This is a genomic window from Pedobacter nanyangensis, assembly GCF_003313505.1.
GTDB lineage: Bacteria > Bacteroidota > Bacteroidia > Sphingobacteriales > Sphingobacteriaceae > Pedobacter > Pedobacter nanyangensis.
In genome coordinates this window covers 230,686-288,356 of record NZ_QMHO01000003.1, presented here as the reverse complement: position 1 = coordinate 288,356, position 57,671 = coordinate 230,686, and the positions used below count along the sequence as shown (strand labels likewise).

Below are 57,671 nucleotides of genomic sequence, written 5' to 3'. Positions count from 1 at the left end.
ACCGAGCAGAGGCTTACTATAAAATGGGCCCGGCGGAGTACGGTAACGCATTGGCCGATGTAAACAAGATCAGAAATCGTGCAGGCCTGGCTTCGGTTAATTTAACTGATGTCGCACTTTTAGAGGAAATACTTTTGCAGAGACGCCTAGAACTCGCTTTTGAGGGACATCGATGGTTTGACTTGAAGCGCAATGGAATGGATGTAAATAAGCCCACAGGAAATTTGCTGTTTACGGATTACAGGATGCTGGCGCCAATCCCAATTAGAGAGGTAAACGCCAGTGAAGGGGCATTAAAGCAAAATTTTAACTATTAAGAAGATGATGAAAAGAAATATATTTTACCTGTTTGCCCTAATCATGGCTTTAGGGCTAAGCGCTTGTCAGAAAGATTTTAACGAGCGATATCTAATTACCGATAATAGCCTCGAATTTGAAGATGCGGTTACTACAACTTTTGCCGTTGGAAAAGATTACCCAATTGTAACCAGAACGGTTAATCCTGGTAACGCCGAAGTATCTTTTCAGGTTAATTTGATGGGGCTGCAACCTACAGAGAACCAAAACTTGCAGTTTAGGATCGTAGATGGTGAAACTACCGCAGTGGAGGGCAGGGATTTTGCAATTGCTAACGGAAAAGTATTTACCATAAATGCAGGCAGTAGCAAGGGGAACATTAAAATTCAATCTTTGCCTACCGGCGTGGGCACCACATTGCTCGTGCTGGAATTGGTGGGCAATGATAAGGTTAAGGTTTCGAAAAACTATAGGCGGGTGGGCGTAAGATGTGTTTATCCCTAAAGGATTAAGGCTTCGAAAAATCAATAACGGCCGCAGTTAATTCCAACAAAAAAGCCCCGCATGTGCGGGGCTTTTTTGTTATTCAAACGGCTAGCCTAAGCTACAACAGCTTCAGCTAAAACGATAATTTTATTATCCAGTACTTCTACCACACCGCCTTTGATGTTGTAGATATTTTCGCCTGCTGTTTCCTTTACAATCACTGGACCATCTTCTAAAGTAGAAATGATCGGAGCGTGGTCTTTCAAGATTTGAAAAGAGCCGGAAGTTCCGGGAACGGTAACCGCGGTTACTTCGCCTTCGAAAACTTTCTTATCTGGAGTTAATATTTCTAAGTTCATTACGTTGTAAGTTATAAGTTTTAGGTTATAAATTCAGAACCCAAACTTGATGATTGTAAGTAGCGAGTTTTAAACTTACTACTTACAACTTATTACTTTTAACTTTAGTTAGCTTCTGTCAATAATTTTTTGCCTTTTTCAATAGCATCTTCAATGCTACCTACCAAGTTAAATGCAGCTTCTGGATACTCATCAACTTCGCCATCCATGATCATGTTAAAGCCTTTGATGGTATCTTTAATGTCTACCAATACGCCTTGCAAGCCAGTGAACTGTTCTGCTACGTGGAAAGGTTGCGACAAGAAACGCTGAACACGACGAGCTCTGTGTACGGTTAATTTATCTTCTTCAGATAACTCGTCCATACCTAAAATCGCAATGATATCTTGTAATTCTTTATAACGTTGCAGGATCTCTTTTACACGTTGAGCAGTGTTGTAGTGCTCATCTCCTAAAACTGCTGGAGAAAGGATACGTGAAGTAGAGTCTAGTGGGTCTACCGCAGGGTAAATACCAAGCTCAGAGATTTTACGAGAAAGTACTGTAGTTGCGTCTAAGTGGGCAAAAGTTGTTGCCGGTGCCGGGTCAGTTAAGTCATCCGCAGGTACGTAAACCGCTTGTACAGATGTAATTGAGCCACGTTTGGTTGAAGTGATGCGCTCCTGCATTAAACCCATCTCGGTTGCTAGGGTTGGTTGGTAACCTACCGCTGATGGCATACGGCCTAATAGTGCCGATACCTCAGAACCTGCTTGGGTAAAACGGAAGATATTGTCAACGAAGAAAAGGATATCTTTTCCAGCGCCTTCGCCATCGCCATCACGGAAATATTCAGCCACAGTTAAACCCGATAAGGCTACACGAGCACGTGCACCAGGAGGCTCGTTCATTTGACCGAATACCAATGTTGCTTTTGATTCTTTTAATTTTTCAGTATCAACCTTGTCCAAATCCCATCCGCCTTTTTCCATCGAGTGTAAAAACTCGTCGCCATAGTTGATTACGCCAGACTCGATAAACTCACGCAATAAGTCGTTACCCTCACGAGTACGCTCACCTACACCCGCAAATACTGACAAACCAGCATAAGCTTTAGCGATGTTGTTTACCAACTCCATGATTAATACGGTTTTGCCTACACCCGCACCACCAAACAATCCAATTTTACCACCTTTTGCGTAAGGCTCTAATAAGTCGATAACTTTGATACCCGTGAAAAGTACCTCGGTTTCGGTAGAAAGCTCATCAAATTTAGGAGGGGCATTGTGGATGGGCTTACCTGCAGAATTATCTAAAGTGTTAATTCCGTCGATAGCTTCACCAACTACGTTAAATAAACGACCTTTGATCTCATCGCCTACAGGCATTTTGATAGGTGCACCAGTATCAACCGCATCCATTCCGCGTACTAAACCATCGGTTGAGTCCATTGCAATGGCACGTACACGATCTTCACCAAGGTGTTGCTGAACCTCTAGAACGATTTTTTGACCATTTTCTTTTTTAATCTCTAAAGCAGAGAAAATTTTAGGTAAAGTGGCATCGTTAACAAAGCTCACGTCAACTACCGGACCTATAATTTGCGCTATCTTTCCAATATTAGGCATATTTTGTATTTGGTAAAATTATAAAAATCAAAATGTTAAAGGCGTTTTTGTGCGCCTGCTTTTCGGATGGCAAAGTTATTAAATTTTAATGTAAATTTTATATAGAAATAAAATGTTTTTCAACAGTTTAATAAATGATAATTTAGCCGATATGAAAACAGTATTGGTTACAGGTAGTAACGGCCTTTTAGGGCAGAAAATAACCGAAAAAGTTTTAGCAGATGGTGTGGTGAATCTGGTGGCCACCAATAGAGGAGAAAATAAATATCCGATTAAAGACGGCTATGTGTACGAGCAGCTGGATGTTTTGGATGCAGGACAAGCGGAAGCTGTTTTGAAAAAGCATAGGCCCCATGTACTTATACATACTGCCGCCATGACCAATGTGGACATTTGCCACCAACAGAACGAGGCCTGTTGGAACCTCAATGTAAAAGCTACGGCTACTTTGGCTTCGCTTTGCGAAAAAATGGGCATACACTTTATATATGTATCTACCGATTTTGTTTTCGATGGGTTGAACGGTCCTTATCAGGAACTTGATGAGCCAAAGCCGCTAAGCTTTTACGGGAAAAGTAAATTGGAAGCCGAGCAGATTACGCAGCAAATGAGCGGCGACTGGACTATTATCAGAACTATTTTGGTTTATGGCATACTGAAGGATATGAGCCGAAGCAATATAGTACTTTGGGCCAAGGGCGCTTTAGAAAAAGGAAACCAGGTTAAGGTGGTGAACGACCAATGGCGTATGCCTACCCTGGCGGAAGATTTGGCCGAAGCCTGCCTGTTGGCCGTTAAGTATGGCGCAAAAGGGATTTACCACATTTCAGGGGGAGAAATGATGACGATTGCGGAACTGGTGCGAAAAGTTGCCGATTTCTGGAGCCTGGATAAGTCGCTAATTACCGAGATAAGTTCCAACAGTTTAGGACAGGAAGCCAAGCGCCCCCAAAAAACTGGTTTTATTTTAGACAAAGCCATGACCGATTTGAACTACCAACCGCATAGTTTTGAGGAGGGGTTGGCTTTGGTGCGCAAACAGTTGGGATAGAGGAACCATTGGCTAGTGCAACAATACGCTAATCAGCCAATCATCGAATTAAATAAATTATCAAATTATAAATATATGTCATTACAAGTAGGGGCCCAGGCTCCAGATTTTAAATTAAAGGATACAACGCTAAAAGAAGTTTCTTTGGGCGATTTTAAAGGTAAAAAAGTAGTGCTTCACTTTTTCCCTTTGGCTTTTACAGGGGTTTGCACCACGCAGCTTTGCACCATGAGAGATAACTTTGGTTATTACGATGGTTTAAACGCACAAGTTTTAGGCGTTTCGGTTGATTCGCCATTTACCTTGGCTAAGTTTAAGGAAGAACAAGCTTACCAGTTCCCTTTGCTGTCGGATTTTAACAAGGAAACGGCGGCAGCCTACGGTGCCTTGTATGAAGACTTTTTAGGTTTAAAAGGCATCGCTAAGCGCTCGGCTTTTGTGATTGACGAAGAAGGTAAGGTGATTTATGCCGAGGTTTTGGAAGATGCAGGCAACCTGCCAGATTTTGCAGCCATTAACAAAGTGGTTGCAGGATAAGCGTTCCCAAAACCGGCATCCTTACGGGGGCTGCTCAAACCTGGTAAGTTTTGAAAATTTACCAGGTTTGTTGAAGCGCAGCAAAAAGCATGGCCACTTCAATAGGGTTTAGCAAACGCTAACCAGGGCACGGTACCTGCAAACTAAACCCGATACGGGCGGATACCGGCCTGGTGGCTAAGGCCGGTGCAGTATGAGCCTGTAGCGGGACGAGCTTTAAATGGAGCAAATGCGTTGCTTTTCAGGTAATTAAATTTTGTGATTAGAATATTTGCAATAAAAATTGTGAATTTAAATTTGAAACATTACTTTTGCAGTCCCTTAGGGGGAAACGCATTCGTAGCTCAATTGGATAGAGCATCTGACTACGGATCAGAAGGTTTGGGGTTCGAATCCCTACGAGTGCACAAAAGGTAGAAGTTAACCGCTTCTGCCTTTTTTTGTTTACGAACTTTTCTGGTTTTCAATTGATAGTTTTTAAAGGGAAAGAGCCAAAAATTGAAAAAAATGACCGTGGAGCTAATATATATTTATATATTTGCAACCTCATAAAGAAATGGCTTAAGATGAGCCACTTCAATACAATAAATAGATTTCCTTTTAGGAGCGTAGTTAACTTAATTTGATGCTAAATTTAGTTCTTTTTGGCCCTCCAGGTGCAGGCAAAGGCACCCAATCTCAAAAGTTAATTGATAAATATCAGTTAGTACACATTTCGACAGGCGATTTATTTCGAGCCCACATCAAAAATCAAAGTCCACTGGGACAACAGGTTAGCAAATTAATTGCTGACGGCGAGTTAGTGCCAGATAGCATTACCATTGCCATGCTGGAAGAGGAAGTAGATAAAAATCCTGATGCAAAAGGATTTATTTTCGATGGTTTCCCGCGTACTGTTCCCCAAGCAGAGGAATTGGATAAGTTTTTGGTAGCTAAGGGAGAGAAGATCAACGGTGTAATAGCCTTGGATGTAGACCAGGATGAATTGACCCGCCGTATTGCCGAGCGACACAAAATTAGTGGCAGACCCGATGATGATGCTGAAAAGCTGAAAAAACGCATCGATGAATATTTTAACAAAACCATCCATGTATTGCCATATTACCAAGCTCAGGATAAACTAGTAAAGGTTAATGGTATTGGTGAAATAGAAGTGATTTTCAATAGCCTTTGCGAAGTAATTGACCAGTATTAAGGTTTAAGAATTGGTTAATTCGATAATTAGCTAATCAGGAATAAAGCATCCGTATAAAATACATTGGTTATTTTTGCGGATGTTTGTTTTTTTAGTTTAACCCCTAAATGAAAAATTAATTGCCTAAACCATCATAATATGTTAAGTGTGGTGTAAAGCAATTGTGGCCATTTGGCAGTTGTAATCTGTAAATCAAAAATCGTAAATCTCCATGTCTCAAGGTTCCAATTTTGTTGATTATGTAAAAATCTGTTGCCGCTCAGGAAAAGGCGGTGCTGGTTCAGCACATTTGCATCGTGATAAGCATACGGCTACCGGCGGGCCTGATGGTGGGGACGGTGGCCGTGGTGGGCACATTATCCTAAAGGGCAACACGCAGTTTTGGACGCTTCTGCACTTGAAGTATCGTAAGCACATTATTGCTGAGGATGGCGGTGCAGGAGGTAGTGGGCACAAATTTGGAAAACAGGGCAAAGACGAGGTTTTGGAGGTGCCATTGGGCACCATTGCCCGCAATGCCGAAACCGGCGAGGTGCTTTTTGAAATTACGGAAGATGGAGAGACTAAAGTTTTAACCGCGGGCGGCCGTGGGGGATTGGGCAATGCCCACTTTAAATCGGCCACGTTACAAACGCCACGTTTTGCACAGCCTGGCGAGGCGGGAAAAGAAGAATGGGTGGTGTTGGAGCTTAAAGTATTGGCCGATGTTGGTTTGGTGGGCTTCCCCAATGCGGGAAAATCTACCTTGCTTTCGGTGTTGTCTGCAGCGAAACCTGAGATTGCTGATTATCCATTTACCACCTTGGTCCCTAATTTGGGGATTGTTTCTTATCGTGATTCCAAGTCCTTTATCATGGCTGATATTCCGGGAATTATCGAAGGTGCATCTAAAGGAAAGGGCCTAGGTTTTAGATTTTTAAGGCACATAGAGCGTAATTCTGTACTACTGTTTATGGTTCCGGCTGATACCAGCAGAACGATTGCCGAAGAGTACCAGATATTGAAGAACGAATTGCAGGAATTTAATCCAGAGCTGATGCAGAAACCTCATCTGTTGGCTGTAACCAAATCGGATATGCTTGATGAGGAGTTAAAAGCAGAGATGGAAAAGGAACTGCCTAAAATTCCCCATATTTTTATTTCGTCGGTGGCCCAGCAGGGCTTGGTAGAATTAAAGGATTTACTGTGGAAAGCCATTAACGCTCCAGTGGGAAACGACTAGGTTTTACGATAACCGTATCAAGCAAAAGCCCCGCAAGTGTGCGGGGCTTTTGCTTGGGAGCCAGCTGTAGCTACCTTTCAATAAGAATATCTTCGAGCACCAGCATGTCCATTTTGGTGCGCAGAAAACAATTTAAAGCTTCTTCTGGTGTGTTCACAATGGGTTCATTTTCGTTGAATGAGGTGTTCAGCAATATGGGAACCCCGGTTTTTTCATAAAAATTATGGATCAGCCCGTAATATTTCGGTTCTATTTCCTGTTCAACGCTTTGTAGTCGGCCGGTGCCGTCAACATGGGTTACAGCGGGTATTTTGGCACGTTGTTCTTCCTTAATCAGAAATACTTTTTCCATAAAGGGGACATCGTCTACCTGTTCAAAGTAATTGGGGATATGCTGTTTTAAGATCGAAGGTGCAAACGGCCTGAAAGATTCTCTCCTTTTGATTTTAGCATTAAGAATTTCCTTGGCATCCTCACGTCTGGGGTCGGCAATGATGGAGCGATGGCCCAAGGCTCTCGGGCCAAATTCGGCACGGCCCTGGAACCAGCCAACTACGCCCGAGTTGATCAGGCAATCGGTTACCTTGCTAAAAAGCGCTTCGCCTTCAAGTTTTTGGTAGCTGATATTTTTTTGCTGGAGCAGGGCTTCTATGTCCTGGTTGCTGAAACGGCTGCCCAAATACCCGTGCAACATGGGGGCAGTTCTGGGCTGGCCCAATACCTGGTTGTAAACCCAAAGTGCCGCACCTATACAAGTACCGGCATCATGCCCGGCGGGCGGGATGTAAACTTTTTTAAAAGGTGTTTTTAATAAGATTTTACCATTGGCCACAGAGTTTTGTGCCACGCCGCCAGCAATGCAAACAGATTCCAGGCCAGTTTTCTGTTGAAGATGGGTAAGCAGGTGGTAAATTAGTTCTTCTGTGATTCTTTGTACGGAGGTAGCCCAATCTTTATGGACTTGGGTTAAAGGCTCGTCAGCTTTTCTGGCCGGACCAAATTCATTGATCAGCGTTTCGCTGTACAAGCTGTCCATTGCTGGAATTCCGCCTTCCCAAACCATGTTCACGCCTTTTTTAGGATGGTTGAAATATTTCAGTTCCAGTTCAAATAAACCGTTGTCCTTAAGTTTTATAACCTTCCGCAACTGTTCCAGATAACTCGGTTGGCCGTATGGCGCCAGGCCCATTACCTTGTATTCATCACCATAGTGCGGAAAACCGAGCCATTGTGTAAAAGTGGTATAAAACACACCAATGGAGTGCGGATAGGAAACGGTATCCAGTACTTCAATTTTGTTGCCTTTGCCAATACCGGTCATGGTACTGGTAAAATCGCCAAAGCCATCAATGGAAAGCAGGGCCGATTCTTCAAAGGAAGAAGCAAAGAACGCACTTGCCAAATGGCTTCTATGGTGTTCCACATTGTGGATTTTGGCTTTTAGCCCACCTGCTTTAAGGTTAAAGTGCTCCATAAATTCTTCTTCAATGGAAGCAGCTTTTTTCAGGTTCTTAACCCTGTTGATGATATTGCCCAGGTTTAACCTGTTTTTTAAAGCGGTTAATGCCTTTTTGCCCAAGTTGACTTTAGGATCCCTGGATATGGCAATATGGTCTATATCTTCGATATTGATTCCGGCTTCCTGCAAGCAAAATCTTATTGCTTCGATAGGAAATCCCGCCCAATGTTTTATCCGTCTGAAACGTTCTTCCTCCGAAGCAGCGATGAGTTGGCCATCTTTGTAAATACAGGCCGACGAATCACCGTGATAGGCGTTAATTCCTAAAATATACATATTCATTTGCTGTTAAATAACTGATTGCGAAGATATAACTAAAAATGAAAGATATATAGCAAAAAGGAGTAAAACTATAAGTTGTTATGCTGCTTGTTTAAGTGCTTGAGCCACACATATACAAGTAAGATAAGAATGGCATAAACTACCACGTTGAATAAGTCGTGGTGATCAATGGCAAACAGGGGTTTCCGCTTATCCCAATATAGCGACAATAAAATTAATCGTAAGGTATTCAGCAACTGAATAATTACTAGGCCCAATACAAGAAAACCATACCTGGCCCTAATACGGCCGGGAAAGGTTATCACAAAGGCACAAAAAACGCTCATAATGCCATAGCCCAAACAACTATAAACCATGGTAAAACCGTGCCTGCCAATCACCTTTAACTGGTAATCGTTGGTGTAAACCCGATAGTCCATCCAGCGCAATACCGTTGCGGAACTGTTGATGGTAAAGTTGCGCCACCAGTTGATATAGTTGAGGTGTTGGTCTAGAAATGGTACATATAGCCCTCCTTCGGCTGTAATGCCAATAAATGCAATGTTAAAACCGTAAAGCAACAGATACAGCAAAATGAAGTAAACAATAAACCTAAAGTAAGGTTCTGCCCAAAGGTTTTTACCTGTTTGAATAAGCTTATCCATTTTTATTGGCTTGGTTTAACTTTTCCGAGATCTTTATGTCAACAATTAGCCTGAACCAAAAACCTTGCAGGAAATGGAACAATATACCTGTTTTGCCATCTAAAAAACCCAATTGTAAGGTCATTCTGTAGCTAAAATAGATGAAAGGCCTAAAAAAGCGAGGTAGTTTCCACCATAGGCTCTTCAGGTAAGCTGTGCGTTGGTATGGGTGTCCAAACAGTTTTGGCTTAATGGTTTGTTTCCGAAGATTCAACATGCGTTCAATTTCTTCGTTGGCCACCAAATCGCTGTAACGGTTGTGCTTATCGATCCAAAAACGAATTTCGTTTTCCTTGAGATTTTCTTCAAGAATGTGCCCTTTTTTCCAAATGGCTGTATTTCCGCTAACAATAAACCGATGGTCCATATTTTCGTTAAGGTCAGAGTAGCCAATTCCATAACGAAACATTTTTAATTGGTATTTAGGGTAATAACCGCCGTGTTTAATCCATTTTCCTTTGAAGATATTCTTGCGGTTAAAATAGATTCCTTCTACATTATGATACGCTTCGTCGTCGAAATTAATTAGCAATTCGAGCAATTCAGGAGTAACCATCTGGTCAGCGTCTAAACCAATAATCCAAGGGGTTTGCACTTCAAAGTTCTTAAGGGCATAATCCCATTGTTTGGGATGGTTTTCAAAGGGATGATACTTCACATTGGCACCGAAACTTTCCGCAATTTTTAAGGTATCATCTGTACTTCCAGAATCCAGGATAAAGATTGGTGCATTTAACTGGGCGATAGAATTAAGCAAACGAGGAAGGTGTTGTTCTTCGTTGAAAGTTAAGATGATGAAACTAAATGCTGGGCTCATTAAATTGTGGCTCTAATCACCATTGATTTCCAAAGATAGGGTAATCTTCCACAACCTAGGAAGTGGGTTACCTTAAAGCCTTGTTCTTCTAGGAGTGTACTTAATGTCTTTTTTGACCATAATTTAATATGTCCACCATCCCAAAGAGGGCTGGCATGCTGATCCCATTTTCCTGTGATGGCAATAACTAGATTTTTGAGATAGCCATGATAGGGAGTTGAAAGAATAAGCTCTCCACCGCCATTTTTGAGGAGCACTCTTTTTGCAAAGGCGATAAAAGCACGTGGATCATATAGGTGTTCAATTACTTCGGTGGAAATGATGGTTTTGAATTCTTTGTCTTTTAGTTCAATAGGTAGATCATCAGAAGACAGATCCTGTACAAAAAAGTGATTAGGGTTTATACTGTTGGCCTGTTCAATACCATTACTGGAAGCATCGGTACCATAAACATCAAAGCCTTTCGCTATTAATTCATTAGCGAAAGCACCATTTCCACAACCTAAGTCTAGAATTGTGGAGGTGTTATTTAACAATGATACAATAGGTTGCCAGATATAATATTGTGTATGATCTGGTTGTGTATGGCTATAACCATATTCTTTATAAGTACTCATGATTCTCCTAATAAATGGCTGTACATGTCAATATATTTTTTCGCTAATGCAACTTCATCAAAATCTCGTTTAATTGTTGATGGAGCGTTAGCTCTAATTTGAGCACGTTTTTGAGTATTCCCAAAAGATTGAGAGATTGTTGTTGCTAATAGCTCAGGATCATTTGAGGTAATCCACCCCAAATTCTTTTCTTCTACATATTCTGCAACACCAGCATCCTTACTTACAATTACGGGAGTTCCTACGGCTAGGGCTTCGATGACTACATTGGCGAAATTTTCTTTATAGGAGGGAAGAACTAAAGCATCAGCGGAAGAAAGCAGGTTAAATTTCTGAATGTTATCAACATGGCCCACCCATCTAACTTTTGTGAAGATGTTCTTTTGCGCAGAAAGTTTCTTTAAGTTATCTACGTAAGCCAAGTCGCCATCACCGGCAATCGTGAGCTTCCAATTAACCGTTATTTGGCTTAAGGCTGAAAACAGATTTTCCAAGCCTTTTATTTCGTTGATGCGACCTAAAAAAAGCAACTGATATTCGCCATTTATTTTCCTCGCAGCAGGTTGTGCCGATGGGAGTTGGATGAAATTTGGGATAATTTGGGGCGATTTACCTGTAAACGCAAAAATATCAGCGTATTCTTGTTTGCTAGTGGCGTGATAAGCAATGCCTTTTAATAGGCTTTTGCCCAATAATTGATGAATCAGCCTTTTGGTTAGCGAATTTTTATGTTTAAGAGTGTAAGGGTTTAGCATCCCTCTAGGAGAAAGAACAACTTTTATCCCATACATTTTGGCGATCAAACACGAAAAAATAGACACTAAATTCCACCAAGCATGGATGTGTACGATCAACTCATTTTTACGGTCTGCTTTTTTCTCTTTAATAATCAGTTTGCGTAAAAAATAAAAAAGGGCAGGAGAAAAATGGGTATGATCTTTAGTTAGTCTTTTGAAATAAAAAACCTTTACGCCGTCAACTATTTGTTCAACACCAGTAGGAACATTTAATTCTGTTTTACCATTAGCGGTGGTCGTTAATACCATCACCTCCTGACCTGCCTTTACCAATGCTTCCGATAGTTTTGATACGGACATGGTTGGCCCTCCATAAACGTATGCAGGTTTATAGGCCGCACATATTTGAATGATTTTTAGTCTTGAGGTGTCCAGAGGATAAACGTTAGCGTGAACTTTTTTAAAACTGAAATAAATAAGAGGTTATTTGAATTTTATCCAAATAAAGTATACAGGCTCAATTTGGCATCTGTGCCGTTTGCATATTTCCTTTGGCCAAAACTTAAATTTTTCCTTAAACTACCCAAAATATTAGTGGCTTAAAGCGCCATTTTCTTCCTTGGCTAATTTGCTGTGTTTGTAGCCGTAAAAGAAATAGATCACTAAACCAACTGCCAACCATATTCCAAAGCCGATCCAGTTACTCAGTTCCAGTTCGCACATCATGTACAAACATGAAATTAAGCCCAATACTGGAATAAGTGAAAGGTTTTTACGGATGGATAGGTAGGTAATTATTGCGCAGATGATCAGGAAAATCCACATCGGGATTTTGTGTTTGAATAAATGCCATCCACTCTCATATTTCTTATGATAATCTACCGTTGATTTGCTCAGGAAGTTTTCATACTGCTCAGCATTGAGATTGCTCAAATAGGCTTCAGCATCAATTTGTTTGCCTTGGAGTACCACGGGGCTAGCGCTGATTTCCTGTTTGATGGTTGTTAATTCTTCACTGTTTAGAGAGGTAACGAAGGATACTGGATTAACTACTTTAGGTGTATTTGAGATAAAGCCCATTGTTTCCTTATTAAATTCTGTGAAGGCTAAAATAATTGCGCCTACAAAAAGTACAGGGATTACAAACTTTGCATTCACATAAGGAATTTTGAATTTGCCACGTTGTACATCGGGCCTGTTTTGAAGCACCAACACTCCTGCACATACCAGCACAAAGGCAAACAAGGTACCGATAGAACATAAATCTGTAACGGTGGTGAGGTTCATGAAAAGCGAAGGAATGGCTACCACAAAACCTACTACTACCGTAGAGAAAGAAGGGGTTTTATATTTTGGATGGATTTTAGAGAAAGATTTTGGCAATAGCCCGTCACGGCTCATGCTCATCCAAATACGAGGTTGCCCCATTTGGAAAACCAACAATACCGAGGCCATGGCAAATACCGCACTTACGGCAATAATGCCGCTCATCAGCTTTAGGTCTATTTGATCAAAAACGTAGGCCAAAGGATCGCCAACGGCCAAAGTGTTGTATTTTACAATTCCTGTTAACACCAGTGCGATAGCGATATAGAGAATGGTGCAAATTACAATGGCCCACATCATCCCCCTGGGTAAATCACGTTGTGGGTTTTTACATTCTTCGGCAGTGGTAGAGATGGCATCAAATCCAATGTAGGCAAAGAATACTGCCGATACGCCCTTCAGCACGCCCGAAATTCCGTTAGGTGCGAAAGGGTTCCAATTTTCGGTATCTACATAAAAGATACCTACTGCCAACACCAGTAAAATTACGGCAAGCTTTACAATTACCATGGCATTGCTGGCATTTCTGGATTCTTTCATCCCGCGGTAAACCAGCCAGGTAATGAAAATGATGATGGCCAGTGCTGGAATGTCGGCTACGAGGTGGAAACTACCAAGTTGAGGGGCGGTATTCCATGCGTTTGCGGCCACACGGGTGGCCTCGTCTATATTGCCCATGCTCTTGCCTGCATTTAACAGGGCTTCGGCATGTTTATGTCCATTGTAGGCGGTCAAATAGTCCATGCTGGCCCAGTCTGGCACGTGGATGCCGTTGATGCCCAGCGCCGGAATTTTAATGGAGGAGAGCAGGCCCGTAAAATAATCGGACCAAGAAATGGCCACCGTAATATTGCCTATGGCATATTCCATAATGAGCGACCAACCAATGATCCAGGCTACCAACTCACCAAAAGCTACGTAAGAATAAGTGTAGGCACTGCCTGATACGGGTACCATGGAAGCAAATTCTGCATAGGCAAAGGCTGCGAAACTACAGGCAACGGCCGTAAATATGAATAAGAAAATTACTGCTGGCCCTCCATCTGCGCTGGCTTTACCAATGGTACTGAAAATACCGGCACCTATGATTGCGGCAATCCCGAAAGCGGTAAGATCTCTAATTCCCAGGGTTTTGTGCAGCGAGGGCTCATGGTCGCCATAGCCTTTTGCGGCATCGGCTAATATTTTATTGACAGATTTTTTTCTGAACAGGTTTTTTAGCATGCGCTATTGTTTGATTGGTGATGTTTCAAACTTAAAAAAATAAATAGACTTCTTATTCATTCAGAAAGGAACGAAGAATCTAATTCGTCATTTTTTGTTATAAATCTACTCTTAGTCTAATTTTTCTAACTCAGTTTTTACAAAAGCTGCCAGCTCGTTGATATAAGCTGCACTAAAATCAAATTTGATTCCCGCAGTTTCGTAAATCTCGTTCATCGGCTTAGTATATCCTAGCGTCAGTGCATCAAGGTATTGTTGCAGGCCTTTCTGCGGGTTTTCTTTATAGTTTTTCCAAACAGCTATGGCGCCTAGTTGGGCAATGGCGTACTCGATGTAGTAAAATGGTACTTCAAACAGGTGCAGTTGTTTTTGCCAAACATTGCCAAATTGTTTTTCGTAGCCTTCCCAATTGGCAAAACCTGCCCCAAATCTTTGGTAAATCTGTTTAAAAGCCTCTTCTCTGTCGGCGGCATTGTGTTCTGGATTGGTGTAAATCCAGTGTTGGAACTGATCAATTATCGCCACCCATGGCAGGGTTTTCAGTACATCTACCAATTGTTCTTTTTTAGCCCTGATCAGGTCTTCTTCCTGGTCGAAATATACCGACCATTGGTCCATAGAAATCAGTTCCATGCTCATTGATGCCAGTTCGGCCACTTCTGATGGGCAGTGCTTGAAATCGTTAAGTTCCAGATTGGCCGTTAGGAAAGTATGGATGGCATGCCCGCCTTCGTGTACCATGGTGGTTAAATCACGGAAGGAATTGGCCGAGTTCATGAAAATGAATGGAGCACCTGTTTCGGCCAGGGGATAGTTGTACCCTCCTGGGGCCTTACCCATGCGGCTTTCTACGTCAAATAGTTGGTTTGCTTTCATGAGGGCTAGTTTTTCGCCCAGGGTAGGGTTTATCTGGTTGAAACATGCAATAGATTTGTCAATCAGCTCATCGCCATTTTGGAAAGGTTTTAACGCTGGTTTTCCAGTGGTGCTTACGTCCAAATCCCATGGGCGCAAATCATCTAAAGCTAGTGCTTGCCTACGTTTTTCGGCCTGTTCTCTTAAAATGGGAACAATTTCCTTTTCAATCGCTTCGGCAAAATCATAGCAGTCTTTAGGGCTATAATCAAAACGGCCAAGTGCTTGAAACATATAATCGCGATAGTTTTCAAAACCAGCATTTAAAGCCACTTGATGGCGTAATTTCACCAATTCATCAAAAAGAATGTTCAATTGGTCTTTGTCTACCAGTCTTCTTTGTTGAATGGTTTCCCAAGCATCCTGACGAACACTTCTATCGGTATCTTTGAGGAAATTTCCAGCTTGTTCCAAGGTATATTCCTGCTGGTTAAGCGTTACGCTCATGGCTCCGGTTACGCCTTGGTATTGTTGTTGTTTTACCTGTAGTTCGGTGAATAGGGGGATATTTTCTTCCCTAAATAATTCCAAAGCTTTGCGTACGCTCCGTAGGTAAACGAAATATTTTTGCTGGTCCAATTGTTCCACGAAAGGACTTTCTACCAATTTCTTATTGAGCTGGTTGGCAATGGGGGCTATTTTTGGCTCAATTTCGGTAGCAAAGTACTGAAAATCTTTAACCAGTTGCTGGTTGGCGGTATCGCAACTCATTTTGATGTAGCGCCATGCAAAATCTTCTTCTAATGCTGCTTCAAGCTCGCTTTTATTGCGTAGCCATTGTTCTAAATCGTCTTTATTGTCGATATTTCTGTTTTGCAGTTCCTCAAATATAGGGGATAGGTTTTCCCATTTGATTTCGAGATTTTGTGGGATATATGTTCTTGTTTTTTTGATGATGGTGCTCATGGTATGGAATGTTGTATTGCTTTGAACGTAAATTGGGGTTAAATGTTTTGTGAGCGTTCTTTAACTTGGGGGCTGTTTAAAAAATAGCCGATTAATTTTTGAGCAGGCTATCTCTAAGCTCGATACTTTTCTTTTCCACTACATGGTAAAATGGGTAGCTAACCAGGTAAATCAGGGCTATTGTAGCGATGTACTGTAGGTAGACAGATGAAATGGCGAGTTTCTTGAAAAGCATCATGCAAAAATGGATTACCAAGGGATGTACCAAGTATATGGAGTAAGCCATTATAGCGGTTTGGTGTATAAATTTCGATTTGGCTAGTTTCACCGTAGATGAATAATAGGAAAAAAGTAGCCAACAGCCAATGGAAATATTTGCCAAGGCAAGTCCGAAACTCCAGGTATAGATGTTTTCATATTTGCTTATGAGATAAAATACCACAATCATTGCGGCAAAGGAAGTGAGCAGCTGCCAATTTTTTGCCTTGACCAGCATTTTTTTAACTTGTACGAGATAGGCAAGCACTACGCCCGTGGCCAAACTGTCGATATGTAAAAATGAGGCCGTTTTATAAAAACCAAATTCACCTCCTTCGTGATAAAATAATATACGCAGGAAGGTGGGGAAAATAGCGAGTAAAATCCAACAGTAAAATTGGGCTTTTTTAGATTTTATTCCCCATATCAGCAAAGCAAATAGGAGGTAAAAATGCTCTTCTACTGCCAAAGACCATGAAACCAGAAAGTAGGGTATTTCTTTATAAAAGTTTTGTATAAGAAGCAGAAATCCGAAATCAAAATTCTCTTTTCGGGCAATGTAAACAGACAGCCAAGAAACCAATAACATGATAAGATATGGCGGATAGGTGCGCAAAAACCTAGATAACCAAAACCTGGAAGGCTTAACCTGCTCTTTTTTGTAGTATATCCCGCCAATTAGGAAGCCGCTTAACACGAAAAAGATAGTTACCCCATGGTGCCCTAAATAAAATAATGTTCTATTGGTAAACAGGTTTCCTGCAAGCATTTGGGTAACATGGTAGTATAGCACCAAAATAATGGCAAAGGCCCTGATAAGATCGAGGTTTGGTATACGGTTTTGAGACATGGTTATTTTAGCGTTTCTTCTTTTGGAGTAGAGCTTTTTTAATGATCAATTTCTATGGTCTACTTTCCAACCAATCAAAATGTTTTTTAAATAGATAAATGGTAGCAAACGCAATAAGCGAATACATTACAATAGAACCTAGAATTTTTTCAGAAGCCATTTCCAGTCCATAGAACTGAAAATAGAAAGGAATGCAGAATGCCCAATAGTATAAATCATTTATACCACTCTGAGATAACTTCTTCAGGAGCCAGCCTATAAAGAGTCCCAATATTATTATAGGGATCACAAATAAATAACTTCCAAAATCAACATAGCTTTCTGCCATGTAACCCAAACTAATAGAGGTACCTTGCTCTGCGCTAGCCAATAAAAGTCCCGTATATTCCATGGTCTTTTGAGAATCATCAATTTCTTTTTTATTCGGGAAAAACAAACGTGGTTGTGCTATATGTCTTAAACTTTCCATCCACAACATTCCGTTTGTGTGCGGACGATTATTTGGCACATATACAATCGATTCTGCAAAAAAATCTATATAGGAAATTCTATCTATGGTGTTATTGATCACTTTCTGTTCACTTTGAGAGGTTTCGGAAACTAAATCAGTTATCTTATCGTAGGCTTCTACAAAATCTACCGTTACAGATTGGCTTTTTTCGCCACCAGAAAGAAAGTTCCGATAATCTCCTTTGATGCTTTGCCAGGTGAAAATTAAGATAACGCTCAATCCTCCAAAGATAAAAAAGTACTTTGCCCTGATTTTTAAATAGTAGAAATCTAAAATGAGGAAGGCAATTAGAGTAACAAACAAGGCACTTTTAAATGTCGAAAAATACGACAGCATACTAACTATTACTTCCATTGCTACTACGCTGATAAAGTAATATTTCTTTTTTTGTTTCATGCTGGCGTAAACAACTAAAAAAAGAATACTCCATTTTAAAACGGATAGTTTATATACGAGCTGAAAAATCCCGCTGAGCTGACTCAAGGTGCCGGCTAAAAGCTCTATGAGCATAAAAGCGGCATATACGAAGAGTAATTTTTTTATATCGAGCTTAACTGGATTTACAGAGAAATTCTTTTTGGGCACAAAAACATATATGCTGCAACTTAAAAGAATAAGGCCAATGCAATTCAATCGCAATGCTTCTGCCAAATCTGCCTCAGCACTGTAATTGTTAAGTTCATTGAGCGAAATCTGATTTACCTCAGCAAAAAACACTTTAATAGTAGCCTGTAGCGCATGGTAACAAAGCGTAAAGAAAACTACAGGTTGTTTAATCAGAAATAGATTGGTTATAATGGCAAATGTTAAAATGCTATAACATATTTCAAAAATATTTTTACCAGATCCTAGGGCTACCAGCAAAATTAAAATAATCGCAAATATTATATTTAAACGATTTAGAAGTGCTTTTTGGTTAGTTGGTGTCAAATTTAAAATGAGATATTTGTATGCTAATTTTTAGCGGCAATTAGATTTTCGTATTCCTTTGTACATTTTTCAGAAGTGAAATTGTTTAGGATGAAGGTTTGGGCGTTAGACCCAATTTTTTTTCGGAGTGATTTATCGCTAAGCAAATGGTCTAAAATCTGTGGTAATTCTCCCGTATTGCTTAATTTAAATAGAAAACCTGTTTCGCCTGGTACAATAATTTCCTTGAAACTATCGATATCTGAAGCTATAATTGGTATCCCAAATGCGCCAGCCTCAATAATGATCCTGCCAAATGATTCGGACAAACTTGGAAATAGAACTATGTCCAGCTGTTGGTATATTTCTAATCTGTTTTTTACATAGCCCATCCAGTTCACCTTGTTCTTAAGGATATCTGGCATATTCAATTTTAGCGATCTGGCATATTCTCCATGATCGTCTCCATAAATATATAGCTGGTAGGGCTCAGTTACTTTCACCAATTCATCAAAAATAAAATCGAAGCCTTTTTCAGCATGTATTTGTCCTACTATGCCAATACGGGCAACTTCATTTTCTAAATGATTTAGAACGGTTTGACCCCTAAATTCTGGATCGATTGGGCTAGGTATGATTTTGATTTTTGCGGGCGGAACATTTAATTCTAGCAGCGTTTTTCTTACTGTTTGGCTAGGGCACACAAAATGATGTATTTTGTTTGATAGGAAGTTATATAGTTTGAAATTTTTTTGGCTTATAGTAGGATTATTGTGTTCCAGGTAGATATTTTTTAAACCTTTAAGCAAAGGATAAACCATTATAAAAGTTCTGTAACTAGAATGGAATATACAATTTGGTTTAAAATTTTTGATGATCTTTTTTACTTGTAGAAAAGCTTTTGGGTAATTAACTAAACTATCTAGGGTCCAAAATGGTTTGGTTATAAAGATAAAACCTAATTTTATGTCTTGATATGGAATGCCATATTGTCCAAGTCTTTGAATAAAATCACCATCATTCCAACTACTTACAATGACAAATACATGGTATCCTTTTAGGTGTAAATCCCTGATCAGGTTTAAGGTAGTAATTTCCGCTCCAGCAACATAACTGCCTCCAACCATAAATAAAATGTTTTTATTGGAGCTCATGCAATTGTTGGATAATAACTGCAACTTGCTGTTCGAATGACCAATTCTTGATGATCTGGGAGGAATGCAATCCAAACTGTTGCAATTGGTTTTTATCTTTTGCCATAATTTTTAGTGTCTCGGTTAGAGAAGATAGATCACCTGACCTAAATATCTTTCCATTTTTTGCGGTTACTAAATCCACCGCACAGCCCACTTTATCCGATGCGAGTATTGCTTTGCCTGCGGCCATGGCTTCGTTAATGGCTAGCCCCCAAGTTTCACTGTTTGAAGGCAAACAAAACAGGTCACAGGTTTGATAAATGACGGGTAAGTAAGTTTGATTCTGGAAATCCATGAAAATGATTCGCTTATCATCGTTTGCCAGTACTTTTAAAAGTTCCTCTTGAGGACCATTACCAACCAATAAAAGCTTTATGTTTTTTGAGTTGGAATCGATTAGTTTAAATGCGTTGATTAATATCGTAAGATTTTTAACCGCTTCAAATTTACCAGCATATAATATTACTACATCGTTAACCCTAATGCCTAACTTTTTTTTCAGCGCTGAAACGGCGTTAAATTGTGCTATCCCAAATCTTTTATTGTCAACAGCGTGCGGTGAAAAAATAAGCTGATTTTCTTTAAGACCAAATTTTTTAAAGTAAGCTTTACTATTGGTGCCTACATAAAACGCTTTATCAAGATGAGAAAATACCCACGTTAGATAAACTTTTTTTAAAATCGATTTTAGGCTGTTTTTCTCATTTAATAATGTCGAATCGCCTCGAAACCAGACAGGTACTTTCCCCTTGAAATGCCGTAAAGTGAGTAGATGGCTTTTGTAGCTATATCCGTGCACCAGAATTGCATCAGGTCCAAATCTCTTTATTTCATTAATAATGGTAGGATTAACAATCCCTTTAGTATGATGGGAACCCGGTTCAGCTGAAATGTTTTCCACAAATTCGAAATCGTAGCCTTCCAGAAGCGGAATGTCCCATTCAATGGTTTTTTCGAAACCAGGATCATATCTACTTGTTAACCACGCTTTACCCCACGTATAAAAAACCTTCAAATGGCATTTTTGCGCCAGCATTTGGAAAACGGGCACATAATACTGTATGGGATGTGTGATCACAATGGCAAGTCTCTTCATTTGTTTCTTTTCTGAAGTAGATGATAGGCCCTGACCTCAAAAATATAATAGCTGGCGTAAGATATTGGGATCAGCAAAATCGAGCTAACGATGAAATTAATTATGGCCAATTTGAAATCTCCGTGCTTAGATAGATTTTTAATCAGATAATTTCCTATGATGATATGTACAAGTCCGTGCCACAAATAGAAACTATAAGATATTTTTCCTATGAAGCTAAATAGTTTGTTGTCTACGAGTTTTTTAAGAAAGTTGTTCAGCGTTAGGCATATATATATTAACCCAGCAAAACCCATCGACATAAGGTTGTAGCCCACTATCTTAATTAAGTTCCTATACGCTCCTCCATGTTGCAGAATGCTATCGGTAAGAAAAAACCGGCCTGTATATGCCATTATTGCGAAAACTACAACCAATAGGTTCGCATTTAACTTTGGAACGTAGCCTAACAAGAATAACCTGCCAATAATGATGCCCCATAAAAACTCAAAATACCTGAAAATGATTTGATCTGTTAAAAAATCAGATTTACTGCCCAATATAAGTACGGATACTATGGAGATTAGGAGAAAAATGATTGTAATAAGCGAGATTGTTCTGTTGAAGCCCAACTTATTTTGATAAATAAGCAAGATTGGAATGATCAGGTAAAATTGCCACTCGGTTCCCAGTGACCACATAAAGCCTTCTGCATTATACGGGGATATGGAATTTAGATAAAAAACACTGGTTAAAAATTTAAGTATATTTTGTAATCCGCTGGAATGGCTAAATATGAGAATATAGACCAGCGTGCAAAAATAGAAGACGGGCGATAGGCGTTGCCATCTCTTTACTAAAAATCCAAAAAAATTATTGCTTGAAAAGCTACTGGACTTAGCATAAAAGTAGTACATGCAGAAACCACTAATGACGAAAAATAAATCAACTCCGTTCCCAACAATATTAATGGGCATGAGTATATCCATATTATGGAAATATACCTTGGGTTGCCCATGTATCGTCCATATATGTATCCACAGTACACCCAAGGCGGCTATTGCTCTAAAGCTATCTAGTACACGAATTCTATTGGGTAGTTCGCTCAAGCCTTATGATTTATTGAAGAAGTAAAATAGCATTTGGAAGCTTAAGTTAGGATAGCGAAGAAGAAACTTCAGTGCTCGTTTTTTTGGCTTATCGCCCTATCAAATAAAATACATTGCCGTTTCGTCATTTCTTTGGCTGTATAGGGAAAGAAATTTTCGCGGTTTAATTTGTATTTTACCTCAGTAAATTGCTGTAGGAAAGATTTTATTTTTTTTTCCTTGGTTTCATCAGATTCCTGAAAAGTTACCACTGTGGCATTGCTACATTTTCGTAGAATTTCAACTACCGAGCTGTTTTCGTGGAAGATAGCCAGCAGTGGTTTTTCCAATAGGAGGTAAGGGTAAATTTTCGAAGCCGTATATTTTTCATCGTTAGAGCCACAGATAAATAAAATATCCATATCTGCCAAGGTATTAATTGCTTGATAGAAAGGTATTCTGTCAGGGTCTTCGTTGATGTAATTTCCCAGTTTTAGCTGATCCGCCAGTGGCGCAATTGTTTTTTTGCCTTGTCCAGATGGAGCATAACTGGTTCCAATGAAATTAAAGTAGAACTGATCGAAATACTTATAGTCCTCTTTCAGGGCTTTAGCAAAAACCTGAAACAAGATACGTACGGCATCTTGCATGTCGTAGCCACCACGACCAATATAACCTACTTCTATTTTACCCTTTCTTTTTAATACTGAGGGGTATTTGTTTAGGTTGGTTTTGGCAATCTCTATATCTTCTTCGAAAGCACCAAAGGTAATGGTAGTATAAGGTACATTTAATGCATATCTTTTAATTAAATCTCTATTATATTGCCCTGATACCGCAATTAGCCCGTCAACTTTACGCATTGCAATTGGTTCTAGATATTTATTTAGCCGATAGGAAAACCAATATTTAGGAGGGCGTTCATTTTTTTGCTTGTTCTCGTAATAGTCGGTGTGCCAAGGGTCTTGCATGTCGATTACATAAGGAACCTGAAATTTTTTTTTCCAGTAGGCCCCTAAAATACATATTGGAAACTCAGTAGTTGAAAAATAAATCAGATCAAAGTGCCCTTTCCTCAACAGCTGATTCACTTTTCTTTTGTAAAACCATATACTACGTAAAGCCAGGCTTCCCAGTCCTATTTTGCTCGTATACTTTTTATTAAAAGCACTTACATAATGAATTTTAGTACTTTTTGGAATACTTTCTAACAATAGCTCGTCTATACTACCTTCATAATACTTGGGGTCGCAACTAACAACTTCTGCTTCCCAGCCCATATCCATGAAATAGGGCAGGCTCATACGTATCCTTTGCATATCGGCGGCATTTGCAGGAGCGAAATAAGGTGATATAATCAGTATTTTTTTCATGGATTTTTGAAAAGACTCAGAAGTGTATGCTTTTCTACGTCCCAATTTAAAGTTTTGGCCACCTCTATTGAGGCGCTTTTAGCTTTATGTAGTTTTTCTCTTTGGTTGTGTAGTATTTTGAGCTTTTCTGCAATTTCTTCTGGTTTGTTTAGATCTATTAAACTTCCTATGGACGAGTACTTTTCTAGCAAGTGCTGCTGCGCCGAAGTTGTTGAAGCTAAAATGGCCAATCCTGCCTGGATATAGCTAAAAACTTTATTGGAAAGAGCGATATCATTATTGAGATCTCTTCCTGTTTCAGTAGCCAGGCCTATATCAAAATCAGATAGTTTAATGTTTAATTCTCTAGAAAATATAGGTTTATGGAATAAAATGGAATGCTTTTTCTCGATTAACAGGTCTTCGAAAAATACTTTGTTTGTTTTGTCGCAATTCCCGATCAAATTTATTTCTAGGGAAAAATCTCGTATTAAATTTAAAGCGGATATGAATTCTTCCAAGCCTCTTTTTTTTCCGATGGTTTGGGAAAACCAGACCAGTTTTAACGGTTTGTCGTTGTTAATTGAAATTTGACGCCTGAATTCACTATTTGGAAACACATTGTTGATGGTGACAAATTTTTGCTGTGGATATAGGGTAACATATTTTTCATTTATTAGCGGGCTTGCGCTGGTAACAAACTTTGCATTTGGGATATATCTGTTTTCGAGGCAAATATCAATTTCCTGCTCTCTACATGCCTGTTGATACTGGCCCCGGTGATAATCTTCAGCATCAAACGAGTAACTTGCCCGGTGGTATTTTGCCGATTTGGCAGCCAAAGGAAGGGCTCCTAAGTTATGGGCAATATAGTGATCTGCCCTTTCTTTCCTTAAGCGTTTGGCGATATTTGAATAGGCCCGATATTTATAGTGTTCTAAATATAAATTGGTATGATTTGCCAGATATTGAAGTAGTTTAAATTTTATCTTATTTAGCAGAAAAATAAGCCGGCGTTTGTAGGGAGTGCCACCAACGAGCTCGTATTCCCACGGTACATTTTTTAACAATTCCTTATCTGTTTCGAGCGCCCAGTCGGTCCAAAATTGATAATATACCTTCACTTTGAACCCTGCCTCAGCCAAGGCATTGGCTTCTTTTACCAACCGTGGGTTTGTGCTTGGCTGACCAGTAGTTAAGATGTGGATTTTTTTTTGATCTAATCCCATCTTGAAGAGGCCCTAAGAGGCGATTTTTCCTTGATAAACAGAAAATCAGATTGATTTAACGCTTTATCAAAAGGTCGGCGCATTAAACTGGCAATATCATATATTACAAAGCCTTGTTGGGCCATAAACTGAACAATTTCATGGGCTAGGGGTGCCCCTTTGTAGATATTCAGAAATGAAACTTCTATTAGGACAAATTCAACACTTTTTAAGGTGTTTAGCGCTCCCTTTAAAACGTCTAGCTCGGCGCCCTGAACATCTATTTTAACAAAATCTGGCTTTTCAAATTCTGTATTCGTTAACAGGTCGTCTAGTCGTTGGGTTTTTAATCTAACTACTTTGGCATTTGTTTCGTTGTCCTCTTTGTATACGGAACTAGCCGTTTCGTATTCGTTAAATTCTACTTCTTTTATTACATCCGATAGCAGCGCTATTTTGAAGTCGATACTTTGATTAGATTTTTCCTTTACCTTATTTAAGTAAATGCTTTTGCCTTCTTGTGCTTCCAGCATAAGAATTTTAGTGTTTGGAAAATACTTTTTAAAATCTATGGCCCAAGTTCCTTCATATGCGCCGATATCTATTACCAACCGGGGTGATACGCCCATTTTTTTTAGATGTTCAAAGCAATTCTGCTGATTTGGTACGCCTAAATCAAATTTGATTTTATCGATAACATTATTTGGTAATAATTTAGAAATTAGTTTTTTTAACATATTTAGCTTGTTAGATAATGCGGTATTGGTAATGGCTTTTATAAAGCATTAAGTACTTTTCTGCTATGGCTGTGCTTGAAAATCTCTCTTCCGCATCTTTCCGCACATTGGATCGGCTTATTTTTTCAATGTTATTGATCGCATGGACAAGACTGTCTACATTGGCGTGCTTAAAGCCATTTACGCCATCAATAACAACCTCATTTACCGCTCCTTTTGAGGTGCCAATTACGGGTGTGCCACACGCCATAGCTTCGGCCATTACGATGCCAAAAGGCTCATTCCACTCAATGGGCATTAAAAATGCCAGGGCATTTTGGAGCAAGATATTTTTTTGTCTATCATCAACGGATCCCATATAGGTAATATCCGCATCAAGATGCGGCTCCACCTCTTCTTTAAAATACCATTGATATTCCGAAGGTATATTACCAGCTATTATTAGCTTTTTGCGGCTGGCCTTTGCAAGTTTGATCGCATTATGAGTGCCTTTTATGGGCTCTATTCTTCCCAAAAAAACCAAGGGCGAATTGTTTTCGGCAGTTGGGGCAAAGTCAAACTTCTTCAAATCAACACCATTATAAACCGTGGTAGTTGGAGCAAATGGTTTGATCTGATCGCTTATATAGTCACTGCATCCGGTAAAATGTAAATTTTTCCAAAAGGCAAGCTTGTTTATCTTTTTAATTTGGGAGATGGTAGGTTCTCGCTGGTAAGACATGATGCATTTTGCTCCAAATGGCAATATTAGGCCTAAATAGGCCAAACGTGAAAAACTATGCACAATATCAAATCTGTGTATTAGGTGCTCCTTGGTCAGGAAAACGGTATTCTTAAGCGTATCAAGCTTATTTTGGGAGTTTTTGCCAGGCCAAATTTTTAACTCACAGTCGTTTCGGGAATTTTCGTTGGCAAATAAAAAAACCTGATGTCCTTTTCTTAGATATTCTGTTACTAGAAAATCGACAATGCGTTCTATACCTCCATAATGAAGCGGTGGAACAGCTATTTCGGGGTCAACGGTTAAGGCAATTTTCAAAATCTAATAAGTATAATTAATTACAATGATCAATAAGATAGCATTGGTTATTTATTGTTGATATAAGGCCAAGTACTTTTTTGTTTACCCGCTATGTGATATAGAATTTTTTTTATACCTCGATGGAAAATAGTATGATAATGAAAAATCCACTTTTGGATTTTATTTGGGGCAGTTATGTTATGCTTATCAAATATATAAAGAAAATCTTTTTGCCATTTACCTTTGTAAATAGCGTCTTTTTGCACAGATTTTGATTCGGATTGGAACCGAAATACGCCGCCAAAATAATTCAATATCTTTGTTTTATTTGGTTTTAATATTCGCATCCACAACTCATAGTCAATTGCACACTCAATACTTTCATCAATATTTTGGTGTATTTTTTTTCTCCAAAAAGTGGTATGGGAGGGTATAATACCACCAAATCTGAGATTGAATTTATTTATTGGCCTACCAAAATCTTTGTGTATAAACTTACTCTCGTGGACAAAGGAAATACTATTGCTAGAAACTAAATCTATATTGGGGTTTTTGGAAAAAGCTATAGCGGTATGAAATAAAATCCCTTCCAGGTAGTAGTCGTCACTATTAATCCATCCTATAATTTCTCCACTACATTTTTCAAAACCTTTATTGATGGCATTAGCTTGTCCGTTGTCGGGTTCACTTATCCAGTACTTTATGCTATCTTCATATTTTTTTATAATTTCAACAGTATTGTCTGTACTCCCGCCATCAATAATAATATATTCTAGGTTTGGGTAGTTTTGGTTTAAAACGGATAAAATCGTTTCCTCGATAAATTGCCCTTGGTTATAACTTGGGGTAACAATTGAAATTTTAGGCCAATCACTTTGAACATTATAGATATTTGGCTCTACTGGATTACTAAATGGCCACATGGATCAAATTTTACTGCCTTGAATGTTCAAGCTTATTTTGTAATCGATGTTGTTCAGAGATATGTTTCTGTTGGCCCAATCGTCAAACTTGCAAAATTCGTCTTCATTGTAGTCCCAAAGCTTTACTTCATTAAAGCCATTTTTTGCGAAAAGATGTTTGAGGTATTTCTCGTTAAAGGCGGCGTAATGAAAATTATATTTATAATCTTGGCCACCTAATAGTGGCGGTAATATTTGAGTAATGTCCTGATAGTTATCATTATACATCTCAATCATCGTGTCAAAGTTAGGAACCGATACTCTTAAAATTCCCTTTGGTTTTAAAACTCTATGCCATTCTTTTAGCACATTGTCAAGTATTTGATAGGAGATATGTTCCAGGCAATGGGATACATAAATCAAATCGGCATAGTTATCTGGGAACATCGGCAGTTTTTCCACGTTGCTTAAGTAGTGGATATGCCCATCTGGCCTTAGATCCACATTAATCATTTTAGGATGATTGATACTCCCGCATCCCAAATGAATATATTTGCCCTCAACTTGGGGAAGACGGGGCCTGTTGGTTATCCACTTTGCTTTTTTATACATATTTAAGCCTGAGAAGGCCATTTTGTACAATAGTTTGTTCCCTTTTACTAAGGATTTAATTTTCTGTTTCATTTCTCTCTAATTTGTACAGTAACCTACAAGGCACACCGGCATATACTGCATTTTTTTCCAAGTTCTTGTTTACCACACTACCCGCACCTACAATCACATTGTCGCCAATTTCGACCCCGGGAAAGATTACTACATGGGCGCCAATCCAAACATTATTTCCAATTTTAACAGGAGCGTGTATATTTTCAGAATTGAATAAGATATTTTTAGGATTGTGGGTGGTAGAGGTAATAGCGCAATGAGAAGCAATCATACAATTATTGCCTATTTCTACCCCGCCAGCGCCCCATATATGTACAAATGCCGCAAAAGAAACATGATTACCGATGCTGATGTTTTCCGGGTTGGCATGGCAATACGGTTGTTGGAAATAAACATTGCTTCCCACTTTTTTGTAAGATGCTAATCGTTCCCTTTGCTCATAGCCTTCAATAGCAAGCTTTATTCTCGAAAGGCATTTAAGAAATTTATCTTTTAAAAATCCCATGTTGGCTTTTCATATATTAAACCCAATCTGTTATCAAACTGGCCGCCATTGTAGAAATTGTTCTCTACAACAAATGAAGTATTGGTCGAAGACCAATCTATGAAATTTCTGAATTCATCAAAAATGCCACCGCTAATGCTGTACTTACCTGGCTTTAGCTTGTTGTCAAAGGTAACTTTGACTGAGCTGGCCTGCTGGGCAAGGCTTTTCACGTATTGATTTGTATCTCGTTGAAAAATTGTTAAAATTTCTTGCCCAAGCTCATTATAAATTATGATAAAAAATTCAATGGTCTTATCTTCATTTATATTTGATTTGAAATCTATGCTGATTTCCAAGGTTTCAAATATATTGACTTGGGCCTCAGTAGCTTGATTAACGTGTACACCAATAATTTGGATTTCCTGTGAACCTTTCAAATGCTTTATTTCTGAAGCAACCTTACTGTTGGACGAAATATATTGACTGATCGCGGCATTAATGTCTCCATTAAAACTTAGCTGCCCATTTGATAAAAGAAATCCGTTATTACAAAGTTCCCTTACACTAGCCATATTATGGCTTACAAAGAGTACCGTGCGGCCTTCTCCCTTGCTTACCTCGCCCATTTTTCCGAGACATTTTTTTTGAAACTCGGCATCACCTACAGCTAGTACCTCATCTACAATAAGGATTTCGCTTTCTAAGTGTGCCGCTACGGCAAAGGCCAGGCGTACATACATGCCACTGGAATATCGTTTAACAGGTGTATCAATGTAGCGTTCTACTCCCGCAAAGGCTACAATTTCATCAAACTTGCGGGTAATTTCCTTTTTGCGCATGCCCAAAATGGCCCCGTTAAGATAAATATTTTCGCGGCCAGTTAACTCAGGATGAAAGCCGGTACCTACTTCCAATAAAGATGCAATGCGGCCTTTTCCAATGATACGCCCCGAAGTAGGAGAGGTTACCCGGCTCAAAACCTTTAACAACGTACTTTTGCCTGCGCCATTACGACCAATAATGCCAACGGCATCACCTTGTTCAATTTCGAAGTTGATATCCTTTAGGCTCCAAACAATATCGGAATTTCCACGACTGGTGCGGTCATTGGTTTCGCCAATACGTAAAAATGGGTCTTCTTTGCCTCGTATTCGAGCATACCAACGCTCCAAATCACGGCTGATGGTACCTGTGCCAATTTCGCCTAATTGATAAGCTTTGGATAGGTTTTCGGCTTTAATGGCTATGTTAGACATCTGTAATAAGATAATTTAAATCAAGTTTTCGCTGCTCCTGATAATGCCTGAAAAGCCCTGCTTTTAAAGCTGCGGATTTTCTGTTGAGCTGATGAGCAATTTTCTGGAGCTTTAGCCAAATTCTGGTAGTTGATCCTAGCGGCCTGTTCATCGAAAGATAACGAGGTAAAAGCTCTGCGTGCTGGCTTTTGATGATCTTTAAGCGTTCCTGCTTGCAGGATAGGTAGTCTGTAGAAAGCCCGTTAAGCACATAGTTGCTTAAAATCAGCTGGTCGATATGCTGGAAATGATAGTTTTTTTTGATGGCTTTCAGGAAGAACGACCAATCAGACACCAAACGGTAGTTTTCCTCATAGCGGCCTATTTCATCAAATAACTGTTTGCGGATTACCGTACATTGATGACACAGGCCTGCGTGTAGGAAATAATCTACATTTAACTGTTTGGGATATCCGTAAGTGTAGGCCTTTTCCTGTTCCTCGTCTACAAAAAGTACGCTGGAATAGTAAATATCCTTGTTGCTATCTATTTCCAGGGAGCCCAAAAGCTGGGAAATCACCAGATGATGATTAAGGGTATCGCCACTATTTAAGAACAATATAAATTTGCCTTTTGCAAGGCTGATGCCTTTGTTCATGGCATGGTAAACACCATGATCTTTTTCGGAGATAAAGGCGCTGATGTGCTTTTGATATCGATGTATTAAAGGCACACTTTGGTCGGTAGAACCTCCATCAATCACCAGGTATTCAAACTGGGCATTTTTTTGTGCGGCCACGCTGGCAATGGTTGCTTCCAAGCCTTTGGCGTTGTTTAAGTTAATGGTGATGATCGTGAGCAGCATTAAACGGTATCTACAAAGTTTTTTTCTACCTTGTTAAAGATCACAATTCCAAGCATTAAAATCCCCAAGGTAACTGCGGTGGTATAGCCCAGGGCCTCCCAGCTGAAAGTTCCGTTGCCCAAAAAACCATACCTGAAGGTTTCAATGAGTGGTGTCATGGGGTTATAGGCTACAATCCAGCCTAAGGGTTTTTTTGCAATGGTACTTAAAGGGTAGATTACCGTAGTGGCATACATGAGCAACTGTACCCCGAAAGTGACCAAAAATGCCAGATCCCGGTATTTGGTGGTCATTGCTGAAATGAGCATACCCAAGCCCAAGCCCAATAAGGCCATTAGCACAACAACCAATGGAAACAACAAAATAGCCCAGGTAATTCCAAAATCGGCTTTTGCGATAAAGTAATAGTAGGCCATAACCATTAAAAACAGCAGGAACTGTACGCCAAACCTTACCAAATTGCTCACCACAATACTTAGCGGCATAATTAAGCGGGGGAAGTATACTTTACCGAAAATATTGGCGTTGTCTTTAAACACGGTAGAAGTTTTGGTTAGGCAATCGGCGAAATAGTTCCAGGCGGTAATGCCGGCCATATAAAATAGCGGCTGAGGCAGGCCATCAGTACTTATTTTTGCCATCTGGCCAAACACAAAGGTGAAAATAATGGTGGTAAATATTGGCTGTATGAAGAACCAAAGCGGTCCCAAAATGGTTTGCTTATAAAAGGATACAAAATCTCTGCGTACCAAAAGCCAAAGCAGGTCCCTATAGGCCCAAGTGTCTTTTAACTTGAGGTCAAATAGGGAGTTCCGAGGTTCTATACTCCAGTGGTGTTGTTGATGGTTCATGTGATCAGGCGAACAAACTAATTAGTAGCTAATTCGTTAAGGGGTTGTTTAGTAATTCTTTTACCTTGCTAAGGTAGCTGTTAAAACCAAAGTGTTGTACAGTGGTTTGCTGTTGTGTTTTGGGCTGATGGTTTTTATTGGCCAGCGCTTTTTGGATGGCCGTGAGAATTTCGGCTTCTTCACTGGGGTTAATCAATTGGCCCAGCTTTCCATTAAGCAGCGCATCGGTACTGCCATCAAGGTTGCCGCCTATAACTTTGCACCCGTGTGCGGCGGCTTCAATAAATACAATGCCAAACCCCTCGCCCTTACTGGGCATGATGAACAAATCGCTCAGTAAAAAGTGTGGTGTTAATTCTTCTTCCGACAGGTAGCCAATCATTTTGACTTCGTTAACCAGGTTGTTGGCTTCAATGAGCTTGGTTAGCCGTATGCGCTCGGTTTCATCGGCCTTGCCGGCCAAAATATAAGTGAAAGCCTGGTGCTGTTGTTGTTTGAGTTTACCGAGTGCGGTAATCACGCGATCGTAGCCCTTGTATTTTTCGGAGGCGGATAAACGGTTTAGGGTAAATATTACTGGAACTTGGCTGTTAATTTCATATTTATCCAGCAGATAGGCGGGTTTTTCAAAATTTTGGGGAAGTTTAAGAAATGGCGACAGGCAATTGTTTAGTACCATAATTTGCTGCGGAGCAATGTGGTGCTGCATGATCATTTTTTCCCTTGTGAAGTTGCTTACAGCCCAAATTTGAACTTTTTTGCGGAGAAATTTGGTTTTCCATGCCGGCAGCTCGTCCCAAACTTCGATACCGTGGGCAAACATAACCACCTTTTGCCTGGGTTTAACAGCGGTAATTAACCTGGCTACCGGCAACAGGTTAAGGTGCGATAGAATAATTGTCCTGCTACGAAGCCCCTTCAAAAAACTGGCAATCACAAAAGCGAATTTGGCACCTTTAAAGGTGCGGTATTTCTCCGGAGCAATGTAGCGGTTGTCCGTATCCTTGTGGTCATCGTACATAGAATAGCTAGACCAAGTGGAATCTGGAAACAATTTGCCAAGTGCATAAATGAATTTTCTGCTCACTTTTTCTACCCCGCCAGTTAAACTGAAGGCGTACAGGTTCAGAAAAAGTATTTCGTTAGGCTTTTTTGGCATGATGAAATACTTGGTAAACGGCAAAAAGTTTTGACCAATGGAGCTTGTTACGCTTAAATTGTTTTAGCAAAGCCAATGCCTGGTCATTTTGTTGGTAATGCGCCTGGTTTTGCATGGGCTGGTAGCTTTTAAACCAATGCTGGAAAGGAAAGGTAAAGCCCTTTTTCGGTCGGTTCCAAATGGCCTCGGGCAAAAGGGTACGGTAGGCGCTGATTAATAGCGATTTTGGTTGTGCCGTGAACCTGGTATGTTTGGGCAAAGCAAGTGTGGCGGCAACCAAGTCCTGATCCAGAAAAGGAACACGAACTTCTATGCCGTGGGCCATGCTCATATAGTCGGTGTCTTTGAGCAATTGGTTCTGCATGTAAATATTGGTTTCGAACCAGGAAATCCTGTCTTCGGCACTTAATTTTTCAACCTCCTTGCCTAAAGGATAACTGGCCAGCAATTCCTCTATTTTATTTTCAGGTACCTGAAGCAGCTTGCCCACTACATTTGGCGTATAAAAACCTCTTAAAAACAAGTATTCCCCAATGGGATTTTTATAGGCTAAAAAGCTGATGCGTTTAAGCTTGTCTGAGGGGAGATATTTGGCCCCTTTGAGTAAAAATCGTGGTGCTTTCTTTAATTTACGGATCAATTGGTGCCTTTTAAACGATGGGTAGCCCCCAAAAAGTTCATCGGCACCGATGCCGGAAAGCACTGCCTTTAGGCCGTTTTCCTGAGCCACTTTGTTTACAAACCATGAGTTTACCCCATCGTTAGAAGGTTGGTCCATATCGGCAAAAATTTGCTCCATATTTGTTTCGAAATCATGGGACGTTACCGTATAGCTGATATGTTTGCTGCTGATTTGTTTAGCAATGATTTTTTGATATTGCTGTTCAGAAAACTCTTGCTCGTTAAAATTGATGCTTACTGTATTAACGGTTTGCGGTGTTTGTTCGTTGGCAATCAGGCTCAATAAGCTGCTATCAATGCCGCCGCTTAAAAACACCCCGATAGGTGCGTCGGCAATGAGGTGCCTTTTCACCGCTTGGTCCAGCTTAGTTTTGGTTAGGCTTTGGGCCTGCAAAGTGGTTGTTTCCTGCTCTGGTGGATAGTTGTCGGCAAATTTGCCGATGGTAAAGTGCTGCTGTTGGTGGTCCCAGGTTAAAAAATGCCCCTTGGGTAAATTGTAAACTCCCTCAAGTGTGGTATATGGTTCGGGAATGAAACCAAACGAGAGGAAATAAACGGGCCAATCTGAGTTATCTTTCCAATGTGTGTTAAATGCCTTAAAAGCTTTCACTTCTGAGGCAAAATAAAGCTCCTTTTCTTTGGTAGCGTAATACAGCGGCTTAATGCCTTGTTCATCTCTTACCAAAAACGTTTGCTTTGTTTTTTGGTCTAGCAGGGCAAAGGCAAACATGCCTCGTAGCTTCTTAAAAAATCCTGTTCCATATGCCTGATATCCGGCTAGTATCACCTCTGTATCAGTTCCGCTGTTAAAGATGAAACCTTTGGCCATCAGGTCTTCTTTCAGTGCGGGGTAGTTATAGATTTCGCCATTGAAGGTGATCCATAACTCGTTTTGATAGGGCATTGGCTGTTTGCCATTTTCGCTCAAATCAATTAAGGAAAGCCTACGGTGGCCAAAGGCCAGGTTCAGATGGGGAAGTAGGAGATATCCTTTGCCATCAGGACCGCCCTTGTGCATGGCATCGCACATGCGCTGTATGCCCATTTCTGTTTCCTTGGTGTTTAGCTTTTGGCTAATAATTCCTGCTATACGGCACATTTATTTTTAAATGCGTTAGTGATGTTTTTCTCCTTTTTGCTCACAGCTTCGCCCTTTCAGTCCCATTTACGGCACCTAGCGAGTTGAAATTCTTCTTAACAGCTATATGATCAAGCTATCATCAAACTAGCCTGTATGGGCTAATTTTTCCATCATTTATTTTAAAGGCTCTATGTAGGCCATAGAAGTTTTTACCTCTAGGGCATAGCCCAAGTTTTCCAGTTTCAGCACCAAGCTTTTTTTATTTGCAATGGATACAAGCTCGGCAATCATTCCTTTAAATGGCCCTGCATTTACCAACACCTTTTCGCCCGGCCTGATTTCATGTTCAATCAGTTGAAGATCTTCGCCAGAAGTTAGGAGCAGTTTCAGATCTTCCATCTGTTTATCGGGCATTATCGCAATTTTTCCCGAAAAATAGAGGAATCGGCTAATGCCTTGGGTCATCAGCACTTCAGCATGTTCTTTGTTGGATATACGAACAAATACGTAGGATTTGAACAGGGGTTCTTCTACTAATTTTTTCCTGTCACTCCACTGGCGCCACTCTTTCTTTAAAGGTAAATAAGCTTCAATACCTTTTTTTTGTAGTTCTTGATAAGCCTTTTTCTCCGCCCTAGAATTCGTATACACCGGATACCATCTGTACAAATTGTCGATCATCGTTTATTTTCTTTTCCAAAATTCCCACCATTTTTTCGTTGGGCCATCACTATAGTAGCCACCGCCATATCCGGTACTCGAATAGTCTGAATAATAGTAGTAACTCGCATAGTAGCTGCCCGAATAATTGGTGGTGTAGTACCTGCTGTGCAGGATGTCGTTGTCGAAAGCGTTGAGTATGATTGCGATATTAGATAAGTTGAACTCTTTGGAAAGCCGCTCGGGAACAGAGGCCGCCTGGTAGCGGGAAACCCCTGAACGGATTACGAACAGGTTTACATCAGCCATCCTGATCAAAGGTATAGCATCGGAAACTAGGCCCACAGGCGCCGAATCAACGATTACGAAATCATAAGATTGGGTAAGTAGTTCCAAAAGTGCCTTCATTTTATCTGAATACAATAACTCTGATGGGTTGGGAGGTACTGGACCTGCTGGGATAAAGGTAAGGTTTTCTACTTCTGTATCAAAAGTGATTTCAGCCAGTTCTGCCTGATTGGACAAATAGGAACTCAGGCCTTTTAAATTACTTGTTTTAAAGGTATGGTGCAGCTTTGAGCGCCTTAAGTCAGCAGCAATCACAATTACTTTTTTTTCTATCAAGCTCAATGTACTGGCCAAATTTACCGTGGTAAACGATTTGCCCTCCCCTGAAATCTCCGAAGTGATGCAAACTATTTTGCTCTGTTTTTCGGCAGCCAAGAAACTTAAGTTGGTTCTTACCGACCTTACCGATTCGGCAAACAGCGATTTTGGGTTTTTAATGGATAAAATTTGGCGGTTGTCTTCATCTATCGCATCCTGGTACCTCCTAATTACGCCAATAATGGGAATGGTGGTCAGGTTTTCAATAGTTTCTTTGTCATAAATATATGGATTGAGCATCCTTACCAAAAAAATCAGTCCAATACCAACGATAAATCCGATGACCAGGGCCGTGATATAGGTTTTTTTGTGTACCGGGGCTATAGAATTGGTGTTGTACAGGGCATAGTCAACAATGGTGGCCCCAGGGGTAATGGCCGCTTTGCTGATTTGCGCTTCCAATTTTTTTTCAGATAGATAACTATATACTTTTTGGTTGATGGTAAAGTTCGACTGTAGGTTGATGAGGTCCCGTTCGGCCTTTGGAATGGAATTGAAGGTTTGCTTGATCGAAGCGATCTGCTGATCTAAAAAGGAGATGGTTTTGTTGTTCTTTTGCCTTTGGCTGTTTGCATTGCTAACAAATGCCGCTTTGATGTCCAAAATCTGCTTGTCTATTTGCTGAACAGCATCTGAACTGGCTTTGTACGTTACCAGGGTTTCTTCTCTTTTTAAAAGCAGGTTGTTGTACTGCGATAAAAGCGAGGCCAACATTGGATCGGTAATACCTTGCAGGTTATAGTTAATGGCATTGAGGTTTTTATTGCCTACAATTTCCTTTTCCAGTTGGTTGATGAAGATGCCCTGTAAATTGAGGGTGTTTTTTTCTGTTTCCAGATCGGTAAGTTTCTTCATCACATCCTGGCCTGCGGCCGATATGTCCAATACTTTGTTGCTTACCTTAAACTGCTCCAGTTCCGATCCAGATGATTTTACCACTTTCGACAAGTTTTGTTGCAGCGTATCAATAAATTTGATTGTTTGCGTGGCAGAAATGGTCTTTTGGTTGCGGTCGTAGTTTACATACGAACGTAGCACCGCATTTAAGATATCAGTAGCAAAATAGGGGTTGATGTCTGTTTGAGATAGCGAAAGAATATTGGTGCCTTTCGTTTCGCTCATGTTTAATCCAGAAATAATACGGCCCAAAAAGCTGCTTTTGGAGTTAAATCTGAAGCAGTATATGGGATTGTTTGATTTGCTGAAAGCACTGTTGTTGATCTTGAATTTGATGCCTGGTGCAGTAATGATCTGTCCGTTTTGGAAAGTTTTGACAATTTCCTGCCCATTTTCCAGGTAGCTCAATTTAAATGAACCGGCATTTTGAGCTTCATATTCAAAAAGTGCATGGGTAAACCTCGTTGAATCCTGTTCGATGATTGCAATATCCAAGGGTTTCTGTGGGTAAACGTCAGAAGTTCTTACCCGGCCTTTGAGGTAAAATGATATTTTATAATCTAGGTCGTTTACTGCATTCAGCAACACTTCCCTTGAACGGATCACAAATTGCTCCGACTGCATTTTATTGGTACGGTCGTAGGCACTTCTAACATTAAGCAGTTCCGAAATTTCAGATTTCTTTTCCTCGAATTTTAAAGAAGCGCTGGTACTGAACGTTTCAGGTGTGTACCATAAATAAATGTAGGCTGCAATTAATGATATGATCACTGTGCTGGCCACCCAATACCATCGGCTGAGTACAATTTTTACTATTTTAACATAGTCTATATCTTGCTGCACATTTGCGCTCCCCGCGACTTGTTGTTCCATTATTTAGTAATACTGTAGATTAACAATAGAGAATTTACGATGATAAAGCCCAATTGGATAAAGGTGGAGTAGGCCTGGAAGTTTTGGCTGTTTGCGGCCGCACGGCGAGGCTCAATATAAATGACATCTTTAGCCTGAAGTTTCAGCTTTGGATCTTTCAAAAAGTTATAGTCGTTTAAATTAACCATGATGATCTCTGGATTAGCCCTGTTGCCCCTAAAAATGCGCAACATTTTATTGTTGGCATTGGGCGTTAAGCCACCGGCATCAGCCAAAAGATCAATAAGCTGGTAGTCCTCACGTTCTATCACATATTTGCCCTGTTTGCTTACTTCGCCCAGTAGCACAATATAGGCATTGGCAATGCGCACGTCAATCAATGGTGCATTCAGTTCCTTGGCCTCGTACGCCTGTTGGATGGCTTGGGCCGCTTGGCTGCGGTTTAGCCCCGCAACTTTGATAGCGCCTATTTTTGGAAGCACCACTTCGCCGTTGGCATCTACCTTAAAAGTTGTATAGGTTTGCGCAAGGTTATTGCTTAAGCCTTCCGGAGGCCTCACAATTAGTGCCATATCTTGTACGTTTCTAATGGCAAGCTCATCTTCTGGTTTAATGAGGTTATAGTAGTCAGGAGCTTCTGAATTGCCATTAATGATCCTAACGGTTTTTACCGTATCTGCATCGTAGGGTGTTTTTAGCAAAGCTTGACGGCTTTTGAAAGAGCAAGAGCTTAAAAAAAAGACGGCAAAACCAATAAATATGAGAGTTGTTGTTAAGGGTAATCTGTTGTAGTTCATTAGTTTGAATGAAGGTGCAAATTACAACTTTTTGTTGTTAGTCAAGTTAAAATTGAAAAAAATAACAAACGAGATTTTCAAAATACATGGTTCTAGGTATTGCTTTTTTATGTCCTTAGTTTATGTTTAAAAATATTGGCCTTATGCCAAAATAGGCTTTGGCTTATTTGGTTTGATATAAAGGCTGTACGGTAAATGCCAGGCATCATTTGTTTGGGAAAAATACTTGGCTTACTTTTGGGCAATAAAATAGCATTTCATTGAAAATAACCATCGTTACAGTAGTTTACAACGGGCAACAACATCTTGCAGATTGTATCGAATCGGTACTGGCGCAAACTTACCCCCATATTGAATATATACTTATTGATGGAAATTCCACGGATCGTACCTATCAGATTGCGCAACAATATCAGGATCGCTTATCGGTTTTGCTTTCTGAACCAGATAAGGGAATGTACGACGCCCTAAATAAAGGAATAGCCCTGGCAACGGGAAATGTTATCGGTATTTTGAATGCCGATGATATGCTGGCCGATAGCACGGTAATTGCCGAAGTGGCCAAAAAATTCGAAGCCACAAAAGCAGAGGCTCTTTATGGAGATTTAAACTACGTAGCTCCTGATAATATTGCCCGTATTTTACGCAAATGGCGCTCTTCTAAAGCCAAGCCCACTGATTTGGCACTGGGATGGATGCCGGCTCACCCAACGTTTTATGTAAAAGCTGAACTTTTCAAAAGATTAGGTAGCTATCAGTTAAATTACGGCTCTGCGGCCGATTATGAGCTGATGCTGAGGTTCCTGTACAAACATCGGATCTCAACAGTTCATTTGCCGATGCTCATGGTGAATATGCGTAACGGAGGCATGAGCAATCAATCTATAAGGCACCGCTATGCGGCAATGCAAAATGATTATGCAGCCTTAAGGCACAACCAGGTTCCCCTGCCCCTGCTGACCCTGCTGTTAAAAAAACTTCGGAAAATAAAACAATTCTTCTAGTTAAATACCTATAAATATGGATGGTTTTTCTCACCTATTTGTTGTTGTTTTGAAAAAATACAACTTATTTGTTTAAATAATTCATAAATTTGACTGTCAATCATTTAAGAAAGACATGCCCAAACAACTATTTGCAGAATATCCACTGATATTCTATATTTCCATCGTGTGTCTAGCGTTTTCGCTGGTAAGGTTTGCTATACCCTCTATTATCCATGTGGCCAACAAACATAAGCTGTTTGACAATGTGGACTTATATAGAAAAGAGCACAAAGACGGTATTTCTAGGTTGGGCGGTATTGGCCTCTTTTGTGGCTTTACCATAACGGTGCTGTTATTTGCCACCACGGTTCATTACGAGCAGGCCAATTTTTTAATTGCTTCAAGTATATTTTTATTTGCACTGGGCATCAAGGATGATATTTATGGCGTAAGCCCTTCCACCAAATTTGCGTTGCAAATTTTGGTGTCGCTAATTTTGGTAACCCTTGGAGATTTCAAGCTATCTAGCCTTTATGGCGTATTTAATGTTTGGGACGTGCATCCTGTTGCGGGGGGCATTTTTTCTATCGCCCTCATTATTTTTATCAATAACGCATTTAATTTGATAGATGGGGTAGATGGTTTGGCCGGAACGGTAGGGGCCATCGTGAGCTTGTGCTTTGGAGTGTTCTTTGCATTGGGCAACGATATGGCTTATGCTTTTATTGCCTTTTCGATGTTGGGTTCAATTTTGGGCTTCCTGGTTTTTAATTTCCCGCCTGCAAAAATTTTCATGGGCGATACCGGTTCCCTGATCATCGGCTTGGTTTCGGTAGTGCTGGCCATTAAGTTTATCGAAATTAATAAGGTGGGCGCCATGCCCGAACCCTATTTTTACTCTGCCCCCTCCATTGCAGTGGCGGTGCTCATCATTCCCGTATTTGATTCCTTAAGAATATTTTTCATCAGGGTTGTCAATAGAAAATCTCCTTTTAAAGGCGATAGAAACCATATCCACCATCGCTTACTGCGTTTGGGGCTAAATGCTAAACAGATCTTGATCGTTACCGTTTCTTTTAATCTGGGGATGATTTTTTTAACCGTTATGTTGCAGGATCTGGGCAATTTTGTGCTTATTTTCCTGCAAATTGGGCTTTGCATGGTTTTCAATACCATGCTCACTTACATGAAAGGAAGAAAAAGCACAAAAAGCTACTCCATCAAGGATGTTTTTTTAAAGGATACTTTAAAGGTGTCATAGTTTCATCTTTATTTGAAAAATTAGATTTTCTTTCTGTAGATATTGGCTAGATTTGCGGCGTGGAATCGCGTTGATTTCACGTAAATCAATACCAAATGAAGATTGCCATCAATGGCTTTGGACGAATTGGAAGGATGTTCCTGCGTACAGCGCTTCAACGAAATTTCGACGTCATTGCCATCAACGATTTAACCACGCCAGCCACCTTGGCACACCTGTTCAAGTACGATTCTGTGCATGGGGTTTATCCGGGCAGCATTCAGGTAGAGGGGCAATATCTGGTGGTAGATGATAAACACATCAAGATTCTTTCAAGTTCGCAGCCCGAAACATTGCCTTGGAACGATTTGGCAATAGACTTGGTGGTAGAGTCTACAGGGAAATTTGCGAATAAAACAGCGGCCGAAAAGCATCTTCGAGCCGGGGCCAAACAGGTGTTGGTGTCGGCCCCAGTAGCAGATAAGGAAGTGCCCATGGTAGTGATGGGCGTTAATGACCATAAGATCGACTTTTCATCGGCCATCCTTTCCAATGCCTCTTGCACCACCAACAACGTGGCGCCCATGGTTAAAATATTAGATGATTTTTGGGGCATCGAAGATGGTTATATTACCACCGTGCATTCTATGACCGGCGATCAGAGCCTGCACGATTCCCCACATCACGACCTGCGTAGGGCAAGGGCTGCATCTTCGTCAATTATTCCCACCACCACCGGAGCGGCCAAGGCAATTACCCATATTTTCCCGCACCTGGATGGTAAATTGGGCGGAGCGGGCATTAGGGTGCCAGTGCTTAACGGCTCGCTCACTGATTTCACCTGTATCCTAAAAAAGAAGACAACAATTGCGGACATTAATGCAGCTTTTAAGGCCGCGGCCAATGGCAAGCTGGGTAAGGTATTGCAATATACAGAAGATCCAATTGTTTCGGTCGATATCATCAACAATCCCTACTCGTGCATTTTTGATGCGCAGTTAACATCCATTGTGGGCGATTTGGTAAAAGTGGTAGGCTGGTACGATAACGAATCTGGCTACTCCAACCGTTTAGCCGACGCAGTAGAAAAAATTAAAGCACATCATGGTTAAGTTTGTTCCCCTTGAAGTGATTTTGCCCTTACGAAGCAAAATGCTCAGAAATAATGCGGAGTTAGCGGCTTGTATTTTGCCAACAGATGCCATAGCAGGTATTTTTCATTTAGCTTATGATGTTGATGAAAAGGGAATCGCAAGTATTGCCACGTTTTTCCCGCAGCCAATAGAAGGCCGGCCGGGGCTGGCATATCAGTTAAGGGGAATGGCTACGGATAGTTTGTTTTGGGGCAAGGGCTATGGGGCTGCACTGTTAAAATATGCAGTTTCATATATTAAAAACGCAAAAGCTGAGTATATTTGGTGCAATGCTCGTGCTTCTGCCGTAAATTTTTATCAAAAGCAAGGTTTTCAAATTGTTTCTGATGAATTTGAAATAGCAGGTATTGGCCCCCATTATATCATGATTTTAAACCTAATATAGAAAATGAAGACAGTAGACCAATTTAATTTTAAGGACAAAAAAGCTATCGTAAGGGTAGATTTTAACGTGCCTTTAGATGCCGATTTCAATATTACTGATGATAAAAGAATGCGAGCAGCATTGCCAACTATTCAGAAAATACTGGATGACGGTGGATCGGTAATCCTAATGTCGCACTTAGGCCGGCCAAAAGATGGACCAACCGATAAATATTCTTTAAAACATATTTTGGGAGATTTGTCTCGTATGTTAGACCTTCCAGTAAAATTTGCAGACGACTGCATTGGTGAAGATGCCGTTAATAAGGCAAAAAACTTGTTTCCTGGAGAAGTGTTATTGTTAGAAAACCTTCGTTTCTATAAAGAGGAGGAAAAAGGAGATGCAGCCTTTGCCGAGAAACTTTCGAAGTTGGCCGATGTTTATGTGAACGATGCTTTCGGGACGGCGCATAGGGCACATGCCTCAACAACCATCATTGCCCAGTTTTTTCCGGAAGCAAAATATTTCGGCTATTTAATGGCTGAAGAAATCAAAAATGCGGAAAAGGTGATCAACGGTGCCGAAAGACCATTTACCGCTATTATGGGTGGCGCTAAGGTATCAGATAAGATTTTGTTGATTGAAAATTTGTTGGAAAAGGTTGATAACCTGATTATCGGCGGTGGTATGGCCTATACTTTTGCTAAAGCTCAAGGCGGCGAAATTGGTACTTCGTTGTTAGAGGCAGACCGCATGGCTTTATGCTTGGAGCTGCTGGAAAAAGCCAAAACAAAAGGCGTGAACCTGGTTTTGCCCGTAGATACTGTAATTGCTGACAAGTTTGATAACGAAGCCCAAAAAGATCAGGTTGACAGTGGAAAAATCCCTGCAGATTGGATGGGCTTAGATATTGGTTCAAAAACAGTAACCTTGTTTACAGACATCATTAAAAATTCAAAAACCTTACTTTGGAATGGCCCAATGGGTGTTTTTGAAATGGAAAATTTTCAGCAAGGCACTAAAGCTGTTGCCGAAGCAGTGGTAGAAGCTACCAAAAATGGTGCTTTCTCGTTAATTGGAGGCGGTGATTCGGCTGCTGCAATTGCCAAATTTGGTTTAGAAGACCAAGTAAGCTATGTATCTACCGGTGGCGGCGCTTTGTTAGAGTATATGGAAGGCAAAGAGCTCCCTGGCGTAGCGGCTATTCAGAAATAATCAGACGCTAACTACTTGTATATAAGCGGCCCCAACATAAAAGTTGGGGCCGCTTTCTTTTTTTACCACCATTAAAAATGCGTTATAGATAGTGTAAAGTGGGTTAAGGTGGTAGAAAATGTATGTTGAAAACTTTTTTGTGGTAAAAAGTGGTAAAAAGTGGTAGAAGTGACTTACTTTTACACTACATAAAAAGTGTAGCTACTATAATGAACCAACTCATCGGAGAATTTGATTGCAAATTGGATGCGAAAGGGCGCTTGATGGTGCCTGTTTTGCTGAAGAAGCAATTGCTTGATGTAGAGCGAGATGGCTTGGTTGTGAATCGAGGATTCGAGAGGAATTTGGTTATCTATCCAAAAAAAGTTTGGGACGAAACGGTGGCCGAGCTGAGTAAGCTCAATATGTTCGAGCGTAAAAACCGTGAGTTCGTGCGGGCGTTCCAACGTGGGGCAATGCCTTTGACGTTAGATGCCGCTGGCCGTGTGCTGCTTCCTAAAACCTTGGTTGAGTATGCGGGCATAGAATCGGATTTGGTGTTGGCTTGCCAGTTGGATAAAATTGAAGTATGGGATAAAAAAGCTTACGATAATCTATTTGATGATGTTCCTGAAAACTTCGCTGCGCTGGCAGAAGAAGTGATGGGGGGTAAGGATAAAGGAGGTGCCGATGGAGAGTAGTTATCATGTTCCGGTGTTGCTGCAAGAGTGTATTGAAGGTTTGGCAATTAAGCCCGACGGCGTTTATGTGGATGTAACCTTCGGAGGTGGGGGGCACTCCCGTGAAATCCTGAAACATTTGAGCGATAAGGGTGTTTTGATCGCTTTTGATCAGGATCCCGATGCGCAAAGAAATAAAATTGATGATCCCAGATTTCGTTTTGTAGATCAGAATTTTGGCTACCTGAAAAATAACCTCCGTTTGTTGGGCTATAGGCAGGTGGATGGTGTATTGGCTGATTTGGGAGTTTCTTCGCACCAATTCAATGAGCCTGAGCGGGGTTTTTCTACACGTTTCGAGGCGGATTTGGATATGCGTATGGACCAGCAGCGGGCCTTAACGGCTGCAGTAGTGCTAAATACCTACTCAGAGGAGGATTTGCATCGGATTTTCGGTTTGTATGGCGAGGTCCAAAATGCGAAATCATTGTCCAGAACTATTGTTACGGCACGGTTAGATGAGCCCATCCAAACGTTGTCTGGTTTTAAAAATGTAATTGCCGCCCATATCCCTCGCGGAAAAGAGCATAAATATATGGCGCAGGTTTTTCAGGCCCTGCGTATAGAGGTTAATGCAGAAATAGAAGTGCTTGAGCGTTTCTTGGAACAAACGGCAGAGGTGCTTAAACCAGGAGGGCGTTTGGTGGTGATTTCCTACCATTCGCTGGAAGATAGGCCAGTGAAAAATTTCTTGGCTAAAGGAAAATTTAAAGGTGAAGTAGAGAAGGATTTTTTTGGTAATGATCAGAAGCCTTTTAATGTGGTTACTCGAAAAGCAATAGTGGCCAATTCGGAAGAGCTGGCCCGTAACAGTAGGTCCCGCAGTGCGAAATTAAGGATAGGAGAGCGGCTATGAATCAATTTAGGGTAAAAGTAGAGGAGCCTGAAGACGAGCCTGTTGCTCCGCAAGATGAACCAAAGTTGAAAACGCCTGCAAAGGAGGGCAGTGCTACGGTTTTTTTTAGAAAGCTGTTTGTGGAAGGAGCGGTTTCGAAAGAAACAGCAACGGATATGCTGCCTTATTTGATTTTTCTGTGTGTGCTGGGGATGATTTACATCGCCAATAGCCACATGGCGGTAAAAAATATTAGGGATATAGATCGCTTAAGTAAAGAGGTTAAGGAGTTAAGCTGGGAATATAAATCGCTAAAAGCTGATTTGATGTTCAAGAGCAAAATGACCGAAGTGGCTAAAAAGGTGGATACATTGGGACTGAAGGAGTTGATTGAACCGCCCAAAAAAATAATTGTAGAAGTTAAATAATGAATATCAGGGCAAACATATTGATAAGAGTGTACTTGGCTTTCGGGCTAATTGTACTTTTTGCGCTTGCCGTTTTCCTTAGGTTGGTTGATGTTCAGTTTAGGCAAGGACATAAATGGGTGGCCATGGCTGATAGCCTGTCTGTCAAGGAATTTGATATTGAAGCTACCCGAGGTAATATTTATTCCGTAGATGGCAGTTTGTTGGCAACCTCCGTGCCTGAGTATGAGCTGCGTATGGATATGTTTGCTGGCGGTATTCAGGATGATAAGATTTTCAATTCAAAGGTAGATTCGTTAGCCATGAAGCTATCGAGTTTTTTCAATGATAAAAGTTCCAAAGATTACTCTCGTATGCTGCGTAAAGCCAGGCAGGATAGCGCCCGTTACCTCTTGATTAAACGAAGAGTTTCGTACCAGGATCTGAAACTAGTAAGAACTTTTCCGCTATATAATATTGGCAAGCATAGTGGCGGTTTAATGGCCATCCCAAAAAACAGGCGTATTTTGCCTTTTAAAGCTTTGGCTGCCAGAACCATCGGCTATAAAAATGAAAATGTAGCTAATGGCGTAGGTTTGGAAGGGGCTTATGGTAACTATATCAACGGGGAAACGGGCCGGCAACTGAGGCAGCGTATCAGTGGCGGGGTTTGGATTCCTGTAAACAGTGAAGCCGAGGTGGCACCTAAAGATGGTGCCGATATCATTTCTACCATTGATGTGAATATGCAGGATTTGGCGCAAAGTGCGCTAGAAAAGCAGCTGATCAAAAGTCAGGCGCACCATGGCTGTGTAATTGTAATGGAAGTGGAAACGGGCGAAATACGAGCGGTAGCCAATTTCACCAAAGTGGAAGAAGGCGTGTATAAAGAGCAGTTTAATTATGCCATTGCTGGTAATCAGGATCCGGGCTCAACTTTTAAACTGGCCTCATACATGGCTTTGCTAGAGGATAAAAAGGTAGATACCAATACTTTGATCGGGACCGAAAATTATCGACTTCCTGGAGGGCACACCATTAAGGATTCCCACGGTAGCATTGGAGTGGTAACCGTAAAGAGAGCCTTTGAACAGTCCTCTAACTCTGCTATTGCGCAGCTGATCAATAACCACTATAAGGAGAACCCGAAGAAATTCACCGATCATTTATATAGCTGGCATTTGAACGAAAAAACAGGATTGCAAATTCCGGGAGAGGCCAAGCCTTGGGTTAAAAATCCAAGCGCCAAAAGCTGGAATAAAAATATGACCCTGCCACAAATGGCCTATGGTTACGAGATGCAGTTAACGCCTTTAAAAATGCTGACGCTGTATAACGCTATTGCCAACAATGGGAAAATGATCTCGCCAATTTTTGTACGGGAAATTAGAAGATTGGGCAATCCAATTGAGCAATTCAAAGCCAAGGTGATGAACGAGAAAATTTGCTCTGACGAAACCCTTTCAAAATTGAAAGTAATGCTGGAAGGCGTGGTAACCAATGGTAGCGGGAAACAAATTGTGTACAATCCATTGTATAAAATTGCTGGAAAAACAGGTACGGCCCAAGTGGCTGATGCCAACCTGGGATATAAGGCAAAAAGACAGTACCAGGCCTCCTTTGTAGGTTATTTCCCTGCCGAAAAACCTAAGTACTCAATGATCGTGGTAATCAACGACCCAAAAGGGGCCTACTATGGTGCTTTGGTTTCGGGACCTGTTTTTAGAGAAGTGGCCGATCGTATTTACGCCAGCGATGTAAAGATGTACAACAAGGTAGAAGAGCATTTTGCAGGAAATACGGTAGCGCCCGAAGCAAAGGCGGGACAAAGCCAGGCCACTAAAAAAGTGTACAATGCTTTTGGGATAAAAGCACTTTATGCGGCCAAATCCGAATATTTCAACTCGGTTGATACCAATAATGGGGTGGCTTATGAAGAGAATACGCCGGTAAAAGGTGTGATGCCAAATGTAAATGGCATGGGGCTTAAAGATGCGATGTACTTGCTGGGCAACGTGGGCTTAAAAGCTCGTGTAAAAGGTAGCGGAAAAGTGATTAGCCAATCTATTCAAGCGGGAAGCAGGATAGGTAAGGGCTTGGTAGTGGAGATATTATTACAGTAGTGAATTTGACAATGTGGTAATTAGCTAATTAGCTAATTGTCGCATCAGCTAATTAGAAAAAATGAATTTACAAGATTTACTTTACGGAGTTTCGATCAACAGCTTAAAGGGCCTGCCCCAAGTGGAGGTGGCTGCTTTGGCCTTTGATTCCCGTATGGTAAATCCAGGTACATTGTTTTTTGCCATTAGAGGTACGGTGGCAGATGGCCATCAATTTATTGAGCAAACTATTGCGGCCGGTGCCAGCGTGATTGTATGCGAACAGCTTCCTGAGCAATTGCACGAGGCGGTTACCTACGTAGAAGTGGCCGATTCTTCCGAGGCATTGGGAATTATTGCTTGTAATTTTTACGGTAACCCATCGGCCCAGTTAAAGTTGGTGGGAATTACAGGAACTAATGGTAAAACAACTATAGCTACATTACTTTATCAATTATTTAGTGCTTTAAATTATTGCACGGGCTTAATTTCTACGGTTCAAAACCAGATCAAAGACAAAGTGGTGCCAGCAACACATACCACGCCAAATCCAATTGCCCTTAATCAGCTGTTGAGAGATATGGTAGATGCTGGTTGTGAATATTGTTTTATGGAAGTGAGTTCCCATGCCGTTGCGCAGCACCGTATTTCGGGTTTAACATTTGCAGGGGCAGTGTTTTCTAACATCACCCATGATCATTTGGATTTCCATAAAACCTTTGATAACTACTTAAAGGCTAAAAAGCAATTTTTTGATACGTTGCCAAAATCGGCTTTTGCCCTAACCAATGCCGACGATAAAAATGGTATGGTGATGTTGCAAAATACAAAAGCCTATAAAAAAACTTATGCTTTGAAACAAATGGCCGACTTTAAGGCTAAGATCATTGAAAATAAATTCAGTGGCCTGCATTTGGAAATAGACCAAACCGACGTGTTTTTCAAAATGGTTGGTTCTTTCAACGCCTATAACCTGTTGGCGGCCTATGCTACGGCAGTATTGTTAGAGCAGGATAGTCTAAAAGTGCTCACGGCCTTGAGTGCACTTTCGGGTGCAGAGGGCAGGTTCGATTATATCGTTTCCAAATCAGGTATCGTAGGGATTGTAGATTATGCGCATACACCAGATGCGGTGCAAAACGTGCTGAGTACAATTGCCAATATCAGAAAAGGGACCGAGCAGGTAATTACCGTAATTGGGTGCGGTGGCGATAGGGATAAGACTAAACGCCCGGTAATGGCCCAAGTGGCTTGTGATTGGAGCGATAAGGTGATTTTAACTTCTGACAATCCACGAACGGAAGATCCCCAGTCCATTATTAAAGATATGGAAACGGGAGTTTCGCCAAGCAACCAGCGTAAGGCCATCAGTATCTTGGATAGAAAAGAGGCGATCAAAACTGCCTGTCATTTGGCCCAGCCAGGGGATATTATCCTGATTGCGGGCAAAGGACATGAAAAATACCAGGAAATCAATGGTGTACGACACCATTTTGACGATAAGGAAATCATTAACGAACTACTAAACCAAATCAGCTAATGTTATATTTATTATTTGAATATCTACATAAACACTACGATTTTCCTGGGTTGAGGTTGTTCCAATACCTTACCTTCAGGTCGTCGTTGTCTATTATCCTTTCGCTGATTATCACCACCGTGTACGGTCGGAGAATTATCGACTATTTGCGTTTGAAGCAAGTTGGCGAGACTGTTCGTAACCTAGGTTTAGAAGGCCAGATGCAAAAACAAGGTACACCTACCATGGGAGGTATCATGATTTTGATGGGGATTTTAATCCCAACAATTCTTTTTGCCAATATCACCAACATCTACGTGATCCTGATGATTGTAACCACGCTTTGGATGGGAGCAATCGGGTTTTTGGATGACTATATCAAGGTTTTCAAAAAAAATAAGGAGGGTTTAGCTGGTAGGTTTAAAGTGGTTGGACAAGTAGGTTTGGCAGTTATTGTAGGTTGTACGATGTATTTCCATCCGAATATCGTAGTTCGCCAAACGGTTGATGAGACCGCGAAAATAGATACGGCTAAAGTCCAAAGCTCGGCACCAATGGTGCTGCGTAAAAAGGGAGAAACCTACTACTATACGCAGGATATAAAATCAACCAAAACCAATATCCCTTTTTACAAAAACAACGAATTTGATTACGCAAAAGTAGTGAAGTTTTTGGGCGAGGGGTATGAAAAATATGCGTTTATCGTGTTTTTGGCTTTCGTAATCATCATTGTTACGGCAGTATCAAATGGCGCCAATTTAACCGATGGTATTGATGGTTTGGCTACGGGAACCTCTGCTATTATAGGCATTAGCTTGGGAATCTTCGCTTACGTTTCCGGTAATACGGTTATCGCAGATTACCTGAATATCATGTACATCCCAAACAGTGGCGAGCTCATCATTTTTGCCAGTGCTTTTGTGGGTGCTTGCATTGGTTTTCTGTGGTACAATTCCTATCCAGCACAAATTTTTATGGGCGATACGGGTAGTTTAACCATTGGCGGGATTATCGCAGTTTTCGCCATCATGATTAGAAAAGAACTATTAATCCCAATTATATGTGGGGTGTTTTTGGTAGAGGTTTTATCGGTGAGCCTGCAGGTAACCTATTTCAAATACACCAAAAAGCGCTTTGGCGAGGGGAAAAGAATTTTCCTGATGTCGCCATTGCACCACCATTACCAAAAGAAAGGTTATCACGAAGCTAAAATTGTGACCCGCTTTTGGATTATCGGGATTTTATTGGCGGTTATCGCCTTTGTAACGCTGAAATTGAGATAGAAAGATAAAGGACTAAAGCTAAGATGACCTAAGATGTCTTAGGTGTTTAAAAAAAGTTAAATCGGTGCAATCGCAAAATCTGTGAAATCACTAAAAAAATAAAGATGAACTCAAATAATAACATATCACCAGGCAACACCAAGTCAGCGATGACAGCGGGTGCCCGTGTAGTTATTTTGGGTGCAGGCGAAAGCGGTGTAGGTGCTGCTAAACTTGCACAGAAGCAAGGTTTTGATGTTTTTGTGTCTGATTTTGGCGCTATCGCCCATGCTTACAAAGCTGATTTGCAGCGAATGAATATTCCTTTTGAGGAAAACCAACATACTGAGGCATTGATTTTAAATGCAAATCAAGTGGTGAAAAGTCCGGGAATCCCGCCAAAAGTGCCCATAGTTAAGGCGCTGGCCGAAAAAGGCATCCCAGTGATTTCGGAAATAGAGTTTGCAAAGCGATATACTTCGGCAAAAACCATCTGCATCACCGGGTCAAATGGCAAATCAACCACCAGTATGTTAACCTACCATATCCTTAAAAAGGCAGGTTTAAACGTGGGTTTGGCAGGAAATATCGGTCGTAGTTTCGCAGCACAGGTAGCTGATCATGATTATGATTGGTACGTGCTCGAAATCTCCAGCTTTATGTTGGATGATATGTACGACTTTAAAGCCGATATCGCAGTGTTGCTAAACATCACACCCGACCATTTGGACAGGTACGATTACAAAATAGAGCATTACGCTGCCTCAAAGATGCGCATTGTGCAGAACCAAACCACTGAGGACACATTTGTGTACTGCGCCGATGATGAAGAAACAAAGAAGGCCTTACAAGCCGTAAACCTACAAGGCAAACAATATCCTTTCTCCATTATCGAAAAAGTGGAGCCAGGGGCCTATTTAGAAGAGAATACAATTTATATCAACACACTATTAAACAACAAACTAACCATGTCAATTTCGGATCTAGCCTTACAAGGTAAGCACAACATTTACAACTCAATGGCTTCAGGCATCGTTGCAAAAGTATTGGAGTTGCGTAACGAAACCATCCGCGAAAGCATGGGTGATTTCAAGAATATTGAGCACAGGTTAGAATTTGTGGCCAAAATATCGGATGTAACCTATATCAACGATTCTAAGGCTACCAATGTAAACTCAACATGGTACGCACTTGAAAGTGTTAATACCGATGTGGTGTTGATTATGGGCGGTGTAGATAAAGGTAACGACTATAACATGCTAAGGGATTTGGTGCGAAGCAAGGTAAAAGCCATTATTTGCTTGGGCAAAGACAATAAGCGTATCCATGAAGCTTTTGAGGACGACGTAGAAGTAATTGTGAATACTTTCTCTGCCGAGGAAGCAGTGCAGGTAGCCTATCATTTGGCAAAAAAAGGCAGCACCGTGTTATTGTCGCCAGCTTGTGCAAGCTTTGACTTGTTTAAAAATTACGAAGACCGTGGCAACCAATTTAAAGCCGCTGTAAAAGAACTTTAGGATAGACGAAATTAAAATCGGTGAAATCACAAAATCTGTGAAATCAACTAAATAAGGAATAAAATGTTTAACATCAACGCACTTTTAGAACGCACCAAAGGCGACCGCTGGATTTGGATCATCATTATCCTATTGTCCATGGTTTCTATTATGGCGGTGTATAGCGCTACCGGAGCCATTGCTTACAAAAAAGGCGTTACGGTAGAGAAATACCTGTTGTATAAGCATGTGATTTTCGTGCTACTGGGTATCGCAATGATTTACATAGCGCATTTGCTCGATTATAAGTACTATGCTGGTATCTCCAAAATCCTGATGATCGTTACCTTGCCCTTATTGTTGTACACCTTGGCTTTTGGGCAATCGTTAAATGAGGCCTCACGTTGGGTGAAAATTCCGGTAATTAACCTTACGTTTCAAACTTCCGATTTGGCCAAGCTAGCTTTAATTACCTTTTTGGCCAGGATGTTAACCCGTAAGCAGGAGAATATCAAGGATGTAAAACGAGCATTTTTACCTATCATGGGCTCGGTTTGCGTGGTATTTATCCTCATTGCACTTGCTAACTTGTCAACTGCTTTGATGCTATTTGGGGTAAGTATTTTGCTGTTGATTATAGGCCGTATCAGCATCAAGCAAATACTAACGGTGTGCGCCGGAGGTTTTGTCCTGCTATTGTTTGTGGTGTTTTTAGGGCCCCGCAGAGAAACTTATAAGTCGCGGATCAATTCGTTTTTACATCCAGAGTTACAACACTCCGATAAAACATACCAGTCTGACCATGCTAAAATAGCCCTGGCCACTGGGGGCGTACTAGGCAAGGGGCCTGGTAACAGTACCGAAAGAAACTTCTTACCGCATCCATATTCCGATTTCATTTTTGCCATTATTGTTGAGGAATATGGAACGGTGGGCGGTTTGGCCATTATTGTTTTGTACTTGGTATTGCTGTACCGCTGTGTGCGGATTGTAACCCGAAGCCCCAAGGCATTTGGTGCATTATTGGCCGCAGGCTTAAGCTTTAGTTTAACCATTCAGGCTTTTGCAAATATGGCGGTAGCAGTAGGCTTGGGGCCCGTAACGGGGGTGCCGTTGCCTCTGGTAAGTATGGGCGGAACCTCCATGATATTTACCAGTATAGCCTTTGGCATTATCCTGAGTGTAAGCAGGGATGTAGAAGAAAATAGTAGCGGCGTTAAAAAAGAAGATAAAGTTATTGTAGGTGAGATTCCTGCGATGGCTTAGAGAGCATTGTTCGTCATTGCGAGGAAGAATGACGAAGCAATCTCGAATTTAAATTATAATAAAAGAAAAAAGATTGCTTCGTTCCTCGCAATGACGCAACAGAGTAAATTAACAACATGAATAATTTCCCAAAAATTATCATATCTGGTGGTGGCACAGGCGGGCACATTTTTCCCGCCGTTGCCATTGCTAATGCACTAAAAGCAATTTCGCCGCAATGCGAAATCCTGTTTGTTGGTGCAGAAGGGCGTATGGAAATGGAGAAAGTTCCGGCGGCTGGATATAAAATTGTGGGACTAAATATTAGCGGTATTCAACGAGGTTCAATTTTAAAAAACCTTGGGCTGCCATTTAAGGTTATAGGTAGTGTGCGCAAAGCGATGAAACTAATTGCAGATTTCAAACCCGATGCCGTAGTGGGCGTTGGTGGTTACGCATCTGGACCTTTGCTTTACGCCGCATCTCTAAAGAAAATACCTTATTTGATACAGGAACAGAATTCTTACGCCGGCGTCACCAATAAGTTGCTTGGAAAAAAAGCATCAAAAATTTGCGTGGCCTTTGATGGAATGGAAGCATTCTTTCCGGCAGATAGGATTTTAAAGACTGGTAATCCCGTGAGAAAAAATATCGTGGAGATTGAAGGCCGTCGCCATGCAGGAGCGGAGTTGTTGAAACTGGACCCACTAAAGAAAACCATTTTGGTAACAGGTGGTAGCTTAGGTGCCGGAACCTTAAATAAAAGTGTTGAAAAGCATTTGGCCGAAATCATCGCACAAGATGTGCAGGTAATTTGGCAAACAGGTAAGTTTTACTACAAAGGAATTGTAGAACGATTGGGATTAGACTATCATCCGAACGTTCGGATTTTAGAATTTCTAAACCAAATGGATCTAGCCTATGCAGCTTCGGATGTCATCATTTCTAGGGCAGGGGCAGGAACCATTGCTGAGCTATGCCTGATTAAAAAGCCAGTGATTTTGGTGCCTTCGCCAAACGTAGCCGAAGATCACCAAACTAAAAACGCATTGGCCTTGGTGAAAGAAAATGCGGCCATCTTAATTGCCGATGCCTCGGCCGAAGACACCTTGGTGGCCCAAGCGCTAAGCTTGTTGAATGATCATGAAAAATCAGCGCAGCTGAGTGAAAATATAGGAAAAATGGCTTTTGCTAACGCCGATGAAGTAATAGCAAAAGAAGTGTTGAAATTAATTAAGTAAAAAGTTAAAAGTAGAAAGTAAAAAGGTTTTGGATGTGGTCAAAACAACTAACCATCCAAACAACCAACTAACAAAAAATGGAATTGTCAAACATCAATAGGGTTTATTTTGTAGGCATAGGGGGGATAGGCATGAGTGCGCTTGCCCGCTATTTTGCAAAACGTGGCTGCGTAGTTTGTGGCTATGATAAAACCCGTACCGCTTTGACCGCCCAACTGGAGCAGGAAGGAATCTTAATCTCATTTGTGGATGAAGAAGAGATGATTCCTGTAGCTTTTAGAGAGAAATACGACGACACCTTAATTGTGTACACGCCAGCTATTCCTAAAGATTCGCATATCCTTAACTTTTTTCAACACAAAGGTTTTGACCTGAAAAAACGTTCCCAAGTATTGGGAATCATTAGTGAGGGCATGTACTGCATTGGCGTAGCGGGTACTCATGGCAAAACAACCACTTCATCAATGGTGGCCCACCTGCTAACCGATACAGGTTTTGGGTGTACGGCATTTTTGGGTGGAATTACCACTAACTATAACAGCAATGTGCTTTATGGTAAAAATAATGTGGTGGTGGTAGAGGCTGATGAGTACGACAGGTCTTTCCTCACCCTACACCCAGATGTGGCCGTAATTACCTCCATGGATGCCGACCATCTGGATATCTACGGAGATGAAGGCCATTTGCACGAGTCGTTTAACCTTTTTGCCTCGCAACTGAAACCCGAGGGCCGTTTGTTTATCAAAGATGGTTTGCCTATCGCTGGCATAACTTACGGTGCAAACGGAAATTCGGCAATTAATGCCAAAAATATCAGGGTAGAAGAAGGCTGTTTCATATTCGACTTTGAAGATGGCTATACCACCATTACAGATCTGAAGTTGGCCATGCCGGGCAAGCATAATGTAGAGAATGCCACAGCTGCCATAGGAGTGGCCTTGAGTTTGGGTATCCACCCAAGGAGCGTTAAAAAAGCATTGGCAAGCTTTAAAGGGGTGAAACGTAGGTTCGAAACCATCGTAAAAACCAATGCGCATATCTATATCGATGATTATGCCCACCATCCAGAAGAACTTAGGGCCTGTTTTGATGCCGTGCGGCAATTGCATCCTGATAAAAAGCTGACGGTAATTTTTCAGCCGCATTTGTTTACCCGTACGCGTGATTTTGCAGACGAGTTTGCGAAAGTACTGTCTACCGCTGATGATGTCGTCCTATTGGAGATTTATCCAGCTAGGGAATTGCCAATTGAAGGGGTTACTTCGCAAATGCTATTGGATAAAATAACCAATGAACATAAGCAGGTTTGTGCCAAAGAAAAGGTAGTAGCGCTCATTAAAGATAAAAATCCAGAGCTGGTTTTAACCGTTGGGGCGGGAGATATAGATACCATTGTTGAACCGTTAAAAAATACTTTAGCCCATGCTTAAAAGAATAAACTGGAAAGCGGTATTTAAAGGGTTTGCCTGGCTCGTTTGCTTGGCGGGTGTGGCGGTATTGATGAGTTTTATCGAGGTGAAAAAGCAATCGGTAAAATGTGCCAAAATTGAAATATTGATTCCTGGAGCGGATAATTTTATAGAGATAGAAGAAATTGATGCCATTTTAAAGCAAAACCAAGGCGATTTGATTGGTCGGAATTTAGAAGGAATCAATCTCCATGAAATCGAAAAAAGCATTGCGGCAAATCCGTACATTGGTTTTGTAAAAGTATATGCCGATATGAACGGCACCGTTTATGTGGAAGTGAAGCAGCGCCAACCAGTGCTCAGAATATTAAATGCCGGCGGACAGGATTATTATGTGGATAGCGGTGGTTTGAAGATGCCGGTATCACCAAATTTTACCGCAAATGTACTGGTAGCTTCAGGAAATATCCTGGAAGGATTTAACGGTAGGGTAGATACCTTGATGACTGCCAATGCGAAGGATTTGTATAAAGCCGCCATGTTTATCAAACAAGACACGCTTTGGGATGCACAAGTGGAACAATTGTATGTCAATGATAAAAATGATATCGAAATGGTGCCGCGGGTAGGCAACCAGCGGATCATACTGGGCACGGCCAAAGATATAGAAGTAAAAATGGATAATTTGCTGGCTTTTTATAAACAGGCCATGCCAAAAGTAGGATGGAACGTTTACCGAACCATTAATTTGAAATACGTTAACCAAATTGTTTGTGAAAAGCGGGATTCAACAAGTATTAAGAAATTAGAGAAGCCGTCTGTTCCTGACTCGGTTATACAGCAAAGGCAGGTAATTGACAATGTAGTTAAAACAACTATACAAGAGGAAATTAATAAGGCAACACAAATAAGTACGGAGGAAAAGAAAGCAGAAGAGAAAAAGGAAAAGGTTGTAGCGGTACCAGCTAAAACCACAGACACCAAGAAGGCAGCGCAGGCTGTAGATAAGGGGAAGGCTTCGAAAAAAGTGGAAAATAACGTTGAAAAAAAGACGGCGACAGTAAAAACAGAACCGAAGCAAACAACAAACAAAGAAAAACCAGCTACCAAAGAAAAGCCGGTAACAAAAACAAACAGATAATATCAAACTCAACAAATAAATATAATGGTTATGGGCAAAGAGAAAACTACCATTCAATCTCCAATCGTCGTAGGATTAGATATTGGAACTACCAAGATCTGCGTAATTGTGGGCCGCAGAACTAATCATGGTAAAATAGAAGTTTTGGGCATTGGCAAGGCCGAATCAGCGGGCGTTACCCGTGGAGTGGTGTCCAACATTCAAAAAACAGTTCAGGGTATCAATGCAGCGGTTGAAATCGCCAGCGCACAATCAAACGTAGAAATACGTGTGGTAAACGTAGGTATTGCAGGTCAGCACATCAAAAGCTTGCAGCACCGGGGTATTTTAACTCGTAGAGAGCTCAACAACGAAATCAGTAAGAAAGATATCGATAAATTGATTGACGATATGTTCAAGCTGGTAATGCCCCCGGGAGAAGAAATTATCCACGTATTGCCGCAAGAATTTACCATCGACAATGAGCCGGGGATCAAAGATCCAGTAGGTATGGCAGGGGTTCGCTTAGAAGCTAACTTTCATATCATTTCTGGTCAGGTTACTGCCGTGAAAAATATCATGCGTTGTGTAACCAATGCTGGGCTACAAACCCAAGAGCTCATTTTAGAGCCATTGGCTTCATCTGAATCGGTGTTGAGCGAAGAGGAAAAAGAAGCAGGGGTTTGTTTGGTTGATATTGGTGGCGGTACTACCGACGTGGCTATTTTCCACGAAGGGATCATTCGTCACACAGCGGTAATTCCTTTTGGGGGCAACAGCGTAACCGAAGACATCAGGGAAGGCTGCTCCGTAATGCGCAACCAAGCTGAATTATTGAAAACCCGTTTCGGTTCAGCCCTGGCCGAAGAAAACAAGGAAAACGAAATTATCTGTGTTCCTGGATTGCGTGGTCGCGAGCCCAAAGAAATCTCTGTTAAAAACCTTGCCTACATTATCCAGGCCCGTATGGAAGAAATTGTAGAGCACGTTTATTACGAGATCAAATCATCTGGTTACGAAAAACGTTTGATTGGCGGAGTAGTGATTACCGGTGGCGGTGCTTTATTGAAACACCTTAACCAAATGGTTGAGTATGTAACAGGTTTAGATTGCCGCGTGGGTTATCCAAACGAGCACTTGTCTAAATACGAAGAAATGCCTAAAAATATCTACGACGACTTGAAAAGCCCAATGTATGCAACCTCGGTAGGTTTGTTGATCAAAGGAATTCAAAAAGCTGAAGAACTGTTAGAAGAAATGAAACAACCAGGCGTTTTTGTAGAGAAACCTCGCGAAGTGAAAGAGAAACCAAAGCGAAGTGGGTTGTTTGATAAATTACTAGGTAAAGCCTCAGAATTTATCCGGGATGACATGAATGTGAGCGACGAAGATTACATCAAGCCGTAATATTTTTCCACAAACCGGGAATTTTCCACATTCTTAACAGTTGTGGAAAACGACTGTTAAAAAAGTGTTAATATTACAAGAGGAATGAACAGCAAAAATTAGATTTTTAAACTACTGATTCATAACAATATGAAGTTCGAAATGT

53 protein-coding genes and 1 tRNA gene (2 of these 54 only partly in view) are annotated in these 57,671 nt (G+C 40.8%); 25 read left to right on the top strand and 29 right to left on the bottom strand.

Translation table 11 applies throughout. The annotated features are described in order from the left end of the window. Both DUT71_RS07255 and DUT71_RS07250 read left to right on the top strand, forming a co-directional pair. A protein-coding gene (locus DUT71_RS07255) for a RagB/SusD family nutrient uptake outer membrane protein (RefSeq protein ID WP_162795966.1) crosses the window boundary here: on the top strand, positions 1–317 show its 3' end. The gene continues 1,099 nt to the left of window position 1, outside the view; the window shows 317 of its 1,416 coding nt (coding positions 1,100–1,416); its start codon lies beyond the left edge, outside the window; it ends in the stop codon at positions 315–317. 4 nt (positions 318–321) lie between these two features. Then, positions 322–801, top strand: a complete 480-nt coding sequence (locus DUT71_RS07250) for a hypothetical protein (RefSeq protein WP_162795965.1) — start codon at positions 322–324, stop codon at positions 799–801. A 95-nt stretch (positions 802–896) separates the two neighbouring features. Here DUT71_RS07250 and atpC read toward each other — a convergent pair whose 3' ends face one another. Both atpC and atpD read right to left on the bottom strand, forming a co-directional pair. Next, positions 897–1,142 (bottom strand): ATP synthase F1 subunit epsilon, encoded by a 246-nt coding sequence (atpC, locus tag DUT71_RS07245; protein WP_113661869.1) that lies wholly within the window; start codon positions 1,140–1,142, stop codon positions 897–899. Between the two features lie 104 nt (positions 1,143–1,246). After that, a complete protein-coding gene (atpD, locus tag DUT71_RS07240) occupies positions 1,247–2,749 on the bottom strand; it encodes a F0F1 ATP synthase subunit beta (protein ID WP_113661868.1) in 1,503 nt (500 codons plus the stop codon). Positions 2,750–2,900: 151 nt separating this feature from the next. Here atpD and DUT71_RS07235 point away from each other — a divergent pair, with 151 nt between their 5' ends. The 5 genes from DUT71_RS07235 to obgE all read left to right on the top strand — a co-directional run bounded on the left by DUT71_RS07235 (position 2,901) and on the right by obgE (position 6,754). After that, positions 2,901–3,800 carry an SDR family oxidoreductase gene (locus tag DUT71_RS07235; protein ID WP_113662130.1) on the top strand — a complete coding sequence of 300 codons (900 nt, stop codon included), beginning with the start codon at positions 2,901–2,903 and terminating at the stop codon, positions 3,798–3,800. A 75-nt stretch (positions 3,801–3,875) separates the two neighbouring features. After that, complete coding sequence (locus DUT71_RS07230; RefSeq protein WP_113661867.1) at positions 3,876–4,337, top strand: redoxin domain-containing protein; 462 nt, start codon at positions 3,876–3,878, stop codon at positions 4,335–4,337. A 333-nt stretch (positions 4,338–4,670) separates the two neighbouring features. Further along, positions 4,671–4,744, top strand: a tRNA-Arg gene (locus DUT71_RS07225). A gap of 218 nt (positions 4,745–4,962) precedes the next feature. Continuing rightward, entirely contained in the window at positions 4,963–5,532 is a 570-nt protein-coding gene (locus tag DUT71_RS07220) for an adenylate kinase (RefSeq protein WP_113661866.1), read from the top strand. 211 nt (positions 5,533–5,743) lie between these two features. Further along, entirely contained in the window at positions 5,744–6,754 is a 1,011-nt protein-coding gene (gene obgE, locus DUT71_RS07215) for a GTPase ObgE (RefSeq protein WP_113661865.1), read from the top strand. 70 nt (positions 6,755–6,824) lie between these two features. Here obgE and DUT71_RS07210 read toward each other — a convergent pair whose 3' ends face one another. The 27 genes from DUT71_RS07210 to DUT71_RS07080 all read right to left on the bottom strand — a co-directional run bounded on the left by DUT71_RS07210 (position 6,825) and on the right by DUT71_RS07080 (position 37,709). Next, the gene (locus DUT71_RS07210) at positions 6,825–8,549 is read right to left on the bottom strand and encodes a carbamoyltransferase family protein (protein ID WP_113661864.1); all 1,725 of its coding nucleotides are present in this window, start codon (positions 8,547–8,549) and stop codon (positions 6,825–6,827) included. A gap of 74 nt (positions 8,550–8,623) precedes the next feature. Further along, the gene (gene xrtY / locus DUT71_RS07205) at positions 8,624–9,199 is read right to left on the bottom strand and encodes an exosortase Y (protein ID WP_113661863.1); all 576 of its coding nucleotides are present in this window, start codon (positions 9,197–9,199) and stop codon (positions 8,624–8,626) included. Beyond that, positions 9,192–10,055, bottom strand: coding sequence for a glycosyltransferase family 2 protein (locus DUT71_RS07200; RefSeq protein ID WP_113661862.1), 864 nt, complete (start codon positions 10,053–10,055; stop codon positions 9,192–9,194). Before DUT71_RS07200 ends, xrtY begins: the two co-directional genes overlap by 8 nt. After that, the gene (locus DUT71_RS07195) at positions 10,055–10,672 is read right to left on the bottom strand and encodes a class I SAM-dependent methyltransferase (protein ID WP_113661861.1); all 618 of its coding nucleotides are present in this window, start codon (positions 10,670–10,672) and stop codon (positions 10,055–10,057) included. The genes DUT71_RS07200 and DUT71_RS07195 overlap by 1 nt, the downstream gene beginning before the upstream one ends. Beyond that, positions 10,669–11,820, bottom strand: a complete 1,152-nt coding sequence (locus DUT71_RS07190) for an XrtY-associated glycosyltransferase XYAG1 (protein WP_394341139.1) — start codon at positions 11,818–11,820, stop codon at positions 10,669–10,671. Before DUT71_RS07190 ends, DUT71_RS07195 begins: the two co-directional genes overlap by 4 nt. Before the next feature lie 180 nt (positions 11,821–12,000). Continuing rightward, complete coding sequence (locus DUT71_RS07185) at positions 12,001–13,959, bottom strand: amino acid permease (RefSeq protein ID WP_113661859.1); 1,959 nt, start codon at positions 13,957–13,959, stop codon at positions 12,001–12,003. Between the two features lie 111 nt (positions 13,960–14,070). Beyond that, entirely contained in the window at positions 14,071–15,780 is a 1,710-nt protein-coding gene (locus DUT71_RS07180) for a M3 family oligoendopeptidase (RefSeq protein ID WP_113661858.1), read from the bottom strand. A gap of 91 nt (positions 15,781–15,871) precedes the next feature. Next, on the bottom strand, positions 15,872–16,888 hold the full coding sequence (locus DUT71_RS07175; protein ID WP_113661857.1) for an acyltransferase family protein: 1,017 nt from the start codon (positions 16,886–16,888) through the stop codon (positions 15,872–15,874). Between the two features lie 52 nt (positions 16,889–16,940). Then, entirely contained in the window at positions 16,941–18,329 is a 1,389-nt protein-coding gene (locus tag DUT71_RS07170; RefSeq protein ID WP_113661856.1) for a hypothetical protein, read from the bottom strand. A gap of 23 nt (positions 18,330–18,352) precedes the next feature. Continuing rightward, a complete protein-coding gene (locus tag DUT71_RS07165; protein ID WP_113661855.1) occupies positions 18,353–19,462 on the bottom strand; it encodes a glycosyltransferase family 4 protein in 1,110 nt (369 codons plus the stop codon). Further along, complete coding sequence (locus tag DUT71_RS07160; RefSeq protein WP_113661854.1) at positions 19,449–20,600, bottom strand: glycosyltransferase family 4 protein; 1,152 nt, start codon at positions 20,598–20,600, stop codon at positions 19,449–19,451. The genes DUT71_RS07165 and DUT71_RS07160 overlap by 14 nt, the downstream gene beginning before the upstream one ends. Next, positions 20,597–21,688 carry an acyltransferase family protein gene (locus DUT71_RS20590; protein ID WP_113661853.1) on the bottom strand — a complete coding sequence of 364 codons (1,092 nt, stop codon included), beginning with the start codon at positions 21,686–21,688 and terminating at the stop codon, positions 20,597–20,599. The genes DUT71_RS07160 and DUT71_RS20590 overlap by 4 nt, the downstream gene beginning before the upstream one ends. 68 nt (positions 21,689–21,756) lie before the next feature. Beyond that, positions 21,757–23,040, bottom strand: coding sequence for a glycosyltransferase (locus tag DUT71_RS07150; RefSeq protein ID WP_240186873.1), 1,284 nt, complete (start codon positions 23,038–23,040; stop codon positions 21,757–21,759). After that, on the bottom strand, positions 23,037–24,248 hold the full coding sequence (locus DUT71_RS07145) for a glycosyltransferase family protein (RefSeq protein WP_113661852.1): 1,212 nt from the start codon (positions 24,246–24,248) through the stop codon (positions 23,037–23,039). Before DUT71_RS07145 ends, DUT71_RS07150 begins: the two co-directional genes overlap by 4 nt. After that, complete coding sequence (locus tag DUT71_RS07140; RefSeq protein ID WP_113661851.1) at positions 24,239–24,964, bottom strand: FkbM family methyltransferase; 726 nt, start codon at positions 24,962–24,964, stop codon at positions 24,239–24,241. The genes DUT71_RS07145 and DUT71_RS07140 overlap by 10 nt, the downstream gene beginning before the upstream one ends. 10 nt (positions 24,965–24,974) lie before the next feature. After that, on the bottom strand, positions 24,975–26,003 hold the full coding sequence (locus DUT71_RS07135) for a glycosyltransferase (protein WP_240186872.1): 1,029 nt from the start codon (positions 26,001–26,003) through the stop codon (positions 24,975–24,977). A gap of 47 nt (positions 26,004–26,050) precedes the next feature. Then, positions 26,051–26,908 carry a glycosyltransferase family 2 protein gene (locus DUT71_RS07130; protein ID WP_113661849.1) on the bottom strand — a complete coding sequence of 286 codons (858 nt, stop codon included), beginning with the start codon at positions 26,906–26,908 and terminating at the stop codon, positions 26,051–26,053. Positions 26,909–26,911: 3 nt separating this feature from the next. Continuing rightward, positions 26,912–27,571: a class I SAM-dependent methyltransferase gene (locus DUT71_RS07125; RefSeq protein WP_113661848.1), complete on the bottom strand. Its 660-nt coding sequence runs from the start codon at positions 27,569–27,571 to the stop codon at positions 26,912–26,914. Further along, positions 27,555–28,058 (bottom strand): acyltransferase, encoded by a 504-nt coding sequence (locus DUT71_RS07120; RefSeq protein ID WP_113661847.1) that lies wholly within the window; start codon positions 28,056–28,058, stop codon positions 27,555–27,557. The genes DUT71_RS07125 and DUT71_RS07120 overlap by 17 nt, the downstream gene beginning before the upstream one ends. Next, a complete protein-coding gene (locus DUT71_RS07115; protein WP_113661846.1) occupies positions 28,046–29,296 on the bottom strand; it encodes an ABC transporter ATP-binding protein in 1,251 nt (416 codons plus the stop codon). Before DUT71_RS07115 ends, DUT71_RS07120 begins: the two co-directional genes overlap by 13 nt. Next, positions 29,289–30,140, bottom strand: coding sequence for a glycosyltransferase family 2 protein (locus tag DUT71_RS07110; protein WP_113661845.1), 852 nt, complete (start codon positions 30,138–30,140; stop codon positions 29,289–29,291). The genes DUT71_RS07115 and DUT71_RS07110 overlap by 8 nt, the downstream gene beginning before the upstream one ends. After that, complete coding sequence (locus DUT71_RS07105; RefSeq protein WP_113661844.1) at positions 30,140–30,991, bottom strand: ABC transporter permease; 852 nt, start codon at positions 30,989–30,991, stop codon at positions 30,140–30,142. Before DUT71_RS07105 ends, DUT71_RS07110 begins: the two co-directional genes overlap by 1 nt. Positions 30,992–31,019: 28 nt before the next feature. Continuing rightward, positions 31,020–32,150, bottom strand: coding sequence for a glycosyltransferase family 4 protein (locus DUT71_RS07100; RefSeq protein WP_113661843.1), 1,131 nt, complete (start codon positions 32,148–32,150; stop codon positions 31,020–31,022). After that, entirely contained in the window at positions 32,134–33,930 is a 1,797-nt protein-coding gene (asnB, locus tag DUT71_RS07095; protein ID WP_113661842.1) for an asparagine synthase (glutamine-hydrolyzing), read from the bottom strand. The genes DUT71_RS07100 and asnB overlap by 17 nt, the downstream gene beginning before the upstream one ends. A gap of 156 nt (positions 33,931–34,086) precedes the next feature. Then, positions 34,087–34,593: a UpxY family transcription antiterminator gene (locus DUT71_RS07090; protein ID WP_113661841.1), complete on the bottom strand. Its 507-nt coding sequence runs from the start codon at positions 34,591–34,593 to the stop codon at positions 34,087–34,089. A 3-nt stretch (positions 34,594–34,596) separates the two neighbouring features. Continuing rightward, positions 34,597–37,008, bottom strand: a complete 2,412-nt coding sequence (locus DUT71_RS07085) for a GumC family protein (RefSeq protein WP_113661840.1) — start codon at positions 37,006–37,008, stop codon at positions 34,597–34,599. Next, positions 37,008–37,709, bottom strand: coding sequence for a polysaccharide biosynthesis/export family protein (locus tag DUT71_RS07080; RefSeq protein ID WP_162795964.1), 702 nt, complete (start codon positions 37,707–37,709; stop codon positions 37,008–37,010). Before DUT71_RS07080 ends, DUT71_RS07085 begins: the two co-directional genes overlap by 1 nt. A gap of 356 nt (positions 37,710–38,065) precedes the next feature. Here DUT71_RS07080 and DUT71_RS07075 point away from each other — a divergent pair, with 356 nt between their 5' ends. From DUT71_RS07075 to ftsZ, 18 genes are all read left to right on the top strand, one after another. Then, positions 38,066–38,809 (top strand): glycosyltransferase family 2 protein, encoded by a 744-nt coding sequence (locus DUT71_RS07075; protein WP_162795963.1) that lies wholly within the window; start codon positions 38,066–38,068, stop codon positions 38,807–38,809. A gap of 115 nt (positions 38,810–38,924) precedes the next feature. Further along, positions 38,925–40,052: an MraY family glycosyltransferase gene (locus tag DUT71_RS07070; protein ID WP_113661837.1), complete on the top strand. Its 1,128-nt coding sequence runs from the start codon at positions 38,925–38,927 to the stop codon at positions 40,050–40,052. A 95-nt stretch (positions 40,053–40,147) separates the two neighbouring features. Further along, a complete protein-coding gene (gap, locus tag DUT71_RS07065) occupies positions 40,148–41,143 on the top strand; it encodes a type I glyceraldehyde-3-phosphate dehydrogenase (RefSeq protein ID WP_113661836.1) in 996 nt (331 codons plus the stop codon). Then, on the top strand, positions 41,136–41,570 hold the full coding sequence (locus tag DUT71_RS07060) for a GNAT family N-acetyltransferase (protein WP_113661835.1): 435 nt from the start codon (positions 41,136–41,138) through the stop codon (positions 41,568–41,570). Before gap ends, DUT71_RS07060 begins: the two co-directional genes overlap by 8 nt. A gap of 3 nt (positions 41,571–41,573) precedes the next feature. Continuing rightward, positions 41,574–42,764, top strand: a complete 1,191-nt coding sequence (locus DUT71_RS07055; RefSeq protein ID WP_113661834.1) for a phosphoglycerate kinase — start codon at positions 41,574–41,576, stop codon at positions 42,762–42,764. Positions 42,765–42,973: 209 nt separating this feature from the next. Next, complete coding sequence (gene mraZ, locus DUT71_RS07050) at positions 42,974–43,444, top strand: division/cell wall cluster transcriptional repressor MraZ (RefSeq protein WP_113661833.1); 471 nt, start codon at positions 42,974–42,976, stop codon at positions 43,442–43,444. Further along, a complete protein-coding gene (gene rsmH / locus DUT71_RS07045; RefSeq protein ID WP_113661832.1) occupies positions 43,434–44,339 on the top strand; it encodes a 16S rRNA (cytosine(1402)-N(4))-methyltransferase RsmH in 906 nt (301 codons plus the stop codon). Before mraZ ends, rsmH begins: the two co-directional genes overlap by 11 nt. Continuing rightward, the gene (locus DUT71_RS07040; protein WP_113661831.1) at positions 44,336–44,746 is read left to right on the top strand and encodes an FtsL-like putative cell division protein; all 411 of its coding nucleotides are present in this window, start codon (positions 44,336–44,338) and stop codon (positions 44,744–44,746) included. The genes rsmH and DUT71_RS07040 overlap by 4 nt, the downstream gene beginning before the upstream one ends. Then, on the top strand, positions 44,746–46,848 hold the full coding sequence (locus DUT71_RS07035) for a penicillin-binding protein (RefSeq protein WP_113661830.1): 2,103 nt from the start codon (positions 44,746–44,748) through the stop codon (positions 46,846–46,848). The genes DUT71_RS07040 and DUT71_RS07035 overlap by 1 nt, the downstream gene beginning before the upstream one ends. Positions 46,849–46,909: 61 nt before the next feature. Then, complete coding sequence (locus DUT71_RS07030; protein WP_113661829.1) at positions 46,910–48,367, top strand: UDP-N-acetylmuramoyl-L-alanyl-D-glutamate--2,6-diaminopimelate ligase; 1,458 nt, start codon at positions 46,910–46,912, stop codon at positions 48,365–48,367. Further along, on the top strand, positions 48,367–49,629 hold the full coding sequence (mraY, locus tag DUT71_RS07025; RefSeq protein WP_113661828.1) for a phospho-N-acetylmuramoyl-pentapeptide-transferase: 1,263 nt from the start codon (positions 48,367–48,369) through the stop codon (positions 49,627–49,629). Before DUT71_RS07030 ends, mraY begins: the two co-directional genes overlap by 1 nt. 104 nt (positions 49,630–49,733) lie before the next feature. Beyond that, positions 49,734–51,125, top strand: a complete 1,392-nt coding sequence (murD, locus tag DUT71_RS07020) for a UDP-N-acetylmuramoyl-L-alanine--D-glutamate ligase (RefSeq protein ID WP_240186871.1) — start codon at positions 49,734–49,736, stop codon at positions 51,123–51,125. A gap of 63 nt (positions 51,126–51,188) precedes the next feature. Further along, on the top strand, positions 51,189–52,370 hold the full coding sequence (locus tag DUT71_RS07015; RefSeq protein ID WP_113661826.1) for an FtsW/RodA/SpoVE family cell cycle protein: 1,182 nt from the start codon (positions 51,189–51,191) through the stop codon (positions 52,368–52,370). A 116-nt stretch (positions 52,371–52,486) separates the two neighbouring features. Next, the gene (gene murG / locus DUT71_RS07010) at positions 52,487–53,590 is read left to right on the top strand and encodes an undecaprenyldiphospho-muramoylpentapeptide beta-N-acetylglucosaminyltransferase (protein ID WP_113661825.1); all 1,104 of its coding nucleotides are present in this window, start codon (positions 52,487–52,489) and stop codon (positions 53,588–53,590) included. A 77-nt stretch (positions 53,591–53,667) separates the two neighbouring features. Further along, a complete protein-coding gene (gene murC, locus DUT71_RS07005) occupies positions 53,668–55,020 on the top strand; it encodes a UDP-N-acetylmuramate--L-alanine ligase (protein ID WP_113661824.1) in 1,353 nt (450 codons plus the stop codon). Next, on the top strand, positions 55,013–56,140 hold the full coding sequence (locus tag DUT71_RS07000) for a cell division protein FtsQ/DivIB (RefSeq protein ID WP_205313877.1): 1,128 nt from the start codon (positions 55,013–55,015) through the stop codon (positions 56,138–56,140). The genes murC and DUT71_RS07000 overlap by 8 nt, the downstream gene beginning before the upstream one ends. Before the next feature lie 30 nt (positions 56,141–56,170). Continuing rightward, positions 56,171–57,526, top strand: coding sequence for a cell division protein FtsA (ftsA, locus tag DUT71_RS06995; RefSeq protein WP_113661823.1), 1,356 nt, complete (start codon positions 56,171–56,173; stop codon positions 57,524–57,526). A 129-nt stretch (positions 57,527–57,655) separates the two neighbouring features. Then, positions 57,656–57,671 carry the start of a cell division protein FtsZ gene (ftsZ, locus tag DUT71_RS06990; protein WP_113661822.1) on the top strand. It continues 1,670 nt past the right edge of the window, so 16 of the gene's 1,686 nt are visible here — the first part of the coding sequence; it begins with the start codon at positions 57,656–57,658; its stop codon lies off the right edge, out of view.

What these genes read in the sequence shown, in the direction of transcription:
- DUT71_RS07180 (WP_113661858.1), bottom strand. Translation starts at nt 15,780, where the DNA reads ATGAGCACCATCATCAAAAAAACAAGAACATATATCCCACAAAATCTC.
- DUT71_RS07110 (WP_113661845.1), bottom strand. Translation starts at nt 30,140, where the DNA reads ATGCTGCTCACGATCATCACCATTAACTTAAACAACGCCAAAGGCTTG.
- ftsA (WP_113661823.1), top strand. Translation starts at nt 56,171, where the DNA reads ATGGGCAAAGAGAAAACTACCATTCAATCTCCAATCGTCGTAGGATTA.
- mraY (WP_113661828.1), top strand. Translation starts at nt 48,367, where the DNA reads ATGTTATATTTATTATTTGAATATCTACATAAACACTACGATTTTCCT.
- xrtY (WP_113661863.1), bottom strand. Translation starts at nt 9,199, where the DNA reads ATGGATAAGCTTATTCAAACAGGTAAAAACCTTTGGGCAGAACCTTAC.
- atpD (WP_113661868.1), bottom strand. Translation starts at nt 2,749, where the DNA reads ATGCCTAATATTGGAAAGATAGCGCAAATTATAGGTCCGGTAGTTGAC.
- DUT71_RS07235 (WP_113662130.1), top strand. Translation starts at nt 2,901, where the DNA reads ATGAAAACAGTATTGGTTACAGGTAGTAACGGCCTTTTAGGGCAGAAA.
- DUT71_RS07120 (WP_113661847.1), bottom strand. Translation starts at nt 28,058, where the DNA reads ATGGGATTTTTAAAAGATAAATTTCTTAAATGCCTTTCGAGAATAAAG.
- DUT71_RS07130 (WP_113661849.1), bottom strand. Translation starts at nt 26,908, where the DNA reads ATGTGGCCATTTAGTAATCCAGTAGAGCCAAATATCTATAATGTTCAA.
- DUT71_RS07230 (WP_113661867.1), top strand. Translation starts at nt 3,876, where the DNA reads ATGTCATTACAAGTAGGGGCCCAGGCTCCAGATTTTAAATTAAAGGAT.
- asnB (WP_113661842.1), bottom strand. Translation starts at nt 33,930, where the DNA reads ATGTGCCGTATAGCAGGAATTATTAGCCAAAAGCTAAACACCAAGGAA.
- DUT71_RS07125 (WP_113661848.1), bottom strand. Translation starts at nt 27,571, where the DNA reads ATGAAACAGAAAATTAAATCCTTAGTAAAAGGGAACAAACTATTGTAC.
- DUT71_RS07055 (WP_113661834.1), top strand. Translation starts at nt 41,574, where the DNA reads ATGAAGACAGTAGACCAATTTAATTTTAAGGACAAAAAAGCTATCGTA.
- DUT71_RS07200 (WP_113661862.1), bottom strand. Translation starts at nt 10,055, where the DNA reads ATGAGCCCAGCATTTAGTTTCATCATCTTAACTTTCAACGAAGAACAA.
- DUT71_RS07070 (WP_113661837.1), top strand. Translation starts at nt 38,925, where the DNA reads ATGCCCAAACAACTATTTGCAGAATATCCACTGATATTCTATATTTCC.
- obgE (WP_113661865.1), top strand. Translation starts at nt 5,744, where the DNA reads ATGTCTCAAGGTTCCAATTTTGTTGATTATGTAAAAATCTGTTGCCGC.
- murC (WP_113661824.1), top strand. Translation starts at nt 53,668, where the DNA reads ATGGAATTGTCAAACATCAATAGGGTTTATTTTGTAGGCATAGGGGGG.
- rsmH (WP_113661832.1), top strand. Translation starts at nt 43,434, where the DNA reads ATGGAGAGTAGTTATCATGTTCCGGTGTTGCTGCAAGAGTGTATTGAA.
- DUT71_RS07145 (WP_113661852.1), bottom strand. Translation starts at nt 24,248, where the DNA reads ATGGGATTAGATCAAAAAAAAATCCACATCTTAACTACTGGTCAGCCA.
- mraZ (WP_113661833.1), top strand. Translation starts at nt 42,974, where the DNA reads ATGAACCAACTCATCGGAGAATTTGATTGCAAATTGGATGCGAAAGGG.
- DUT71_RS07100 (WP_113661843.1), bottom strand. Translation starts at nt 32,150, where the DNA reads ATGCCAAAAAAGCCTAACGAAATACTTTTTCTGAACCTGTACGCCTTC.
- gap (WP_113661836.1), top strand. Translation starts at nt 40,148, where the DNA reads ATGAAGATTGCCATCAATGGCTTTGGACGAATTGGAAGGATGTTCCTG.
- DUT71_RS07035 (WP_113661830.1), top strand. Translation starts at nt 44,746, where the DNA reads ATGAATATCAGGGCAAACATATTGATAAGAGTGTACTTGGCTTTCGGG.
- DUT71_RS07250 (WP_162795965.1), top strand. Translation starts at nt 322, where the DNA reads ATGATGAAAAGAAATATATTTTACCTGTTTGCCCTAATCATGGCTTTA.
- murD (WP_240186871.1), top strand. Translation starts at nt 49,734, where the DNA reads ATGAACTCAAATAATAACATATCACCAGGCAACACCAAGTCAGCGATG.
- DUT71_RS07175 (WP_113661857.1), bottom strand. Translation starts at nt 16,888, where the DNA reads ATGTCTCAAAACCGTATACCAAACCTCGATCTTATCAGGGCCTTTGCC.
- DUT71_RS07150 (WP_240186873.1), bottom strand. Translation starts at nt 23,040, where the DNA reads ATGAAAAAAATACTGATTATATCACCTTATTTCGCTCCTGCAAATGCC.
- DUT71_RS07030 (WP_113661829.1), top strand. Translation starts at nt 46,910, where the DNA reads ATGAATTTACAAGATTTACTTTACGGAGTTTCGATCAACAGCTTAAAG.
- DUT71_RS07140 (WP_113661851.1), bottom strand. Translation starts at nt 24,964, where the DNA reads ATGTTAAAAAAACTAATTTCTAAATTATTACCAAATAATGTTATCGAT.
- DUT71_RS07015 (WP_113661826.1), top strand. Translation starts at nt 51,189, where the DNA reads ATGTTTAACATCAACGCACTTTTAGAACGCACCAAAGGCGACCGCTGG.
- DUT71_RS07060 (WP_113661835.1), top strand. Translation starts at nt 41,136, where the DNA reads ATGGTTAAGTTTGTTCCCCTTGAAGTGATTTTGCCCTTACGAAGCAAA.
- DUT71_RS07195 (WP_113661861.1), bottom strand. Translation starts at nt 10,672, where the DNA reads ATGAGTACTTATAAAGAATATGGTTATAGCCATACACAACCAGATCAT.
- murG (WP_113661825.1), top strand. Translation starts at nt 52,487, where the DNA reads ATGAATAATTTCCCAAAAATTATCATATCTGGTGGTGGCACAGGCGGG.
- DUT71_RS07040 (WP_113661831.1), top strand. Translation starts at nt 44,336, where the DNA reads ATGAATCAATTTAGGGTAAAAGTAGAGGAGCCTGAAGACGAGCCTGTT.
- DUT71_RS07090 (WP_113661841.1), bottom strand. Translation starts at nt 34,593, where the DNA reads ATGATCGACAATTTGTACAGATGGTATCCGGTGTATACGAATTCTAGG.
- DUT71_RS07105 (WP_113661844.1), bottom strand. Translation starts at nt 30,991, where the DNA reads ATGAACCATCAACAACACCACTGGAGTATAGAACCTCGGAACTCCCTA.
- DUT71_RS07185 (WP_113661859.1), bottom strand. Translation starts at nt 13,959, where the DNA reads ATGCTAAAAAACCTGTTCAGAAAAAAATCTGTCAATAAAATATTAGCC.
- atpC (WP_113661869.1), bottom strand. Translation starts at nt 1,142, where the DNA reads ATGAACTTAGAAATATTAACTCCAGATAAGAAAGTTTTCGAAGGCGAA.
- DUT71_RS07000 (WP_205313877.1), top strand. Translation starts at nt 55,013, where the DNA reads ATGCTTAAAAGAATAAACTGGAAAGCGGTATTTAAAGGGTTTGCCTGG.
- DUT71_RS07160 (WP_113661854.1), bottom strand. Translation starts at nt 20,600, where the DNA reads ATGAAGAGACTTGCCATTGTGATCACACATCCCATACAGTATTATGTG.
- DUT71_RS07085 (WP_113661840.1), bottom strand. Translation starts at nt 37,008, where the DNA reads ATGGAACAACAAGTCGCGGGGAGCGCAAATGTGCAGCAAGATATAGAC.
- DUT71_RS07115 (WP_113661846.1), bottom strand. Translation starts at nt 29,296, where the DNA reads ATGTCTAACATAGCCATTAAAGCCGAAAACCTATCCAAAGCTTATCAA.
- DUT71_RS07220 (WP_113661866.1), top strand. Translation starts at nt 4,963, where the DNA reads ATGCTAAATTTAGTTCTTTTTGGCCCTCCAGGTGCAGGCAAAGGCACC.
- DUT71_RS07210 (WP_113661864.1), bottom strand. Translation starts at nt 8,549, where the DNA reads ATGTATATTTTAGGAATTAACGCCTATCACGGTGATTCGTCGGCCTGT.
- DUT71_RS07165 (WP_113661855.1), bottom strand. Translation starts at nt 19,462, where the DNA reads ATGAGCTCCAATAAAAACATTTTATTTATGGTTGGAGGCAGTTATGTT.